Genomic DNA, 57,403 nt, shown 5'->3' with positions numbered 1-57,403 from the left:
AATTTTCTCAGAAAGGAATACCTGGCCCCTGTCTATTCAGAGCTGCTGACCAAAACCGAACAGCCTGTCGACATCGATACGCTGCTGACTTACCAGCGCCTTCATCCGACGGCGGACCGAACAGACTGGCGTGTATGGCTGAAGCGAAACCAAAAATCCCACTTGATGAACAACTCAGGTTTGACCTTTGATACCCTGGATATGGCCTTAACGTCCTGCTTTGCCGGACAGGGCGTCACGATCACCGACCTTATGCTGGTGGTCCATGAGCTAAAACAGGGATACTTGCAGCTGCCGCAGTCGGCAACCATCATAGACGGCCCGTGGCAATATTATTACCACTGTCAGACGAAAAGTGACGCGGTCACCCATTTTGTTACCTGGCTGACAAACCAGCAGGCCACCGAGCAAGCCCAACTATTTGAGATGGCGACAAACCACGGCTGGCAGATTATCGAAGGGGATAGTTAATAGCCATAACCCTCAAAGTGACTCAATGAGCTCCGGAAGCAACTCGAACAGATCGCCGACCAAGCCGTAATCGGCGATTTGAAAAATCGGGGCGTCAGGATCATTGTTGATCGCGACTATCACCTTCGAGTCTTTCATTCCGGCAAGGTGTTGTATGGCACCGGAAATGCCCACGGCAATGTACAATTCAGGAGCGACAATCTTTCCCGTCTGCCCCACTTGCAGATCATTGGAAACAAAACCGGCATCCACTGCTGCACGCGACGCTCCGATTGCCCCACCCAGTTTATCTGCCAGCTTTTCAACCAAGGCAAAACTGTCGCTGTTTCCGAGCCCCCGTCCACCGGATACCACCACTCGTGCTGCGGCCAATTCAGGACGCTCACTTTCTACCGCCTGTCTGCTAACAAACTTCGTCATATCATTGGCGATGACAATATCAAGTTCAGACACCGGAGCGGATTGTTCCGGTTGAATTTCTGCAAGATCAAATGCGGCACTGCGAATGGTGATTACCTTAATAGGATCGTTGGATCTTACTTCGGCCAGAGCATTACCGGCGTATATCGGGCGGATCACTGTATCTTCACTTTTGATCTGAATAACATCAGATAGCTGCCCGACATCAAGCAAGGCGGCTACACGTGGCATCAGGTTTTTACCAAAGGTCGTAGCCGGCGCAAGGATATGGGTATATTGCCTGGCGACTTCAGCGATCAAGGCTGATAGGTTTTCGGCAAGCTGATACTCATAGACTGTATTATTCGCCAGTAATACTTGCTCGACACCTGCTACCTTGCTGGCCTCATCAGCCACATTGCGGCAGTTATCACCGGCAACCAGCACCGATACCGAAGATGATAACGCCATCGCCGCATTGATCGCTTTCTTGGTATCTGGCGAAAGAGACAAGTTGTTGTGTTCTGCAATGATTAACGTAGCCATTAGATCACCTTTGCTTCGTTTTTCAGCTTATCCACCAGCTCCGATACCGAAGCAACCCGGACACCGCCTTGCCTTTCCGGCGGCGGCACGACGTTCAGCACTTCTTGGTGCCGAGAAGCATCGATGCCAAAATCGGCGAGCGTTAATTGCTCCATGGGTTTCTTCTTGGCCTTCATGATATTTGGCAATGAAGCGTATCGGGGTTCATTCAGCCGCAAATCGGTACTGATAATGGCAGGAAGCATCAACTGAAGTGTCTCCAGGCCGCCATCAACTTCACGAGTTACAGTGACAGTGTCACTATCAATGGTAACGTTAGAGGCAAAAGTACCTTGTGGACGGCCAGTCAGTGCAGATAGCATCTGGGCAACCTGATTATTATCCGAATCGATGGATTGCTTGCCCATCAAAACGAGCCCCGGTTGTTCTTTCTCCATCACTGACTGAAACACTTTAGCTACCGTCAATGGTTCGAGTCCGGTTTCTGCTTCTATGTGAATCGCGCGATCGGCTCCCAATGCCAATGCTGTTCTGAGTTGCTCCTGACAGCTTGTCTCACCGACTGAAACCACAACAACTTCTTCTACTGTTCCGGCCTCTTTGAGTCTGACGGCCTCTTTGAGTCTGACGGCCTCTTTGAGTCTGACGGCCTCTTCCACTGCGATTTCGCAAAAAGGGTTCATAGCCATCTTGACGTTATTGGTTTCAACGCCGGAGCCATCATTTTTCACCCTCACTTTTACGTAAGGATCAATCACTCGCTTTATTGCTACCAGTACCTTCACAATGCTTTCCTTTTCAAATAGTCAGAAAAAATTATGAACTTGGCCAAGTACACTTTGAGCCTAGTTGAATTTACGTTTACGTCAACTGGACTATATTTACCTGTAAGTGCTGGCAGTTTCAGGAAGGTACGCATGGAAAGAGAATGCATGGAGTTCGATGTTGTTATCGTTGGTGCTGGCCCCGCAGGTTTATCTGCTGCCTGTCGGATCATGCAACTGGCAGAGGAACAGAATCAATCATTGTCTGTCTGTGTGGTCGAAAAAGGAGCCGAAGTCGGGGCGCATATTTTGTCTGGCGCCATCTTCGAACACAAAGCCCTTGATGAACTTTTTCCTGACTGGGAGCGGCTCAATGCCCCACTTCATACTGCAGTTTCTGAAGACCACTTTTGTCTGCTCACCAACCAGAGTAACTATCTAAACGTTGCTGAGAACCTTACACCCAAGCCAATGCTGAATGACGGTAACTTCGTCATCAGTCTGGCCAACTTCTGTCGCTGGCTGGCACAGCAAGCCGAAAAAGCCGGTGTCGAAATCTTCCCCGGATTTGCAGCGGCTAACATTCTCTACGATAAACAAGGCGCCGTTGCTGGTATTGTCACGTCAGACATGGGATTAGATAAAAACGGAGAGCAGAAAAACACTTTTGAGCCCGGAATTGAGCTAAAGGCCAGATATACCATTTTTGCCGAAGGAGCCCGAGGCCATTTGGGCAAGCAACTGATCAGCAATTATCAGTTAGATTATGACAAACAGCCTCAGCATTATGCGCTGGGCATAAAAGAGCTGTGGGAAGTCCCACCGGAACTTCATCAGCCGGGTCTGGTTATCCACGGTGTCGGTTGGCCATTAAGCCAGTCTGATACCACCGGCGGTAGTTTCCTCTATCACCTCGAAGATAACCAAGTCGCTATTGGATTGATCGTCGATCTGAATTATCACAACCCGTACCTCAGCCCGTTTGATGAATTTCAGCGAATGAAGCATCACCCGTTGTTCAGCCGTTATCTAAAAGGCGGAAACCGCATCGCCTATGGCGCACGGGCAATCACCAAAGGTGGACTCCCTTCCCTGCCACGGCAACAGTTTCCCGGCGGGGTATTGGTTGGATGCGATGCCGGTACGCTCAACTTTGCCAAAATCAAAGGTAGCCATACTGCCATGAAATCTGGAATGCTGGCCGCAGAAGCCGTTTTCAGTGAAATTAGCCAGGGGCTGCATCAAACCATACCGGGCTATGAGCGTTTGTTCGGTGAATCATGGCTGTATCAAGAGCTGTATGAATCACGTAACTTCGGCGCGCAAATCCATAAGTTTGGTAATCTTATCGGTGGGGCGCTGGCAACGGTCGAACATAACTGGCTTAAACATAGATTTTCATGGACAGTCGCTGATGAGAAAGCCGATCACGAGTGTCTTCGTCCGAAAGAACAATGTACACCCATTAACTATCCCAAGCCGGACGGTATCCTCAGTTTTGATAAGCCATCTTCAGTCTACCTGTCGGCAACGCAACACGAAGAAAATCAGCCTTGTCATCTAAAACTCAAGGATCCAGCACTGCCAACGACAACTCACCTATCCCTCTACGATGAGCCTAGTCAACGCTATTGCCCTGCGGGCGTATATGAAATTGTGACGAGTGAAGGTAAACCCAAGTTTCAGATCAATGCCGCCAACTGTGTGCATTGCAAAACTTGCGACATTAAAGATCCGTCACAAAACATTATCTGGGTGACTCCTGAAGGTGGCGGCGGGCCAAATTATCCGAATATGTAACCCCAGATATGATTTCAGCAAATCGAAGTGCAAGGCTAACCCTTGCACTCCGAACGGATCCAGTTCAGGTAATCCGCTAACCCTGCCGTAATGGGCAGCTGGATAATTTCAGGGGTATCATAATCATGGTTAGCCAGTATATCCGCTTCTACCTCTGGGTAAAGTGCAGCCGTTGTCTTAATCATCACCAGCTTTTCCTGATCTTGATTGACCTCGCCCTTCCAGTGGTAATAACTTTCAATCGCCTGCACCTGAACACAAGCGGCCAGACGCTTCTCGATGAGCGAGTGAATGATTTTTTTTCCGATAACCTCATTAGAAAACGTGGTCATCACCATGCAATATTGCTGTATATTTTCATGTCCTGTCGCCATGACTGCCTCTATCTTTCTGAATGTACTAATAATACTATCAAAAAAGGGAGCCATCAGGCTCCCTTAGTAACTGTCAGTTGCTTATTATTATGGACACTTAGAGACCATAATTTGCTGAGGCTGGCCATCTGAGCTGAACTCCAGACTCCAGACATAACGACCGGCTTCAGGGATCGTCACAGCCGTGTCCTTACCATAACCACCACGAGCCAGTACGCCTTTCTCGCCAGCTTTCAGGCTAAGACCGTCGGCAGTAAACTGCGGTGTCCAATCTCGGCTTGCATACTGCATACGGTACGCCCCTTCCTTCTCTTCCTTAACAACCTGATAGACATTGCTACCCTTGTACTGGAAGGCACGCTTCGGCTTGTGTTTCCATCCCGAATCAGAGAAATCACCGACAACGTATAGCGTTTCACCAATCGGCCCAGCCTCTTCCACTGTTGGATTGTTACACTGTGCCATAAAGCCTTCACCCGCCAATGACACGGCCGCTGCAGCCTTCACCTTCACACCGGCAGCAGACGGAGTCTCGATAGATAGGAAACGAGCTTCAAACGCAGTTAAAGGAATATAGTACTTGCCATCTTGCATCTTGAAGCGGTCGCCAGACATCAAGTCAACCAAGACGCCATCAGAACCGACATCCGCACCGTCCAGAGGAATGATATCTGCTCGGGATGAGGTACTCACCATGTAAAGCAAGGCTTCATTTTCTGCCTGCTTATGGTCAACATACACAGCATCAGTTGCCATCACATTGGTACGCTTACCGCTGGATAGCGCAGGATGGTTAGCACGCATCGTCATCAGCTTGGCGACATAGTCACGCAGCTCCGCCTCGCGCCCTTTAAGTGACGCCGTCACACCGTCAATTTTTGCACTGGTACGAGCAACATGATCGTCACACAAACCTTGAATGGCACAGTTGTCACCGGCATTCTTGGCAGCATAACCATCAAGCTGATCGCCAATTTCTTCACCGTAATACAAGGTGATCGGACCGGTGTACGCCGCCTGGAAGGACAGTGCCGCTTTATGGCGAGACCAGTACTCAGCATCCTCCGGAGAGGCAATGTTGCCGCGTTGCAGCAAGTCACCCAGTCTGACCAAATCATGGTTGCCCAGCATCAGGTTAGGTTTGGCATGATCCGGGTACAGCTTGTGCAAGTCCATACCTTCAGCCAGCCACTCACCACCTTTGCCACCGACGCTATTTTCATTCACAGCGAAGGTTTCGACCACGCGATAACGGACAGGGAAATCGAATGCCGAGCATAATGCCGGATCGTCCTGCTTACCATAGCCCGTGTCATTGATGTAATTCTGGTTGTTCCAGATTTCAGCCACCATGTAGCCAAGCGGGTTAACACTTTCACCCTTATCATTGGTGTAGGTTACCGACTTAGAGGCTTCATCGACACTCTTACGGATTTCTTTCCAGGCATCTGTCGGCACCTGATAGGCCTGATCCAAGCGCCAGCCATCAATCTTCAGCTCTTTAACCCAGTAGGTAGCGACTTCCTGATAGAAAGCGAGACTTTCCGGGTAACTCACAGGATTGTGTTCACCGTGTGGCAAACGTCCTTCAGGAGATGGAACAACATTGCCTTTATGGTGACCAAAGACACCGTCAAAGAAGACGTAAAGCCCCTTCTCGTGTGCCTTATTCACAAGCTCGCGCGCTTTTTCCATGGTGCCGAAGCGAGGGTCAATAGCAAAGTAGTTACTGGTGAAATAGCCTGTCGCGTCCAGACGGTCGGCCCAGTGATCTTGCCCTTCAACCGGAATCGACTCAAAAATCGGGGTCAGCCAAATTGCATTCACGCCCAGAGAGTCAATGTAATCCAGCGAGTCGATAATACCCTGCAGATCACCTTTGTGATGGCTGGTACCGTAACCCGTACCATGGCCAATGGTGTCATCACCATTAACAAAGCTCTCGACCATGACCTGATAAATACGCAAATCGTCAGCTTTGGTCGCCGTTGTGGCATCACAGGCATAAACAGGTGTTTCAGACGCAGGTAAAGAGCCGGAACTGCCGCACGCGGAAAGTGTGGCGGCTATGGCCAACGCAAGGCAAGATTTCATGTTCCTTGTTATCACAGTGATCTCCTTGATTATTATTTGTAAGGTGCAATGCGATTATCAATGAGTCACAACGTTCGGAGACCATCCCTCAAGCGCTTTTAGACGGCGTAGATAAGGGGGAGTAGACAAAGACAGTAATGCCATGTTCCGGACAAGCGCAAATTCGCTAATAACAGACAGACAAAATGAGAGATAGAACATATTTCACACGCTTTGCTAGCAGCAAACGTAAGAACTATGTGTTAACAAGATCAAAGATTTAATGCTACAAATACAAAAAAAGGCGACTTGTGATAGCCGCCTCATTTCTGAAAATTGCTGTCTGATCACCCGCGATTATTGCTAAAAGCAATCTTGGCGGCCAGCCCGATCAACAGAAGACCAGATACACCCTCGATAATACGGCTGAAACGTGATGCCTTGGCACTATTTACAATCCAGGAGCCCAACATCGCGTAGGCTGAGTTGCACAAGGTCGCCAATCCACAGAATAACAAGCCAAGAACCAATAGCTGCTGGGTGGCAGATGAAGATAGCGATGTATCAATAAACTGAGGTAAAAATGATAGGAAGAACATCGCGACTTTCGGATTAAGTACACTGACGATCACACCTTGTCTGAACACATTTGTCGTCTCAGGTTTCTGATCAGGTAAGGTCAGTTTGGACTCTCCCTTCATGAAGTTTCTTAGAGACGAAATACCGAGATACAAGAGATAAGCTGCCCCAAGGTATTTCACCAGCATAAAGGCATATGCCGAGCTTAAGATAAGTGCCGACAAGCCAAATACTGCAGCGAAGGTATGGAACATATAGCCAACGCCAAGCCCGAGAGCCGCTTGCGTACCTGCAGAAGCTTTCCCTTTCATGGTATTGGAAACGATATAGATAACATCCGGACCGGGGATCAGGTTGAGCGTCAATGACGCAAGGGCAAATAACAAAATAGTGTGCATATCCATTAATGGGTATTCCTTATTTGAAACTCTTTCAGAGCCGCGACAGCCTGCTCTGCTTTGTCCAACTGTACAAAAACATGGTCATGATAATACGCTGCAATCACGTTTGCACTTATCCCTTTATCTGTCAGCTTATTTGCCACAGCTGCCGTCAAACCAACCGCATCAAGACTAGAATGGACAGTCAGCGTGATTGCTTTAAACACGGAGTCAAACTGGTAACCATGCTGCTGTGCAACATGCTTCTCCAGCACCAGCGTCATACCTTCGTCTTCCAAAAAACTCGCTATGGGTTTTAGCCTCGCCACCAGTTCATAGTCTTGCGACTTGTCCGTGCAGAAGACGAACTCGCCTTCACGAATTTGAGGTTCCATATTCTGCAATAGAACATCGAGATCGGTAATCCCTGACATAACGTACTCCTCCTGACCACTGCTTTTCATCACTGTTGTTCATCAAAAGCAGCTTAATCAACCTATTCGATTTATAAGTAACACCATGCCATCACATTACCCTACCCGTTAGTGGCACGCCACATCATAATCTCTCGTTTGTATAGTTGACTAAAACACTCTGGAATATTAACATGCATTAAAAATACAACTTAATAGTCGGAGACGGTAGTATGAGCATTTCATTCAAAAAGTTTTTCAAAAAATCAGATGACGAGCAAACAAAAGTAGGCCAGGAGCAAACGGCAGAACAGGCACAGCCTGAGAATCAAGAAAAAGAAAAGAAAGGCAAACACGGTGAGCCTGGTTTCTGCTGCGGTTCTTGCTCACAGTAAAACAATAGGGTCAGCCCTGAATCGATAAGAACTACCGACAAAGTAGCCTCGGTAGTTCTTTACTCTCAGCAGGAATCAACGTTGCTTCATGAAAGCCACCGCCAGCCCTGATGACACAAATGTCACCCCTGCCCCGAGTGAGATTACAATCAGCATGCAGGCCACCGTATAGGCAATCCATATATCCAATGGAAACATAACACCTCCTTGTTAATATTGATTCCAATGTAACCCAGTGTCCCTTCAAATAAAAAACATAAAAGCTGTTTTAACTAACGTGCCTCACGCTGCTACAATAGCGCAGTTAAAATTATTGGCAGAGAAAAATGCAACAAGAACAATTTGAAACCCTAGTAAAAGCATTGTGCGAGAAAGAGAGCCTGCCACAGGTCCTCGAGGCACTAAAAACAAGTGAAGAACAAGAAATTGCCGAAGCGGCAGCATCCCTGGCAGGCCAATTCAAGCTTGCCGAAATTGAGGGAGAAAAACGCATCTATCACGTATCGATGCAGGAAAATGATGAAGGCAAAGAGCAGGAATATGCCGAGTGGATCATGAATGACGGTGATGACGTGATTAAGTTTGTCGCCTGGTTCTTCTTCGATATGTTCGACATCAAACAAAAAGATGTCTATCAGGCAGCCGGTCGAACCTACCAGCAACCAAAGAGAAAATAACACTCTCTTTTGCCTGTGAAAATAAGCCAGTTTAGTCACTGGCTTTTATTTGATTCTTTCGACACCATTTCAACAGCTCACCAAAGCGCGTATTTTGTAGGCATAAAACAACACCATAACGACCTCTCCTTGGTTTCAGCAACTTTATCTGTGATAATTCTACTTCACCAATTTTTCAAATGGCTCCCCATGAAACTACTAGTAAGAAACCTTGCCCGCACTACCACTGAAGATGAACTTAAAGCGTTGTTTGCAGAACACGGCGTCGTAGAGTCCTGCAACCTAGTGCTAGATCAGGAAACAGGTAAGTCTAAAGGTTTTGGTTTTGTTGAAATGCCAGACATTGACGAAGCCGCTACGGCAATTTCCGCTCTAAACGGTACAAAAATCGCGAAAAGCAAAGTTCGCGTGAAAGCCGCAGAGTAACCCTCACGCTTAACTATGCTGAAGGGCTAAAGGTCAGAACAGCACAACTCTGGCCTTTAGATAACTACCTTCCAGGCGTCACACGCTTGCGATATTCCCTTGGCGAGCAGCCATGATACTGGCGAAACCGATGAGTAAAGTTGTAAGGGTCCGGATAACCCAGACGCTGAGCAATCATACCAATCGACCAGCTTTCATAGTGAAGCAAGTCCGTCGCTTTTTCCATTCTCAACGCAATCAGTCTTTGCTGGGTCGAACATCCGTAGAGCTGTTTACAAATCCGGTTTAACTGCTCGACGCTGATATAGCTTTGCTCGGCAATCCCCTTAACCGTCCATGGATGATGTAGCTGAGACTCCACCTCGTTAAATACGCTTTGCACTCTCAATACAGAATTTGACGGGGCATTTGATACCGAGCCTAACAGGAGCCTCGACAGCTCGCTGGCAAACAGCTTCCGAAAACTGGAACGGCCACCAATCTCAGAGTGAAACAAACTCATCAACGACCATATCTGCTCGCAGAGATACGACGGCTCGACTCGTTGCCCGCCTTCAATCAACGGTTGCCATTTATCAGTATTCTGCAATAGCACCCAGGCCATCTTCCAATTGATAGCAGGATCGGCCAATTCGAAACGGAAAGGGAAGTTAGCAGGCAACACTGTCAGGGTATTCGCCGCTATCTCTGTAACAGAATTTTCAGTGATTAAACGCCCCCGGCCTTCGAGCGTAAACAGCAATGTATGTATCGACGTCCCTACCCGCTCCACATGATAGCCGTCAGACAACTCGGCAAGCCCCGCCATAAAAAACTGGTTTTCAGCCAATTCAGGCAGCTCGGACTGAGTCAAAAACCGCTCTTTGCAGGCATCCGCCAGATACACCTCATCCTGCCAACTCGACTTGAGCTCAGGCAAAGGTATGACAGATCCGCACAGGTTTTCTGATTTTTCTAACATGTTGCTCACTTCAATGCTCTTATATATTTGCCCCGTACTTTGAGGGCACACTTATGACTACAAATCTATCAACACATTCATCTCTGACTGAGGCATTGTTTTCACGCGTCGCGAAACTGGCTTTTCCGGTTGCAGTTCAAAGCGCCTTGGTTGCCATACTGGCACTTGCAGATGTACTCATGGTCAGTGACTTCGGCCAGGAAGCCACTGCCGCTGTCGGTATTGCCTCAAAGTGGCATTTTGTCGCCATCATGATAATGACGGGGCTTTCTACTGCAAACGGTGTTTTAGTATCGCAATACTGGGGCCGGGACGACAGAGTGCATGCCAAAACAGTTACTCTCCAATCGCTCAAATTCGGTGCGGCGATTATGGTGCCTGTCACGTTCATCATTACGATATTTGCACAACAAATCATGCAATTGCAAACTAATGATATGTTGGTGATTAATCAGGGAATGGCATACCTCTGGTATAGTTTCCCAGTACTGATCCTGACACACATCGTCATCACTGCCGAGTCCAGCTTACGCTCAAGTGACGATACCGTGTTGCCGCTGATCCTCGGTGCGATCACTATTGCCCTTAATATCGGCCTTAACTTTATTCTGATTAAAGGCGAACTCGGCATTCCCGCCATGGGCGTTGCCGGTGCTGCACTAGCAACCACTATTGCACGCCTTCTACAGGTGATGATGATTTGGGGAGTATTGAAATACCGTCAACACTGGCTTTTCACCAGTCGCGCAATCCCTAAGCACCAAGCGCTTTGGATGACTTACAAAAAGCTGGCTATCCCCAACTCGGTCAATATGCTGCTTTGGGCGCTGGGAACACTCACCTATCAGATGGTCTTCGGACACATGGGCACTACCGAACTGGCTGTCTTCAGTATGCTGGGACCCTTTGAGTCACTGTGCTATTCGATGTTCTTTGGAGTTTCGGTCGCCTGCTCCGTTTTGATGGGCCAATCCCTTGGTCGCAACGAGTTTGATACAGCCCAGGCTATGACGAAGTTCTTCCTCAAGTTTGTCATTTTGCTCGGCATCGCGCTTGGCCTGTTGCTTTTTGTGCAACGGGATTTAATTCTCAGTTGGCTAGGCCTGGATACGGATAACTTCTATCCCTATGCCTTGCCTGCAATCTCTGTGATGAGCTTTGTCATATGGATAAAAATGCTTAATATGATCATCATAAACGGTATTCTGCGGGCCGGAGGCGATAACTTGTTCTGCCTGAGAATGGACTTTATCGCGATGTGGATGGTAGGTATCCCACTTACCGCCTATGGCGCATTCATCGGCGAATGGGGTTTTGGCTGGGTATATATGTCAATGTTCAGTGAAGAATTCGTTAAGTTGTCGCTTTGCTTCCATCGATACCTGCAGCGCCGTTGGATGAACAACCTGACCATGCAGGCAACATAAACATCCACAATGAAATCACAGCCAAACAATTTATATTATTAATTTAGAGCCACTAGATTTTCTAATCGGTGCCTAGCCAACAAGCCAAGTAATTCTCGCTGAAACGAGCATCTTGAGGTAGCTTGGGTATATAACTATTATTTAATAGATTCTTGTCATGAACATCGGTGTTGGAGCTATCGTCGTCACACTGCCATGCAATATACAGCCTGCCTTTGGTATCACGTCAGGCCAGCCGGAGGAAATGTATGAAATATAAAATTGTCTGTGATAAACACGAGTTTGAGTTTGAAAAGAAGATAAACGACCTTCTCGAGCAAGGCTGGAGACTCCATGGTGAAATTGTCGTTAACCTCGTTAACACGGGTGAGAACTTAACATGCTGGTACACCCAATCGATGCTTAAAGACGATTGACGTCAGTGGCTGCAATACCTGCCAGTCAGGATTGCAGCCCATCATTCAAGGGAGTTACATGTCAGTATTTACCCTGATTCTGGAATACGATGGTGCGACTTACATGTCGCAGGTTGAAGCCAACAACGAAAAGGCAGCTCTGAATATCTGGACAGACGAGCTGGATGTGTGCTCTATCGATGGCTTCCCGTTAATTGATGCTGAACAAGTGCTTACAGGACTAGAACAGCAAGCCCCGACACCTGTTCAAAAACTGACAAATGTCTGGAACCTATCCTTCGCAGTTGGACACGATGTCGCCGTACTTCATCTCATCAAAACTGAGCTTCAACTAGACAGCTAGCCTGCTGATATTTTTCTGTCGATACACACAAACGCTGGCTAAGGTACGCGTGTGCATCATCAGAAATATCACTGCCATACGGTATCCGCTTCAGGTTATTGGCCGCTATCATTGTTGAACCAGAACCAAAAAATGGGTCAACGACAATGTCTCCCTCTGAGCTGCTTTGTTCAATCAGAGTTTCAATCAATGGTACCGGTTTCTCAGTTGGATAACCTCGGTATACACGCTTTTCTTCCAGAATATCGGGGATCCCAAGATTGTTTAGCTTCCTCTTGCCCTTTTCGAAGAACAGGATGAATTCATACCTCGCCCGGTAGTGATACCCCATACCTATCGCCACCTTATCCCAGACAATCGGCTTCCAGAACTTAAAACCCATCTGCTCGGCTATCGGTTTTATATAGAACATGGTTTCCTGATCGCAGAACAGGTAGAAGTGACTATTATTCTTTAGCACTCTGTACACCTGCTCGAACAATGCTTCAAACCTTTGGTTGGGGAAAATAGAAAACCATTTATTACTTGATCCTTTGCTCTTTTTCAAACGCGTCGTGGTTCCTACGGCACGGTGTTTTTCCAACGACTCATACGGTGGATCGGTGATCAGCAAGTCAACGCTTCCGTCTGGCAACGTGGACAACCACTCCACTGCATCTTGTTTAAATAATTGCATTTATAACCTAAATTTGGACACTTTATACGGATAAAACAGGCAATACAGGCAAAGTCACTTGGCACTCTGGGCATGCACTCAGGTACCGCAGACATTGTTTGATAATTCGCGGACAGATTCCCGGACAGTGTTGTACCAAATCTTTAGGGATATGGACAGCAAAACAACGGCTAGATGCCAGTTACTCCGAAGACCTCACGCAGCAGGTAGCCGGTAAAGAAAGCCAATGCCGCAGCCGTACCGCCGTTTAACAGGGTACGCATACCTGAAAGAAAATAAGGCTGATCAAACAGCAAGCTTTTAAGACTACCAATCATAAAGAACATGATTGCGGCCAAAGCCGTACTGATAGCAAACTGCTGATTCATCGACAGCGATGTCGCCAAGAAAGGTAGTAAAGGCATGGTACCAATAAGAATGAACGCAACAAATGTTGCCCAGGCAGAGCTAAAAGGGTTGGGATCGGCCTGATGATGGATCCCGTGCTCCTCAATCAGCATGGTATCAACCCAAAGCTTGCGGTCTTCACAAATAATATCGACAATTTTCTCGAGCAGCTCACCTTCGAAACCTTTATTGATAAAGATTTGTCGTATCTCTTCTCGCTCCCCTTCAGGAATGATATCAATATGCTCTTCTTCCATCTCGCGGAGGCTCTGGGTGTATTCCTGCTTGGCTTTGTTCGATTCATACGCACTTACTGCCATGCTAAAACCATCCGCAAGCAGGTTGGCAAACCCCAGAATCAAGGCAACCGAAGCAGGAAACCCTGCCCCAACCGCAGCAGCAACCACAGCAAACGTTGTCACGCACCCGTCTATCCCACCAAGCACCGCATCAGATATGTTTTGGGACTTAGGTGCTTGTTGTAAACGCTTTTTAATCACATCGGGATCGTGTGCCCGAGCTAACTCTTCAATACTGGCTTTCTTCATAACAAGAACTCTATGGCTTGCAACATTCGGCGTTATACCGACTGTTGTTGGTAATCGTAGTTGAAAATTACAATTGAGCCTTTTTTAACACTTTCTATGTCAGCAAAGAGGCAGCAGTGATAGGCAACTGTATAAATGTCGAGCGCTACATTCGGCTGCGCTATTTAACTCCGCCATAAAACTGTCAAAAGGTGAAAATATCTATCAATTTATTGATCTACCCACCAAAAATTTTGTAGATTTTGTTTAGAGTAGTGTCTCTTCATTCCGACGGGAAAGACTCTGATGACAACAATCAACCAAGATAGATTGATCCAACACTTCATTGATCTTGTTAAGATCGACAGTGAATCTCGAAATGAAAAAGCCATTGCCGAGACCCTTGCAGAACAGCTAGGTCAAATCGGTTTTCAGGTCAGCAAATTGCCTGTACCTGCTGAAATTTCTAATGGCTTCAATATCTACGCCAAACTTCCGGGGAAACTGGACGGAAGCGTATTGCTAAGTAGCCATATGGACACCGTTACTCCTGGCAATGGCATCGAGCCGGTTATCAATGACGGTATCATCAGCTCCAAAGGTGACACTATTCTTGGTGGTGATGACAAGTCTGGCATCGCAGCCATTATGGAAGCTGTTCGCTGCATTCTTGCCAACGATGTTCCGCACAAAACTATCGAGCTTGCATTCACCGTTTATGAAGAAGGTGGTCTGCACGGTTCGAAAAACTTCGACATGTCTTTTGTTGAATCTGAGCAAGCGATTGTTCTGGATTCAGGCGGCGATATCGGCACCATCATTACCGTTGCACCGGGCCAGCAGAACCTGAAAATCAACATCACAGGTAAACCAGCCCACGCCGGCCTGGCACCTGAAGAAGGTATCAATGCGCTAACCGTAGCCGCAGATGCTATCAGCCAGATGAAACTGTCTCGTATCGACAGCGAAACGACAGCGAACATTGGTGTTGTTAAAGGCGGACAGGCAACCAACATTGTCATGCCTGAATTGTACATTGAAGCAGAAGCCCGCTCTCTTGATGATGACAAGCTAGCTGCGCAAGTGGATCACATGGTCAGCACATTCAATGCAGCAGCCGAGAAACACGGTGCTGAAATCAACATTGAGTCAACACGTGCCTACGATGCTTACCGTATCGATGACAACGACCCGCATGTTGCTGCTATCAAAGCGGCCTTCGAAGCAAACGGCGTTGAGCCGAAAACACAGCCAACCGGTGGCGGTAGTGATGCCAACATCTTCAATGGCAAAGGCCTTAAGACTGTCAACCTTTCAACAGGTATGGCGAAGGTTCACACCACTGAAGAGTACATCAAGATCACCGATATGGTTGCTATTACTGAGTTTATGTATACCTACCTAACTAAGTAAGCAATTACGCGAGATCTTATCGAAGCCGGAGCGATGTCTCCGGCTTCTTTTTACTGCGCTCGTTACCCAAAAACTAGTTACTGTAACAATCGGTTGGAAAACTCAAGAAAGACGGTTAACAAGGTAGTCGATAAATATCCTTGTCTTATAAGGTGCGACAGCTTTACTTGGGTAAACGACATATAGCTCAGTCGCCCAGGTATAGTCACTGATTAAGCTCACTAGCTCGCCGCTTGCCAGGTATTTCTCTGCCAAAAAATCTAACGCACAAGCAACCCCTACCCCTTGTCTGGCCATTTCGACTAACAACGATTCAGAGTCTGACCGAATTTTAGACTTCAGGTTAACTGACTCATAAGAATTATCATCAACATGAAACTTCCATTTATCCTTGGTCAAACAGCTCCGATAATTCATACAAGTATGATCATTCAAATCTGCTGGAGCCTCCGGTTTACCATACTTTTCGAGATAATGTGGTGAAGCGACGACAAATGTTTGTATTTCTTTTATTTTTCTACACTTAAAACTGCTGTCCGGGAGCTCTCCAATATGAAATGCAAGGTCAATATTGTCTCCGACCAAATCATCCAATGTGTAGCCATAGGTTACTTCAAGCTCGACGCTGGGATATGAAATCATAAACTCACTGAGCGCTCTCATCAGCTGGAGATCATGTTCTAGCACAATAGGAAGCCGAACCCTTAAGGTGCCTCCGATAGTTTCATTCTTTTGGCTCAACGTATCATGACAACGATGCAAATCATCGATGATCTTGGAATACTGTTCATATAAGTACCTGCCCTCATCTGTAAGAGAGAGGGTTCGTGTCGTTCTTTGGATCAACGTACATTGAAGCTCTTTTTCAAGTTGCTGAACCTGTTTACTGATCACAGACTTCGACAACACAAGCTCATCGGCAGCTAAAGTGAAAGAGTTATTTTTCACGACAGTATGAAATGTAATCAGTAAATTTAGGTTAATATTTTTCATTGGTCACCTCAGCTTCATTATAAACCAATCAATGTCGAGTTCTCTGAAGCCTATCCAGTCTTTGTTCTCTTATAGAAAGAAATAATTTCCTCAAAAGAACAATATTAAGAGAGAGCTGCCAAAACTTTCACCTTTAAAAAAATCAATGACATAAAAAATATTCAAGAACACAGATCCCGTTATTGTTTTTCTCCAGAAAAACTCATTGCGTTTATCTTCGTTTTTCTCTTTGGCCTGTTTGCACATTATGAATAAAACAGCAATGAGGAAAGAACATGTATCAGAACAACAACGCTACTCAAGACAAATCTTCTCATGATATTGCAGACATCCGTTTAGCATCAGAAGGCACAAAAAGAATTAAATGGGCAAAATCGCATATGCCAATAATGAGCAGCCTTATCGAACGTCTTGAAAAAGATAAGCCATTTAAGGGGCTGACCATTGGGATCTGTCTTCATGTTGAAGCGAAAACAGGCGTATGGATGGAAGCTTTAACCAAAGGTGGCGCAACAGTCGCTCTGACGGGGTCTCCAGGCTCAACCCAAGACGAGACGGCTGCCGCCTTGGTTAAAGACTACGGCGTACATGTTTTCTCCCACCGAGAAGAAACCTTTGCGGATCATATCGCTTACTGCAAAGAAGTATTGAGCTTCAACCCGGATATCATCGCAGATAACGGGGCTGATCTTCACGAGCTTATCTTTACGGATCGTAGCTTCTCTCATTTGCAATCTACCCTGCAGGGTGCCACAGAAGAGACAACGACTGGCGCCAACCGCTTAAGAGAAGACTTTAACTCCGACAAGTGGAGCACGTTAATCATTAATGACACCCTATCTAAGCGGATTATTGAAAATCGCTTTGGTGTCGGTTCATCCGTTGTCGACGGCATAATGCGAGCCACTAACGTCATGCTTCATGGTAAGAAGGTAGTCGTTATTGGGTATGGTTACTGTGGCTCCGGCACTGCCCAGCGTCTTCGAGGTATGGGAGCACATGTCACCGTTGTGGAAAGCAATGCCCTGACCCGACTCGAAGCCCATATGGAAGGCTTTTATACATCAACATTAGAAAAAGCGTTGCCAGATGCCGACATGGTCATCACGATTACAGGCCGAGACAACGTATTAAGAAAAGAGCACTTCGAACTGATGCGCGATAAAACCATTATCGCCAACGCCGGGCATTTCCAGAGAGAAATAAATACCCATGAACTAGAAACTATGAGTTCAACCCAAGAGCGTATCCGGCCACATGTGACGTCCTATCAAATAGGTGAAAACCAGAAACAGTTATTCCTGCTTTCTGATGCCAACCTGGTCAACCTTTCAGCCGGAGACGGTAATCCAATAGAAATTATGGACCTTGGCTTGGCACTGCAAACATTAAGCTTGGAAAGAATAGCCCTGGATGCCAAATCACTAACTAAAATTCCCCAGCCCGTTCCTTATGATATTGAAATGATGGTCGCCGAGCTTTCCTGCGAGCATTGGATCAATCATTAATTCCAACCACCCTACACAGATAAAGCGGCCAATGGCCGCTTATAAAGACAAGGAATTAAATCATGCAATTTATATTTAGCTTGCTTGGTATGGTAGCACTGCTTGCTATCGCATACGGATTTTCATTAGAACGAAAAGCCATTAAGTTCAGAGTTGTTTTAGGCGCTTTTCTTATCCAATTTTTAATTGGTGCCTTTGTCCTGTTTGTTCCTATCGGAAAAGATATTCTTCAATACGTTTCCACAGGTGTAAACGCCGTACTGGGTTTTTCCAAGGACGGTATCGACTTTTTATTTGGCGGTTTGGCTGACAATAAAATGTTTGAAGTCTTTGGTGGCGGCGGTTTTATTTTCGCGATTAGAGTATTGCCCGTTATTGTCTTCTTCTCAGCATTAGTTGCAGTTCTCTACTACCTCGGAGTCATGCAGATCTTTATCCGCGTACTGGGTGGTGGATTACAGCGCGTATTAGGTACAAGTAAATTTGAATCCATGTCTGCAACGGCAAATATCTTTGTCGGCCAAACAGAAGCCCCTCTTGTTATCGCTCCTTTTATCAAAAACCTGACTCGCTCTGAACTCTTTGCCGTTATGTGTGGTGGCCTGGCTTCTATTGCTGGCACGGTATTGGGTGGTTTTGCCGCCATGGGCGTTAACATGGAATATCTCATTGCCGCCTCTTTCATGGCTGCACCTGGCGGGCTTTTGTTTGCGAAGATACTGCTTCCAGAAACCGAAGACATGAAAGCATTAGAGTCATCTCGGCATGATAAAGGCAAAGGTTCACTTACCGTCAAAAAGCCAAGCAATGTTATTGATGCAGCAGCAGAAGGCGCATCTAACGGGGTCGCCCTCGCAATCAATGTTGGCGGCATGCTACTGGCTTTTATCGCATTAATTGCCCTGCTAAACGGGATTCTTGGCCTGTTTGGAGGAATGGTTGGCTTGCCTTCATTGTCTTTAGAGATGATCTTAGGATACCTCTTTTCTCCGTTGGCCATGATCATCGGTATTCCTTTCGATGAAGCCATGACAGCGGCCACCTTTATAGGTCAAAAACTCGTCCTAAATGAATTCGTAGCTTACGTTAACTTTACCGACTTCTTAGCAGGCAATACGCTGTCAGATAGATCAACAGCCATTATTACGTTTGCATTATGCGGGTTTGCCAACTTCTCTGCCGCAGCCATGCTGCTTGGCGGTTTAGGTGCGATGGCCAAAGAACGTCGCTCAGAGATTTCGCAACTTTGCCTGTATGCCATTCTGGCGGGAACACTATCAAATATGATGAGTGCAACGATTGCTGGATTCTTTTTGCTGTTCTAACTCTTCCGAGCCATCAAAGTAAAACAGAAGTAAGACTCAGAATGCTGATAAATTCTGAGTCTTGCCTCGACATCTAATTTGTTATGGGTGGCCAGGTAACATCAGGGGCTGGTTTGCCTTTTACGATAGTTTCAGGCGTTGAATAAGCGTTTCTTCATCCAACTGATACAAGGCATCCAGCAGGTTCAGTTGTAAACTACCGGGCCCTTTCGACTGCTCTGCGGCAATTTCACCGGCTACACCTAAAATCGCCGTAGCCGCCAACCCAGTCTCTTCGCCAACAGCGGCAAAAGCCCCTACGATGGCTGACAAAGTGCATCCCATTCCCGTTACATAGGGCATCATTGCGTGCCCGTTGCGCAACTGTGTTTGCCCTTTTGAGGTCACAACAAAATCTGTAGAGCCGGATATAACAACACTACACTGATAAGCTTCCACTAAGTGTTGAGCGGCGCCAACAGCAGCCTCACTCTCATCAAGCGCATCAACACCTTTGCTTTGGCCTCTTTCTCCAGCTAGAGCAATAATTTCAGAGGCATTACCACGAATAATCAACTTATTGGCTAGTTGTGCAATTTGACGTGAAGCTTCTGTTCGAAACTTACTCGCGCCACACCCTACCGGATCAAGTACGACACATTTACCACTGATATTTGCCTGTTCTACAGCAAACAGCATGCGAGGTTTCCACTGGCTATCTAAGGTGCCAATGTTAATCACCAAAGCACCTGAAAAAGACATCATTTCTGACATTTCTTCACGTGAGTGTGCCATGATTGGAGACGCGCCAATAGCAAGCAAGGCATTGGCACTATTATTCATCACGACATAGTTTGTGATATTCACCACTAATGGCTTTCGCTGCCTAACTGCATCCAAGGCAGTAACAATAGGTTGGATACGGGTTTCTGTATTTTCAATTGCGGTAGGATTTGGCATTCAAGCTCCTAAAACCGGTGCACAGGAACTTGATCTAGCCAAAAATCTAAGACGAGTGAAGATCACACCTCTCATGACAAGACATATAGTTCCCTACGCCAGTGTTAACTGAATCAGGTTCAACGGGTCTCGCGTGATGCGATCTCAGCCTTCAGGCCCCCCGACTACGCGCTGGATAATAACACAAAAAGCTTCAATTGATAGAGTTATTCACAGTGAGCTCATTGAGCCAACTGACTATTCGTTTATAGTGAGTTCCCTTCCAATATATTTTCTTGCACCCCTGGCATTCAAAAAATTCCGCAAATAGCTCCAATGCATTTTCTGGAACACGTCCATTTAGTTGGTTCTTGTCAATGCATTCAAACTCACCATTGCAATAAGAACAGCGGGTAAACGGCTTCAAACTATTTTCCAGTTGAAGACGTTGGAGCACTTCTCTTACTTGCCTATCAACATTATCACTTCTCACCCAATAACCATGAGTAACAGCACTATATTTGAATATGCCTTTATCTCGAGTAAGAATAATGCGTTTTTCATGAAGAGAAATATCAACGATCTCACTATCTTCAAATTTGTTGTTATATAAAGTATCAAAGCCCAGCAGCCGTAATTTGAGTGCCAGTTTTCCCAAATTAACGTCAACAACAAACTTAGTATCCCGCAGCGGTTTAGGACGAAGGTGGGTTAAAGGCTGAATATCTAACAATTCAAACACCGGATAGACAGATATTCTCTCACCACCTGTTAACTTGTAGTCAAAGGAAACTGAAACACCATCGACCAATATCAAGTCAATTTCCGTATGCGGAACCCCTATCGCCTCTATGGCATCTTTAACTGATGGCTTACCCGTATAAGCATGTGAAAACAATACCTTGTGTCGCAGTTTTGGCAAGAAATCATTGAGCTCCTCGTAGAAACGAAAGTAAGACGTTCGAGATATCGGTGCGTGCTGGTCATCCATAGAATAGAACACAATTGCAGTCATTCAGACTATTCAATCGTAGGCTAGGCTAAGACGTTGGGCAAGGAAGCTTCGATGGCGGAAAAAGCTAAAACAAATAGACGACAAGACAGCCAGCAAGAGACGGCAACCCTGATATAAACATCTTCAAACCAAAGTGATAGTTTTCCTGTACTGCTTAAGCTTGTCTGCTTTAGCATCATAACCAGACACCATAGACTGAGTTTTATTTCCAGCCCTATCGAGATCATAATTTTTGCTTGCCTTGCCACCATCCCACGCTAAGCCAGCCACTCCCCACAACACTATGCAGATATAAAACAAGTAATCCGTCGGATGATTTATTGAAAACAGTTCAATAAACTGACTTAATAACCAAACACTCAATGTCGCAATAATATTAGCAACCACCACAAACCTAATCAGCCTTAGCATTGGCATTCAACTCCATTGAATTTTATAGAACCCTTATAACACCCATAACTTACGCGAATCAATCATCCAAGATCTTTATCTTCCTCATAGAAGTGGACTAGTTTTCCATTCAGGAAAATACAGTTGTCCCACAGGCAAATCGCAATTCGACACTCACCACACTAGGATATCGATACCTTGATAACGCGGTAGAAAAACCCATGAAAAAAATTTTGTTATGTTGCTTCTCTCTGGTGCTGATGTATCCATTAGGGATTGATCTTTATTTAGTCGGTCTGCCGCAAATTGCGACCAGCTTACAAGCTACTGAAGCAGATCTTCATGCCGCCTTCTCCATCTACCTTGTTGGAATGGCATCGACCATGATCTTTGGCGGACTGCTTGCAGACAAATGTGGCCGAAAACCAGTCGCTATCTTGAGCGCTATCATTTTTACCTTAGCCTCCTGGTGGACAATGCAGGCAACAAACCCACTTCAGTTCTTCATCGGACGTTTTGGTCAGGGAATAGGCTCGGGGTTTGCCTACGTGGTTGCTTTTGCCATTCTTCGTGATGTTCTGGACGATGACAAACGCGCTAAAGTGCTGTCTATGATAAATGGCATTACTTGCATTATCCCGGTGCTTGCGCCAGTTATCGGCCACCTTATTCTGCTTGTTTCCCCCTGGCCGATTTTGTTTATGGTGATGATGATTACTGCTGTCCTTATTGGCCTGGCATGCTGCTTCGCCCTTACAGAAACCCGCTCGGTCAGCCACCATAAATCAGATTCTGTACCATGGCAAAAGTTCCTGTCTCGCTTTTTCCTGAGCCGACTGTTTATCCTGAGCTTGAGCGTGTCGGCCATCCTGACATATGTGAATACCTCGCCTATGCTGATGATGGACATCATGGGTTTCTCAACCGGGCAATACTCTATGGCTATGGCACTACTGGCTGTGGTGAGTATGACAACCGCATTCCTGACGCCCAAAATGCTTGTATTGTTAGGGCAACATCGCGTAATGGTTGCTTCTCAGTGTTTATTCCTTCTATCAGGCATACAGCTGGTCATTGCCGGAATAACCAGCAACCCTTTACTATTTTTAACTGGCTTTGCTTTTATCTGTTCCGGGTTCTCGCTAGGTTTTGGAACAACCACCAGCCAGGCGTTAAAACCGTTCGATACTCATGCTGGTTTAGCCAGTTCTGTGTTGGGGATTAGCCAAATCACCGTTTCGGCCTTCTATATCTGGTTTATGGGCTGGCTTGGTGTAAATGCATTGAATATGCTGACTATTTTGCTATTTGTAACCAGCCTAGGTAACCTTGCAGCGCTGCTCACCTCACGTTCACCGAAAACAGCAGTGGTCACTCAGGCTGTCACTTCAGACAACGTGGCTTAATTCAGGAATTATTATCAATGAGCAAACCTCTTCACCGGCTCGATCTCAACTTATTGATCACGATGCAGGTACTGTTACAAGAGCGCAGCGTGACCAAAACCGCCAAAAAGCTCAATGTAACGCCTTCAGCCGTGAGCAAGGCACTTGGAAAGCTTCGTGACTGGTTCGATGATCCTCTGTTCATACGCGAGCCTCACGGACTGCAACCGACCCCGCTTTCTCTAAGTATGGAAGAAGAGCTCGCAGAATGGTTCCAGCTCGCCTCGCAATTATCGACCAAACGGGGAACCGCGACACCGCGAGGCGTGAACTTCCAGCTAATGATGGAGGCACCGCTGCACATGCTGGTTTTGGGTAGCTTGCCTCAGCTAATCTCCGGGCAATACCCTGATTCAACGATACGGATCCTTGACTGGGATTATGACTCGCTTGAAGCCATTATCAATGGAGAAGCCGATATTGGCTTTTGTGGCAGGGAAACTCACCATCGTTCGCAAGAAACTTTGGCGCTTCTGCCCTACTACATCGACTATGAAGTCCTGTTCGAAGATCGGCCAATGGTGTTTATTCGCGACGATCATCCGGTCTTGCAGCAAAAATGGGATCTTGACGCCTTCCTTGCCTACTCACACATAAACATTATCTGGGAGGCCAGAGAGCGCTGGGCACTAGATGAAGTATTATCTGGAATAGGAAAAGAACGACAAATTGCGCTATCGGTGTCGAACTTTGATCAATCTTTGTTTATGGCGGCGCAGCCAGGGCATGACATGTTCACCACCGCGCCTGGATATTGCCAAAGCTTTGCCACACAACGCTACCCGAACCTGGTAGCTCTGCCTATTCCAATTTCAGAGCAGGCCTATAAAGAGCTCTCGATTCCATTTACGCTAATGTGGCACAAGCGTAATGCCTATAACCCGAAAATAGCCTGGCTGCGCTCTGTGATCAAAGAGTTGGTGGAAAGCAACAAATAATGACAGGCAGCGCCAAACGCTGCCTGTCACTTAAGAAAAAGTAATTTTACTCGCCGTAAATATCAAAGTTGAAATACTTCGATGCGATTTTATCGTAGGTACCGTTTTCACGAATGCTTTTGATAGCTTGGTTAAATTTGGCCGCAAGTTTCTTGTCTTTTAATCGCAATGCCAACGCCGTTCCTTCTCCAATATAAGCCTTGTCGGTAACGGCTTCGCCGGTGAAAGCAAACCCTTGGCCTCGTTCTTTCTCAAGGAAGGCCAGCGCCAGTTGATCAGAATTGCCAAACACCGCATCCAGTCTGCCACTTTGCAAATCGAGATACACTTCATCCTGTCCGGTATAGCGACGAATTGTCGCAACATCGCCAAACTTATCCGTTACGTAGCGATCATGAATGGTACCTAGCTGAACACCGATACTTTTGCCTTTCAAACCTGCTTTGTCGATCGTGACCCCGGATGTTTTACCGGTCACAAAGCGAGCCGGTGTCTGGTAGTACTTATCGGTAAACAACACCCGCTTCTTGCGCTCTTCAGTGATCCGCATCGACGCCATAATGACATCAGACTTACGTGCCAGCAACGAAGGGATCAATCCATCCCAACTTTGGGTTACCCACTCACAGTTAAGCTGAGCTTCGGCACAAAGTGCATCGGCAATTTCAATGTCGAACCCTTGAGGTGTACCTGATGCATCCTTGTAATTAAACGGCGGATAAGTAAAGTCCGACGCAAGTCGTACCGGTTTCTGCTGCGCCGCCTGCGCAGAGCCAAAAGTTGCCGCAGCAAGCACAATTCCCAAACATCCCAAGCTGATCACTTTCTTCATAACAAAATCCTTTTTAGTTATATTCTTTTAACGCATTTAAGGTTTCGAGCATACTGCTTTTTGAACCAATCGAAATCCGAACACAATTTGCCAGTGCCGGCTCATGGGCCTGATTGCGTGTGACTATGCCTTTGCTGAGCAAATAGTTATACATACACTCTTCATCATTGAAACGAATCAAAACAAAATTCGTTGCCGATACATAAACAGTATCGACGATGGCAAGCTTTTGCACTTCTTCGGCAAACCACTCCCGGGTCGAAATCAGTTCGTCAGACTGAGTTCGCATTTTTTGGATCCCATCACTCTCCAAGGCCCGCAGAGCAATCTCCGCAACAGGATCAGCGATAGGATAAGGAGCAATGAGTCTTGAGATGTATTCCATCACACTGCTATCTGCCAATAAGAAACCGCATCGAATAGCTGCAAGGCCAAACGCTTTCGACAAGGTTCGAATCACCACCAAATTAGGATATTGCTCAATCAAATTCACCACGCTGGTTTCAGGTGCAAATTCAATATAAGCCTCATCAACAACAATCAGGGTTGTTTCCTTACCCGCTTCAAGCAAGGCGATGATATCGGCTTGCTCAACCACATTGCCGGTCGGATTGTTGGGCGAACAAAGAAACAGGATCTTGGTATCAGCTAACTGCCTGGTTATCGCAGGCATATCTAGCTGGAAGTCCTCTAACAACGGCGCTTTTACCGCCTCAACCGCAATCGACTCGGCGCAAAATTCATACATCGCGTATGTCGGCGGACAAATCATGATCTTGTCGGCACCGGGCTGACAAAACGTTCTGATCATCAGATCAATAGCTTCATCCGCACCGCGAACAGCCACTGCCTCGCAGCGTAATGCATCGCCTGTTCCCCGACAGTACTCCAAATAGGCATTGGCTAGATCATGGGGAAGAAAATCAGGATACCGATGATATTCACCATCCCCGGCACCATATTGACAACTTTTTTCCAGTTCATTGGCATTCAGCCACAAATGTCCACTACCGCCGATTCTTCGTGCAGACTGATAAGGTATGAGTTTTTCTACTGTCTTGGGTACCAAACGTGATGCTAACGAATTCACTGACAACCTCCAAGTTCTGCATACTTCACGAGATAGAAAGACCAATCACGCATTTTCATGCATTAAATACGAATTAATTATCTCAACAATTTCTTGTTTTGATTATAAACAGAGCAAACTTGAAATCTGAATCGAAATCTCGGCATACTAGCCATGAGAAAATAACATGGCTTAAGTAATGAATAATCGCACCCCGACAATGAAAGAGCTGCAATCCTTTCTGATAACAGCCCAGCAGCTCAATTTCACCACAGCCGCCCAAATTCTGAATATTACCCAGGGCGCTGTCAGCCGCCAAATCATCAGCTTAGAAGAGCGACTAAAAGTTCGGCTTTTTAACAGGCATGCACGGGGGTTGACTCTGACAAGCAAAGGCCAGGAATTTCTGCCACTGGTCGAAAATGCGATGAATCATATCCACCGTGCGGTTGAGCAAGTCTCCAGCGACAAGCGGCAAATCAAGCTCAAAGCGCCAAGCTGTATCACATCCTGGTTGCTACCAAGGCTGATGTCATTTCAGCAGGCCCACCCTGATATCGATGTCGAGTTAACCTCGGCAATTAAGCACAACGTAAATTTTGCCTCCGAATCCTTTGATGCGGCTATTTGCTATGGCAAGCAGCCGAAGCAAAGCGATCTCAGCGCCATCCTGTTGTTTGAAGAGTCGCTCTCACCGATGTGTTCACCAGAACTACTACGCGACAACACCCAAACTCTCGAAGCCGATGAGATGACAAATTATACCTGGCTTCATGCAACACCTCAGAAAAGTGACTGGAAATTATGGCTGGCTCATTGTGGCGTCACATCAGCAACCAGCGAACAAGACCAACACTTTGCCACATTGGATTTAGCGGTGAGTGCTGCGATGCAAGGCTTTGGTATTGCAGTAGGTGACATTATTCTGGCCAAACAAGATCTTGATTCTGGCCGTCTGATCCGACCAAACCCGATAGCGGTTAATTCAGGAAATGGTTATTACCTGGTCAGGCCGACGAATATTAGAAACCCGTCTCTGGATTTGCTCTTTGAATGGATAATTGATTGAGAAAAGAAACGTAATGACGCAGAGAAAACTCCACTTTCTCTGCGTCTAATAACAACTAGCAATACTCTGGAAAATTATGCCTTAATTGGCTCACAGAAACTAACATCGGCAACTCGGGTCTCTGGATTGTAACTGTGGTACAGCTCAAAGCATGGCCTATCCTCGACTTCCAATCCTGAAGCAACAATTTGTTCCATCAGGCTCTCCCAAAATGTACCGTACTGACTTTGTTCTGTCACCGTTTCACGAATCGATGCATAGCTGCCAGCAGGCAGTTTCTTCACTTCAATCCCCTGGCTGCCATCAGTTCCTTCCGGTACGGTCAGGCAGATATCGGTACGACATTTATCTGCTGGCGTGGCTTCCGGATTGTCATGATAGATAAATATACACTGACCATCTTGTAACCCTTTTGCACCCGCCCATTGGTACAGTTTCCCTAAAGCGGGTTCATAATTTTCTCCATAGGGCCCGGTAACACGCACATACGCCAGACAGCGTTCTTCGAACAATTCAGTTTTCATGTTCTCACTCCTTTGTGGTTGATATCCACCACTATAATCATCGGAGAGAGAGCTTTCGTGTCCAGACTTGCGAAGGGTGTGTCCAATCTTGCTATTTCTCAACAGCGCTGAATATTCTTCAAGCGTTGTGCAATTTCGGATCTCGGTTGGGGTAACACCAAAATAGAGCCGAAATGCTTTGGCCAGGCTTTGTGAGCTGGAAAAACCATGATCGAGAGCGACTTCTGTCACACTAGACTTCTTGAAAAACAACTGTTGTGCGGCATTTTGCAACTTCAAGCGTTTGATATGATTGGCTAACGTTTCCCCCGTCACGGCTTTAAATATCCGATGAAAGTGATGAGGAGAAAGGTTTGCCATTGCAGCAACTTGCTGGAGGTTCACTGATTCGGCGTAATGTTGTTCCAGGTAGCGGATAACTGGGGTTAACCGTTGTAAATAATCCATTTCACTCAGCTCTTTATCTTGTATTGCCAAACGACATCATAGTCATCGCATCTTAAAACACCGCAGCCCAAAATCAACTCCACGCCTTTAAAGTTGCACATTACAAGGTAAGAAAATGGGAAACGACTAAGCTTATAGAGTGTTAAACACTGCACAAACAACACTAAGGTTGGACTATGCTCGATTGGCTAAAAAACATCTTTTCTCCCAGACAAGATACAGCTGATGACAATCTGGTAGAGAAACAAACAGATGAACAAGAATTACGCGACAGTAACAAGCAGGAGAATATTGCCCGAGGTTCCTCTTCAGAGGATGAAACCGATCAGTAAGGTGACGCCGTCACGTATCGACAGGTAAGCCTAGGTATAAAAGTCTAAGCCATGAGAGTCGAGTCGGCCAAAAAAGAGTGCGCTCAACAGAACCTACTCGACTCCCATGCAGACAAAATCTTCACCATTAAATTCGAACACTTTCATCACATCGCCTCTTCCGAGAATGACTCCACCCATGCTTTCGGTGATTGCCCCGTTTTCTTCCTGAATGCCCGGGCAAAGCCGGAAGTGTTGCTGTAACCAACCTCCTCGGCTACACGACTGATTGCCATCCCTCGTTTCAGCAAGCTTTGCGCTATGCTGATTTTCCAACCCAGAATGTAATCTCCTGGTGGCACGCCCAACACTTTGCGAAAGGTATCTATAAATGTAGTACGAGACATAGCCGCCAAATGGGCCAGTTCCGAAATAGATTCTGATGAACCGGGGTTTTGGTGAATAGCCAACAGCACCGGCGCAAGTTTAGGGTGGCTCATTCCGGCCAGCATCCCTTGTTTAACTACCCCTTGTGAGACCAGCTCGCGCATTAGCATCACGACCAATACTTCGGTTAACCTGTCCATCACCAATGTTCGCCCGTTCTTGCAGCTGTTTACCTCTTCAAACAAGCTACTCACTACCCCGGTTAAACCCGGACAACGAGCCAGCGGCATCAATACCATTTCCGGTAATGCATTAGCGATAGGGTTATACTTCCCTGCCCCGTAGCTGATTTCTGCGCAAACCACTTCAGCTCGGTCGTCTTGATCAGCGAACAAACGATGAGGGATGGGTTGTGGGAACAGTAGCAAGCTAGGCTCTGTTAACTGAATTTTCTCACTGCCGTTTTTAACGACAGTGAGTTTGCCTGCCTTAAGCAGGTGTAAATGACCGACGGCATCTTGGGCTTGCTCAAACGGCGAGACCCCGCATAACTGTCCCGAATAAAACACACCAGCTGATACTGAAAATCTGTTCAGCACCTCCGACAACGGATCCATAACCATCTCCGTACGATTGGTATAAAAAACCGAATCATAGTATCTCAAAAGTTCGGAACTTGGATATAGATTATAGTTATTGCCAACCGGTAATTAGAAAACGGAGATTCACCATGAACATGTTCATCAAATTCTTGCGCCTCGTCGCCGTCTCGGCTGTATTGAGTATTTCCACGGCAGCATTCAGCGCAAACATCGACGTTAGCGCCGATGGTAACGATGTCGCAATCAAAGGATATGACCCAGTTGCCTACTTTACCGAAAGCAAGGCACTCAAAGGCAACCAAGCTTTCACCGCAACCTATAAAAATGCCATCTACCAGTTTAGTAGCGCAGGCAATCGGGATGCCTTCAAGGCAGATCCCGAGAAATACGCACCGCAATACGGCGGTTACTGTGCATTTGGTGTTGCGATGGGTAAAAAATTCGAAACCGATCCGAATGCATGGAAAGTGGTCGATAACAAGCTATATCTGAACTTAGATAAAAGCGTGCAGAAGCGTTGGTTGGAAGATGTTCCAGGCTATATAAACACTGCTGATACAAACTGGAGCACTATTAAAACTGTCGAAGCGGATAAACTGTAACAATCAAAGTTCTTTTAACTGCTCGTATGTAAAGGTCTAATGTAGCTGCAATACTGCAACTGAAGCTCTGGCACTTCACCGAAACTTTAGTTGCAGTATTCGAAAACATCTCAAAGCGAACGATTATAGATTTTTCGTTATTTCTCTATTAATCATTAACTTACACAATCATTTAATTTATCCTCCCTAATAGCTAAAGGTAGCAAGATAATAAAAAAACATACCAATAAGACTTAGAAAGATAAAAATCGGAGAAGCATCAAAGAAAAACTCATACATGGCTTTATCGATAAAGTCAGTTAATTTTTCAGCTTCATGTTCTGCTGGATTTTTAATAGAATAGTAAATCTTAATCGGTGATCCTTTCGGGTACTTTTCAACTAAACTTTTTCCGCCGTCTCCATATCTCCTTATTTTTCTTGGAACATAGTATTTACCACTATATGATTTGCCATCCACAATATATGTGAATGTAATGAGAGCTTCTTTTTTAAGTTCCCATCCTCTGCAAACCTGCCATATTCTGACCAGTTAACCCTTCCAGTTACCGTATACTCTTCACTATAAGCACCGTAAATTTTACGACAACCACGTATATAAATGTAAAGTGTGAAGAACCCAGCAACGACTGTATATATCGCACCAAATGTACTAATGAAATACTCTTCATAAAATGTCATATTTATCAGTTTTCTTCTTTTGAATTAAAATATCACTCATGAATGCGCATGCCCCAATAGAATATTCTACATTACTAGATTAATTACTCTATAACCATCTAAAACAACTGTTATCGCAATCGATTAACTATCCTGATGCAGAGAGTAATGAATAATTTCACTTAGCTTCGAATCCAAAAATACAAGCTGTCAATTTATTAAAACATAGTTACCTGAACTATTACGATAACAGCTCTAGCCACAAAGTTGCGCTAGAGCTGACACACAAATAAAACCTACTGCTCGAAATTCATCTTCAGTACACGATGACTGAACAAATGGTTGATCTGTGAATTGTCAAAAACAGACACACCAAAGTAATAGGTTTTCGATAGATCAGAAAACTGAACATCTTGCTGGTTGGCCATCTCACCCTTAGTTACCCGCTTGCGCTTAAACTCCAGCATCCACCTACCGTCTTTCCACACACCTCTCGCACTAATGTCACCACGGGAGCCCGTAAACGGATTCACTATGATAGAAGCCAAACGGTGGCCCGGCTTAAAGGTATCGAAAAATAACACCTGATCTTCAGGGACGACCGCATAGCTGTCGGTTTCATTCCACATCCGTGTTCCCATCGCCGGTGCTAACTGATCATCAGTAATATTATCCTTATAACCACCACCTGTTTTATGATCACTTTTTCGTCCCCAGTTTTTGTTCACAACAGGATCGATGGTCGAGTCAACATACTGATCATCAAACTGACCAGTCAAACCAGTACGAACGGCCTTCCAATGCCACATATCTATTGTTTCTCCCTGTCTTGGCGTAAACTTCCTACCCGCTGATTTCTGTTGGACATCCGCTACTACACCACCAGCATCAGCCATATGACAGGCAATATCACACCCTTTCTTATCAAAGCCTCTAGTATTGATATTCCAATAAATACTCGCCTTGTCCTCGTAGTAAGTATTCTCATGTCCCGTCTTATCTGGGTTCATTAGCCGCTTCCACGTATTATCCTGTTGCTTTTCCCATGGATAGCGGGCAAGACTTTTTGTCGGGTCATCCCACTGCACAAAAAAATAGACAAAATCATCATCGTAAAGTGACTGAATTGAGTAATTCGTTTCACGCATACCCTTGTAATCAGCCGGTTCATAAGGGAGGTTATCCAAGACCAGTGTCAAAGGCGCGGCTTTTTGCCATGTGCTTTCTGCTACCCCATCCAATTCGATCGGCTGATCAATTTTATAGCTAATCAAGGTATTAGCTGCGTAAGATGAAAGTGTTGTCAACAGACCGATAGCGACGACTAAAGGCTTTGCTGTACCACCGAGATGTGTGCTCATTGTTCTTCTCCACCTGCGTATGCACCAATTACTCAATAACTTTAGTGCACATCAAATGCTTTAGTAGAAAAACAAGCATTAATCGCGTTGAGCAATATTTCATATAAGCAAGCTTTGACTTATATCAACTCAATATCGACTTTAACAGGTGAAAACAGCAGAGTTGACTACACTAATACTGCATCTCAATATGACTTACAGGGGTCAATTATGAGCTTGATACCAAGAGATTCATGGCTCGATTTCAATCAAATGTTTGATCATGCCTTTCCTACACTAAGGCATAAGTTTGATGCGGAGTCATTTTCACCACGAATTGATATCGTTGAAAAAGAAGACTGCTTCGAAATCACAGCCGATTTACCCGGCGTGCGCAAAGAAGATATCTCCGTTCAAATCAACAGCGGCAACCTCACCATCGAAGCGACAACATCAAAAGATGAAGAACAGAAAGAAGGTGATAAGGTAATTCGCAAAGAAAGGTATGAAGGCAAACTGATGCGAAGCTTCTACCTTGGTCACAATCTCCAACATGAAACCGTTAGTGCTTCATTCAAAGATGGCGTGCTCAAAGTTGAAGTGCCAAAAATTGAACCTACTCATCCAACCAGCGCAAGAATAGAAGTTAAATAATCCTCACCCTAAACAAGTTACACTGTTACTTTGGCCGATTAGTTAATCGGCCTTCTTTTTGCCCAAGCCTTATAAGGTGTAGATAATATGCTGCGGGCTACGGTATCATGAATGCATACAGATAATGAACCTAATGAAATCATAGCCATGGCTAAAGCAAAAGCTGTTGTCACCATTGAAACTTACGGAATTCACACGACCTGGGATGCCGAATCAAAACACCTTCCTAAAATCAAAACCTTCACCACAGATGTGCCGGCGGAAATTGATATCGAGTTTGGTTTTACCGTCAATATCAAAAAAGCCCGCGGCGAGAAGATCCGCTACTGCATCTATCACCCAAATATTACCGATGATTCCGGTGATGTCATGGATCCGTTTGACGGCGAACTGCATGTACGCACCAATGACTGGGACTTCTACCTTGGCGACACCATTTGGGAGCCCATCACAAACAAGATTGGCAACTGGCGCATGACTATTGAAATACGCGGCAAAGTTGTCGCAGAAAAGACTTTTAACGTCTATGCGCGTGACGAAGCCGAGTTCTGGAAACGACGTGGATTTTAAACGACGTTCAATACCACTGCATGCATAAAAAGTGGAGTTTAACTCCACAACCTAGAATGTAACACCCCTTCTTCAAGCACATATTTTCGTGAACCATATCATAAATTGATTCATTCATGATGGATCATCACAACCGAGAGTGAAATTATACTCCATAACGAAAAAACGTATGGAGTTACACTCTCATGACAGGTTCTACATTCTTTGCTGCTGCGCAAAAGTTCGGAAAGTCTTTTATGCTTCCGATCGCTGTGCTTCCGGCTGCCGGCTTACTACTTGGTATAGGCGGGGCACTTTCAAACCCAAACACCTTAGTCGCGTACCCATTTTTAGATGTTGCTGCATTGCAGGCAATATTCACCATCATGACTGCTGCAGGTGCTATTGTATTCGGTAATCTACCCGTACTCTTTGCAGTGGGTGTCGCCGTTGGTTTGGCGCGAAGCGATAAAGGAACAGCCGGACTTGCCGCTTTGCTAGCTTACTTGGTGATGAACGCAACAATTGGTTCTATGCTATCGCTACAAGGGAGCCTGGCAACCGGTAATTTGGGTGCCGTTGGCCAAGGCATGATTCTCGGTATTCAAACACTGGATACCGGTGTGTTTGGTGGTGTAATTGTAGGTATTATGGCCAGCTTTCTACACTCGAAATATAACAGTATCGAGCTACCTAAATTCCTCGGCTTCTTCGGCGGCTCGCGTTTTGTGCCTATCGTATCTGCCTTCTCTGCGATTATCTTAGGTGCCGTTATGTACCTGGTATGGCCAAAGATTCAGGCTGGCATTTTTGGCATGGGTGGATTAATTGAAACAACCGGTTATATAGGCACCCTACTATACGGCTTTATTCTTCGGATGCTGGGCTTGTTTGGTCTTCACCATATCTTCTATCTTCCATTCTGGACAACAGCCCTGGGCGGTACGGAAGTCGTGAACGGTGTGATGGTCGAAGGTACGCAACGCATTTTCTTTGCCCAGCTAGCTGACCCATCAGTTCAGCAATACTTCATCGGCACATCTCGCTTCATGTCAGGACGCTTTATCACCATGATGTTCGGACTGATGGGCGCGGCACTTGCTATCTACCACTGTGCCAAGCCGGAACATAAGGCAAGAGTCAGCGGCCTGATGCTATCAGCAGCTTTGACATCATTTCTTACTGGCATCACGGAGCCTCTGGAGTTTTCCTTCTTGTTCGTTGCCCCAGTGCTGTACTTAATCCATGCGGTATTTGATGGTTTCGCCTTCATGTTCGCTCACATGTTTGAAATCACTATCGGTCAAACTTTCTCAGGCGGCTTCATCGACTTCATTCTGTTCGGTGTATTACAAGGTCAGGCCAAAACAAACTGGATGGCAGTACCCGTTATTGGTTGTGCATGGTTCTTCCTTTACTACTTCTCTTTCCGTTTTGTGATCACCAAGTTCAACCTGAAAACCTTGGGTCGAGAAGATGAATCACAAGCTGAGGTGGCCAATATTACCGGCACAGAACGAGCCATTGAGATTGTTAAACACTTGGGCACGGCCACTAACATCAAAGATGTTGATTGCTGCGCAACACGATTACGACTGACATTGGACGACGCCACAAAGGTTGATGAGAACGGTCTAAAAACAACGGGAGCCATCGCGGTTGTTGTGAAAGGAAATGGCGTACAAGTGATTTACGGCCCGCATGTCACTATTGTCAAAAACGAACTAGAAGAGTACTTGAGCCTATAACTTGTTATTAGTTAGAAAGATTTAAAAAGAAACACCCTCCCCCTAAGAGCAAAGGCCATCGGTTAAGATGGCCTTTTTATATAGTGGTCGAATTACCGAATTAATGCACTAATCAAGCATCAGGATCAGCGACCTTCGAAGAAACCCTCTTAGGCGTTAACATCGACTCCATCTGCTGAGTATCCTCACCTATCAGGCGTTCAGACAATGCATTGACTTCTTTCAAGGTTAGCGTAGACAACACATTATCCGGATAAATAACAGCGAGTGGATCAGCATCGAACAGCACGTAACTGCTGAGCATTCGTGCCTGTTCCTGCGGATTCGTCAGTCCCGGCGTCAACGCTTTCGCCAATTGTGATTTCGCCACCGCAAACTCTTCCGCCGTAAAGCCCGCTCTTGCCTTTTCCAGTACTTGTCGAGTGCTTGCTCGCACGGCGTCAAGCTTATCGGGCGCAGCATTGACTCCAAACATCACCAGAGCCTCACCACTACCATCAGACCATATTAGTTGCGCTGACGGGTCATAACCTAAGCCTCGGGTATTGCGTAACTCATCACGATAACGCTGATTTAAAAGCCGACCTAATAAGTCAGCCGTGAATCTATCCCTGGTTGTTTTAGGCTGTCCTTGAGAATATAAATGTACGTGGTAGGTGAGCGTATTATCTACCGCTTCCGCAGCTTGCGTAGATGCCGTCGACACCTTTGGATTGGTTCGATAGTCCGTTATGACAGGGGCAATCTCAGCAGACCCATACTCAGCTTCAAAAGGAATGCCCGCGACATAGCGTCTTAGCATCCGGTTGAAATCACTGACATCAATATCGGCACTGACAACTAAGGTGAAATTACGTTTATTGTGCATCAAAGTATCAACAACCGCCTGTACCTGCTCCGGAGTCACCTGTTGGATATCCTTCACTGTAGGAGGTTGCAAAGTACTACCGGCAGGATAAAGCGTTCCAACTACCTGGTTAACATAGCTACCAAGTGGAGAAGATAACCAGTTCTCCTGATTGACAGCACTCTCTTGCTGGACAGCAGAAAAATACTGCTCGTCGACTTTGACAGCCGTCATCGCCTGGTGCAGCACCGAGAGTGCAAATGGCAACTCCTCTTTGGCCGTCTCACTGTATAGGCCATGTGATGTTTCCCATAATAGTGGTTCTATATAGGTGTTGTGACGAACGAGCAACTGTTCAAGTTTTGAGGCAGAAACACCCGCTAACCCACTACGTGCAAGTACCGGGGAGACTAATGTACTCGCATAGCGTAATTCAGGTGGCAATGCCGCCATTCCACCGGATGACATCAAGTACACGTAGGCCCTGTCACCGGCTTCAGGCATCTGACGTAACCATACGTCAATGCCATTTTCCAATGTCCAACGATGGGTTGTTGGCTCTACCTCCTCGTAGAAAGTAATTTCACCACCCTTTTCAGGCATCGGAATATCCATCGCTGCAGACGCCATAATCAGCGTCTTGCCTTTTGCAGAAAATTGCTGTGCGAACTGGGCAAATGTCACTTCCGCTTTGCGGATACTATCCCCCCTTGTTACGACAAATACGGGCTTATTATTTGCGGCACTGAGGTATAACTCAATAGCACCATTCAGTTTTGTTTGATCCAAGTGTTCGACAAAATGCTGTAACTGACTGCGAACATCCTCTTTCGATTGCTGAGTCTTTCCCTGAATGAGCGCGTTAAGGCGATCCTCTGAATACTCAAACGCTTTTTTGCCCAACCACTGGGTATCCAGGCTCTGAATCTCATTCAGAAATGTATCCTTAACAGCTTCGAACTCAATAGTACCAATCCCGTGTTCCCGTAAACTGGCAAGCTCTTCGGCAAAGAACTGCTGTGCAACCAACCGATCAGACTCGGCAAACTCAATACCTATCACTCCAATGTAACGATTAATCACAAGCGTTGGAAAACTATATGAACCAAGCAATGGTGACTGGGTTTCAATATGGCGGTCATTCAAACGACGATTAATCGCCTTTAGCACGGCTTCTTCAAGAAGGACCGTCTGGTATTGGGTGTCTGTTGTTACCTGACTGTCACCCAATTCAATAAGAAGGCTCATTCCGGCTTGCTGGCCAGCTGCCCCTGTGAGGTATAAAGGTTCAGCAGTCAGGTTCGCAATACCTTCATCACCAGAGTCAATAGCGATGTTTTCTGCTACAACGTCGCCTCTGGCTTCCCCGTCAGCAAAACGTGCTCTTTCGAAATAACGAGCAATCATCGGCTCCAGACTCTGGTTCTCAATATCGCCGGTAATAATCAGCTCAGTATTCTGTGGCAGGTAATGTGCCTGGTAAAATGCCAGCAACTCATCACGGGTTATGCTCTTAACACTCTCTTGAGTGCCGAGCACATCGACACCTTCATAACGACTGCCTTGGAGCAGGGCTTCAAAGGCCTTTAACTCAGCAGGCTTATCGCCACGATGGCGAGTTCGGAATTCGCCTAATACCGCGCCTTTTTCGTTTTCAAGCAGAACAGGATCCAACGTCAGTTTTCCAGTAGCGATATCGCTTAACCAGATAATGGCGTCTTCCATACGCTTATCGTTTGGCAGATCGATCTGATAACTTGTTACATCATGCGAGGTAAATGCGTTCAGATCGTCACCAAACGTGACACCGGCACCGATGAACAAAGATTCAACTTTTCCGGCATCAAAACCGTCACTGCCTAAAAAAGCCATATGCTCAAGAAAGTGCGCATACCCAGCCTGCGCTGGTGTTTCATCTACCGCACCTGTATGAACCAGTAATCGCAATGAAACAGGTTTTCCGCTAACGGGCAATAAATGGTACCTCAATCCATTGTTAAGTTGCCCTTGTTGCCACAGGCTATCTTCAGCAAGTGGTTGCGAGTCTGGCACTTGATTACAAGCCACTAGCATTAGAGAAGCAACAATAGCCCCCCAGCATCTAACTACCTTTTTTCTTTCCATAAAAAGACACTCAACCCATTATATTCAATCCGTTTACCATAATACGCATATATATAAGTGCCTGATATGATTTTTTCTGATGCAAATTAATAGGTTCAGCTGAAATCACGGAATAAAAAAACGGCTCCTAAATTAGGAGCCGTTTGAACTCAGAATGGCAAAGATACCCTGCTTTTCACTGCCTTATGAAGTGCTACAACGAACAGCCAACTGGCGATGAGTTATCTCTCGGCCATAGAGTCGCTGCATTACTCAAAGACAAATCTAAAAATGGCAACCCAGCACTCATTGATGCTGAAGGCAGATCATCTTCAAGTACATACATTCCCATGTTTACCGCACCTCCCTTGGCGTTAGCGTTCACCTGGCTGGCCGCCAAACTGGTATAGCGTAACCCGAACATATCGAAATATGGACGCCAATCCTGATTGGTTGCCTTGCTGAGCGATACCAGCATAAAGTCGTTACCAGGCACTGACGCAACTGTTTTACCGCCATAAGTGCTGTCACCACTATAAGGGAACAAACTAAAGCCAAGTCTTTCTCGGTTATTGAGCCAATCCGTTTCATTGGCAGCATACTGACCAAAAATACGACTGTGGAGGTACAACAAAGTAAACAGGTTGAAGCCATTATCTAGCCTGTCGCCGGTACTCATCACTTGCTGATCAGTGCGAAGCGCCATCTGGATATAAAACGCCATACGATAGCCGTTATGGGTCGCATACGCATTGCTTTTCCATGGTACAGTGAAACGATCATGTCCGGCATCCATCACCGTACACTTTCTCCCTAGTACAACACGCTCGTTTGCACTATTTTTGATTTCGGCAGCATCAGACATGAAAACATAAAAAAGATCTTTATGGTTCATATGCCCATCCGTCAACGTCGTGGTATTACCGTCACGTTGGTAGTGAGACTTCCATTTCACATAGTATGGGAAGATATTGTTTGAGTTTTCACCTGCCCGAGAACTGTATTTTGTCCAGTCTTCGATATCAGCAGCTTCCGCATAATGCACATTCAGCCGCTTAGTTTGTAGGTTATGCCCCAACTCATGATTGTCTCCCCAACCTGTTGGCGAAATAGTCCATGAGGCATCCCAAGGGTTACCACTACAACCGCTGCCGCACTGGGCATTCTGATCGTAATTAGCATGCTGGATAATCTTGCGAGTATGCAAGTCAGAGTTAAAACAATCAGTATTGCCATATAAATTACTGCATAGCGTTTTTACATCGTCTGGCAATGATTCTTCAAGCGTTTTACCTTGAATCTTATACCCGGCCAAGGTGTAGACGCTGTTGATATGGTCGTCTTGAATTGACTTTAACAACGCCGTTACGGAAGGGATCTCAGCGCCAAGGGCACCAAGAAAACGATCGCGGCGAAGGTGCTGCTCCGCGCCATCAGTACGTAAATCCACATGCGGCAGCTCTGTGTTTTCAATCAGCTGATTAAAGCGCGTAATTTCACCCGGGTCGCTAAAGTCCATGATTGCCGGGTGCTTAGTAACACCGATTATATTCAGGCTCACTTCAACTGGTGTCGCACTACCCTCGAGATACGCATAAATCGGCCCACCATAAGGGGTAGAGAACGTTACGGTTTCAGCGCCTCTTACCTTTATACGTTGCTGGTTGAGTTCCAATGGCCCACGGTACACTTTTGTACTGAACACCCTGTTAGTATTGCTACGGTGGTAATTGAGCTTAATTTCCAGCGTGGCGTCGCTATTATCAGTTCGCGTAACCGTGATCTTTTTCCCCGGTAACGCATACCAACCCGTTGTCGTCCATTGTCCGGAATAAGGCACTTTCACTACCCGGCCCTCCTGAATTGTCTCAGGATAGGCATAGTGAGCCTTGCTACCTTTAGCGACATTCGACTTATCAGTGACATACTCTCCCAAGTCAGGTTGAGCAATGTTGTTTTCACGGGCATAACTGACCGTCCAGTCCGCAAACATGGCTTGCTGCCAATCAGAAGGGCTGTCTTGAGCAATCGGATAGTCAATCGCAGCACGATACTTGTCTGCCAGCAACAAACCGGCACGCATTAGCGGGAAGTTATCGGTATCAAATGCTTTGATATTATTGCTGTCTAACGCGATAGCGCCATTGCGGAACCAATCGGCACCAGTTTTGAATTCAGCCAGAAAATCAGCTTCAGAGCAATTGATAAAGTTTTTATTGCACTGATCCAATGACGCCATATCAAACTGACCCGCATCGAGCTTGGTCAATAAAGTGCTCGCTGCCAACAGCTGAGGATCAGCAGCTTTAATGTCATCAACAGCCAAGTTGCTAGCCAGATGCTCGCTCCAGTAATTCCCGGCCGTGTTCAATCCCATATAACGATATACAGGTGCCGCCATTGGGCTTTCATTGCGCCAATAGTTCAGTACCAGTAACGGAATGTGCAACCGCTTGGCCTTCTCGAAAGCCGCACTAACGCCCGCATAGCCACGATTTGCCCGGTCAATATCACTCAGGATGATAAGATCAGGCTGCTGCTCATCAATACAAATCGACAACGCTTCGTAATCGCAACTGTTCTCAACATTAATCACATGCTGGCTAGGAAAGTGATTGTTAAGCCAGGTACGGATGCCTTCATTATGTGGGAAATACCAGCTGTCGGCTTTACTCGAGACATGCGTTGTCACAATAGACAGGGATCGCTGCGGATCACTGTTTTTTGTCAACCAATTAACCAAGTTCTTCAAAAGTTGGTCGGTTGCTGTTGAAGTATCAACCGAGAACATACTGGCGCTCATCGCGGCGTAGCGGTGTTCCCCTTGATGACCGGCATAAACCAGCCCCTCGGAAGAGGGCGTTCCGCTTTCTTTTTGGTTTGAACGTAGCACCAGGAATGTGTTTTCCGGCATGAAGCTAGAAAACGTAATACTGTCATGGCTTGGGTGCCATGATATCGATGTACCTACCCCCTGATACAATACATCCAGCAAGGCACTGCGTTCTTGCTGGATGTTTTCAATGTGATTCTGGGCAAACTGAATCAGTTCAGCAGCCGAAGCTAACTGATGGTCTTCGTTGTTGATTGCCGCCTGCGCATTGGTTACAAATGAAGCGGTAATTTTACAGTCGGCTGTAATCGCGGACGTAGTATATTGCCGCCCGTTAAGCACCCCATTACACCCGGTAACAGAATGTACGGTAAACCCCGGCTCGGGTGTTATCGTAAAGTGATAGCTTTGCCCTGATACAACAGAAACATTCTGCGGAAGAATGCTTCCCCCCGAAGAGCTGACCGACTTTAACTCGTACTTGGCCGCCTCTAATGGCTTCACAACGGGACTGCTACTGCTACTGCTACCTTCACCGCCTCCGTTGCAAGCTGTTAACAAGCAAATACTTCCCAGAACAGCTATACGCTGATAAGACTGAGCGTGCCTCATCAAGAACCTCTTCTTATTATTGGTTAATATTAGCAAACTAGTGCTATTGCTCAGTTTGATACAGCAGATGGGCAAATCTGTCAAAACATTTGAAATACAGACTGAAACATTCATCGGCTTGATTCAATAAATGCGGGAATTGACTCTTTTTTACACGGCAATGGATAGGTTAAGAACTGAATGAGTATTACACAAAAACAAGGTTATATTGGCTTCAGCAAAGCGCACAGTTACAATAAGGGCATTCTTATCGCCAGACTAAGGCTTATTTCGTGACAACCTCCCAGGCAGCCAACACTGTTATCGTCCTCGACTTCGAAACCACCGGACTCTCACCGAACATGGGCGATCGTGCCATTGAAATAGGTGCCGTTAAAATAGACAACGGCATCATTGTCGACCGCTTCCAGCAGCTCATGAACCCCGGCTTCAAAGTCAGCAGCTTTATTGCAGGCTATACCGGTATCACCAACCAAATGCTGCAACATGCACCAGCCTGTGACGAAGTAATGGATCAGTTTGCCGATTTTATTGCCGGGTATAACCTTGTTGCTCATAACGCTTCCTTTGATCAGCGCTTTCTCGATGCCGAACTCGATAGCATAGGCAGAAGCTACGATGGGCAGTTTGCCTGCTCCATGCTCATTGCTCGCCGTTTGTACCAGCAGGCACCAAACCATAAGCTCGGATCGCTGGTTGCCTATAAAGATATCGACAACGACGGCGTCTTCCACAGAGCACTGGCAGATTCAGAAATGACGGCCAAACTGTGGCTATTAATGCTGGAAGATTTAAAATCAGATCACCGGATCACCATGCCTGAATTTTCAGTGATGCAAAAGCTCTCCCGGACAGCAAAAGCGTCGGTTACTGCTTACCTGAGAAAACAAGCCTGCTGACAACTTCATCTATGCATTTTGATAAAACCAATAAGGAATAAAGATGGGACTATTCGACGCACTATTAGGTAATGCCGGCGAAATGAGTAACGAAGAGGCAACGGAAGAGCTTGCCACCATACTCGGTGCCGATGAGCAGATTGAGCTTGCCTACAAGTTAATTCGAGACATGATTGTTCTGACAGATCGTCGTTTGATCTTGATTGATAAGCAAGGCATGACAGGCAAAAAAGTAGAATACCGTTCGGTACCTTTTAAATCTATCACTATGTATACAGTCGAAACGACAGGCCATTTCGATCTAGATGCAGAGCTAAAACTGTGGATTTCTGGTCAATCTGAGCCTATTGCTCTGGAATTTAACGGTAAAACCAATGTCTACGCGATGCAGGGACTACTAGCGGCTAAAATTGCTGGCAAGTAAGTAAACTTATATCGCCTTGAGATACGACTCGAACATTGAAACAAAAAGCCACGGATGCGTGGCTTTTTAGTGCTGTAAGATTCAACTTACTCGCTTGTTATATCTCGATTCAGAATCTACAACTTCAGAACATCTTGTAGCCAGGCCGAAATATCACGGATCTGAGGCATACAAACCTGGTGCTCCATCGGATATGTCCGCCAGTTTGGTTTACAACCAGCAGCCAGCAAGTCACTGACAGCGTCCTCACCCATGGTTGGCAATACCACGGGATCATAGCTGCCGTGCATCACCTCTAATGGTATCTGCCTGTTCGCTTCGCTAATTGTGATAATGCCTGACGTCGGGAAATAGGTAGAGAGAGCAAGAAGGCCAGCAAGTTTGTGCTGATAACTCAGAGCTGCATGATACGCAACAGCACCGCCTTGTGAAAAGCCAGCAACCAATATACGCTCACTATCAATACCACGCTCCATCTCGCGTTCAATTAAGTCAGTCACTCTTTTGGCTGAATCCAAAAGCTGCTCAGTATTAAGTTTACGTCCGGCCCCCATTTCCAGAATGTCGTACCAGGCAGGCATGACCATACCGCCATTGATGGTAACGGCTAGCGATGGCGAATGAGGAAAGATAAAACGAACTGGTGCATCTAGCGGTAAGTTCAGCTCAGGCAAAATAGCCTCGAAGTCATGGCCATTGGAACCGAGGCCATGAAGCCAAATCACGGCAGCAGTCGGTTCAACACTTGGCTCTACTTCAACACACGATAAATAAGTCATGTTTAATCGGTCTGTTAGATAGTTCTGATAGATAGGTGTCTTCACCTTACACCGAATAGAAACATTTTTACCACCTCGTTCGTAAAGCGGGCACTACCTCTATGACGAATAACAAAAAACCACTGCGTAAATTACAGTGGTTCTGTTGATCACTTAACGGTTATACGACTATGTGAACGAGCTATTCAGGCACCACCCGAGCCGTGTTTCCGTCAATGTTCACCCTAACTCTTTGCCCTACCTGAAAGATCATGCTCGGGTTGACCTCCTGAACGATCGCAATGGTTTCACCATCATCCATCTTGATGGTCAGATTAACACCGTCTCGTCGGGAAACCCCTTCGGCCGCTTTGCTACCAGCCACACCACCCAGTACACCACCACCGATTGCTGCGATATCAGAACCTGATCCCCCGCCGATTTTCGAACCAAGAATACCACCAACAGCAGCACCGGCTATGGCACCGACAACCTGCCCTTCGCCTTCAATGCTGACCGGCTCAGTTTTCATAATGGTCCCATATCGCACTTGTTGGATTGTCCGCGTATCGGCAACACCATACGAGTCACCGTAAGGATTGTTGGAACAACCAGTGAACCCGAACATCGAAAGCATCAATACAACAGCGTAGAAACTCTTCACATCATCACCTGCCCGACAAAACATCATTTCGATGCCATAAGTATAGCAAGATGTATCTACAGCTCTTTATTCACAGCAGCACTAGCTGTCGGCAACTAACTTTATTCCCAACACAACGAAGACTGTTCCTACGAAACGATCAAGCCACTGACTGAATCGTTGGTTATTTCTCAGCTTATGCGTCAGCATTGAAGCAGCCATTACATAGATAACCTCAACAACAATGGCGACCGCGATAACCAACAGCCCTAAATACATGAGTTGCAACGTTAGGGGACCATGTCCCTCGCGGACAAACTGAGGAAGAAAGGCCATAAAAAAGATAGCAACCTTAGGGTTGAGAATATCCACCAGTACGCCCTGCTTAAAAGCAGCTATTAGCGTTTCTTTCGGCGCGCGTTTTGCGTTGAGATTCAGCAAAGATCCGGATGACGAGAATGATTGCCAGGCTAAATAGAGTAAATAACCTGCGCCTATATACTTCACTACAGTAAAAGCGAATGCTGATGAAGCCAATACAGCCGACAGCCCAACGGCGGCGGCAAATACGTGAAACAAAGCCCCAGTACACACTCCAAGCGCAGAGGCTATGCCCACTTTTTTACCACTGGCTATGGTTTTGGTGAGGATGTAAAACAGATCTGGCCCCGGGGCGATATTCAATGCAAGTGCCGTCGAAAAAAACAACAACCAAAAACCATAGTCAGACATTCAATTTCCTTATTAACGCTAAATAACTCATCTCTTTTTTCGATATAACCAAACTCAATAAACAATAAAACCCTTTAACCTTTAGTTACATGCTTACAAAATTAATTACGAGTCATTTCACACTGTTACCCGTCAGTTCTCACCAATGACAATGATGCTCAAACCCACTTCACAGAAGTAGCCCCAAATACTTTCAAGTCACCGTTACAACCTGCAAAAAATGTTAAACCGGGCTTGATCACCGCATGGTTGTCCATATTAAAGACGCACTAAAACACCAGTTCTTTAAAAGACCTAAAAATGATGTGCTGGCTACAATCATTTATCTCGAACATTATTTCGAACAAACCCGTTAAAAATCATAGCTATAGTTTTTAGCAACGTCCTTTGACATACTGATTAATGATAATACCAACGGTATTTCCTCCAGTTTCAATCAAGGAAGAAAAATGAAAGACGAAACGCTATCGATACACTACGGATACGAAACCGACCCGACAACCAAGTCTGTTGCGACACCTATTTATCAAACCGTGGCCTATGAATTTGATGATGCTCAGCACGGTGCAGATCTGTTCAACCTTGAAGTACCGGGTAATATTTATACCCGAATCATGAACCCGACTAACGATGTACTTGAACAACGTATGGCTGCGCTGGAAGGCGGCATTGCCGGCCTTGTTGTCAGTGCTGGTAGTGCAGCAATTAACTATGCCATTCTCGCTTTGGCAGAAGCTGGCGATAACATTATTTCGACTCCCCAGCTATATGGCGGCACCTACACCCTGTTTGCCCATATGCTGCCGAAACAAGGTATCGAAGTACGATTTGCCAAAGATGATAGCCCTGAAAGCCTGGCAGAATTGATTGATGACAATACCAAAGCCGTTTACTGCGAAAGTATCGGTAACCCCGCCGGCAACATTGTCGATATTGAACGCATTGCCGAACTGGCTCACGCACAAGGTGTGCCGGTTATTGTCGACAACACAGTTGCCACGCCTGTCCTGTGTAAACCTATTCAGTTTGGTGCTGATATTGTGGTGCACTCCCTGACCAAATACGTTGGTGGTCACGGCACAACCCTTGGCGGCGTTATAGTCGACTCCGGTAAATTCCCATGGACGGAGCACAAAGATCGCTTCCCGGTGTTTAACCAACCTGAGCCTTCATATCATGGTGTGGTCTATACCGAAGCCTTTGGTGATGCCGCGTTTATCGGCCGCGCTCGTACCGTACCTCTTCGTAATACCGGTTCGGCCCTGTCTCCGATGAATGCATTCATGCTGATCCAAGGGTTGGAAACCCTGCCTCTGCGAATGGAGCGCCACACTGAAAATGCACTTAAAGTCGCCGAGTTCCTGAAGAATCATGACAAAGTAAGCTGGGTTAGCTATGCCGGCCTGCCTGATTCGCCGTATTATCCGCTGGCGGAGAAATACATGGCAGGTAAACCCTCAGCCATTTTATCGTTCGGACTGAAAGACGGTTACGAGGCAGGTGTTCGCTTTTATGACAGCCTTAAAATCTTCAAACGCCTGGTAAACATTGGTGATGCCAAATCACTGGCTTGTCACCCAGCATCAACCACTCACCGCCAACTGAGCGAAGAAGAACAGCGTCAAGCCGGGGTGAGCCCGGAGATGATCCGTCTCTCGGTAGGCATCGAGCATATCGAAGATATTCTTGCAGATCTGGAACAGGCCCTGAGCGCTTAATGGCTTAAGAGAAGAGTTTAAACACCTGCAACATACCCACTATGTGGCTGCTAATACTTTAGCGGCCACATGTTTTTTGGGGCCATATTTTTCAAGAGCAAGCTAAACGTATAACAAGCCTGTTATAATGCCTGTGTATACTCCACACAGAGATGCCCTATTTTGTCACACAAAGCCTGCTCATCTGTTCCTCACTCTGACACCATCAAAGTGGCGACCTTCAATTTATGCAACTATCTTGAACCACCTTATGCCTTCTATGATTTCGAAAATATCTACAGCCTGGATCAATGGCAGAAAAAGCAAGACTGGATCAACAACTACCTGATTGAGCAGCAGCCGGACATCATTGGCTTTCAGGAAGTCTTTAGCCCTGAATCATTGCAATTGTTAGTTAAGGAGCAAGGATACCCGTACTTTACCGTGATAGATGAAGCTGAGCTCGTTGATGATTACATCTATCAGAGCCCGGTTGTAGCAATTGCTTCTCGCTACCCGATAAATGCAACATCACCCGTTAAGCCAAACGCTGAACTGGCAAAATCGATGGGGTTACAGGGTGACTTTCAATTCAGCCGTCAACCGATAAGGGCAACAATCGATATTCCCCATTTTGGTCCATGCGATTGTTATGTTGTGCACTTCAAATCCAAGCGCCCCGGCGACAGTGAAATCGACACACCAGTTGACAGTAGTCGCTATGCTGTAGAAGCCCTTACAGCCGAAATAACAGGGAGCTGGGCTTCAGCCATTCAGCGAGGCTCAGAGGCCGCGCTATTACTGGCAGCAATCATCGAGCAAAGGGCGCAATCAGGAAACCCAATCTTGCTAATGGGGGATTTCAATGACAACTTGCAAGATGGTGTGCTCCAGCATCTTCTGACCCATCATGTACGAAGACGCAATCAAGACAGCATTAACCACCTGTTAACCCCCTATCAACTCAACGACAGCTGGACATTATTTCAGGCAGCCAGCCAAACATCAGAGCACGATGAGCCGACACAACTACAGCGCCCCTACAGCCATTATTTCGGCACTAAGGGCTCGGTGTTGGATTACATTCTGCTATCTTGCGAGTTTGATGCAAAGTACCAAGAAAGCCTGGCGGAAGTTAGCAACTATCATACTTATGATCGGCACTTGATTAACCCAATTTTCGAGCGGGACAGCCAAAGTACCGATCACGCCGTGATTACGGTAAGCCTTACACTGCGTTCGTAGTCGGACGTGTTCTTCCTAACCGAATACCATCACGAATATTCAATCCGATTAACACAGCATTGGTAAAGCCAGCAACAAGTTCGATGATTTGTACTGTCCAGAACACTTGGTCAAACTGGCCGATAGCAGACCATGTCGCAAGAAAGTACGCGGCTGGAATCAAAATAATAACGCCGTTGGTGGCAGCAATTTTCATACGCAACTCTTTCTTGGCAAAGACTCCTTTGGCCTTTGCCTTATAGAGCTTCTTCGCCGAGATGCCTGTTGCCATCATGGCAAGAACAAGTAACAACACACAAGCCAGGATACTTTGCTTAACCTGGGTGACAATAGCTAAATCTCCCCATAGTTCGGCCACAACAGTACTGGTAAAAAATGTCGCGATTAGCAGGAAGGCGCAAACCGCCGCGCATTTATGTACTTTCTTCAAAGTGCTAGTTTTCATAATTGCTTTCCTTTATTCCTTTCATTTAGATTACACTGAAATCATTGCGCACGCAATGATTGCAGTGTAAACAATCGACAATGACCTCGCAACAGGAGAATAATTATAAAAGCCAGGGACCTTCCTGATAGCCTCGTAAGAAGGTCAAATCAGCATATACAGATTGAAAAGACGTACGCACTTCCCTTATAGTGCCCAAAGCGATTGAATTAACTAAAAGATCCTCATGAGTACAACCTTTGATCGACAAGAAAGTTTTGGCTGGCTAATAAATGTTGTTGCCAATAAAGCCGCTAAAACCTTTGATACCGAATTAAAAAAGCATGGGCTTTCTATCGCCCTCTGGCCAACCTTAATGTGTTTGTGGGAAGAAGAAGGTGTCACTCAACGTGATATTGCAAAAAAGTCCAAGGTAGAAAGCTCAACGACCACAAGAACTTTAGACAAATTGGAAAAACTCGGGCTGGTTGAAAGGCGCGATGACCCTAGCAGCCGTCGCTCTTTCAGGATTTACCTTACCGACAAAGGCAGAGCGCTTAAAGACGAATTGATACCAATTCCAGTTGCTGTCAATAACATGATGTTGTCATCTCTTGATAGCGATGAACAAAAAGTCCTGATCACTCTGCTTAAGAAGATGGTTGACGATGTCTAATTGAACTTTACCATGACCGGCAAACCTTCAATTTTCAGTTTGTCGGGAATGGGCTCTTCCAGAATCAGCTTCACCTTCAGCATACTTTTGTGGCCTTCAAAGGGGCCTGCCAACTGAGGCGGTATTTTATCGGCGAGTTCTACCTCCCGCCCGACTCTGGCCCGGAGTTCTTCGCCGCTCGAAAACTGAATAACAGCCTTCTCATCCTGCTGAACTTTTTCAATATATTTCGGCAACACATAAGCATTGACCTGATATTGATAGGCCCTCGCCAAAAGAAGTAATGGTGTTTCTTCAAAAATCCAATCACCGGGTTTCACCAACACATCAACCACTCGCCCATTGCTAAAAGCGACAGGTTGAAGCTGAGTTAACCGGCTTTCCATTTCAGCCAAATCTCGCTTCAGCTCGTTCATCGCCATTGATTGTGCCCCTGCAGAAACTAGTTCTTGTATTTTCCTCATTTCGTCTACTTTGCGCTGCAGCGCCTGCTGGTAGATCAACTGAGACTGAGTGCGAATTTGCAAAACAGCGGCAAAATCGGCACTCGAAACCAAGTTCTGCTTTTTGTACTTGGCGTACTCTTTAAACACCGTCTCTTGGTTTTCCGCCCCTTCCTTAGCAATACGGATCTCTTCGTCAAGGGCTGCCATTTTGGCCTGATTATAACGCCGCCAGTCAAATTTCAGCTGTGAGAGCTGATAACGCCGTTCAGCAATCCCCGCCCGAAGCAATGGTGATGTCACCCTCATTAAAGGTGTTCCTTGCTCAACCTCTTGCCCGATTACCGCATAGACTTCGTCAATTTGCCCTTCACCACTGGCAACCACGAGCTGGGGCTCTGTTGTCACGATGCCGGGCGCGGTTGTAATCACCCAATCGCGGCCAACATACCAGAGCAAAAAGGCAACGGGGCTGAATGTCAGTATCAGTATAAAATACCAACGGAGATTGAATGCAACCCGCTTAGCAGGCGCATAAGGCACCCTGACGCCTTCTTCTTTGGCGGCGTCCTGCTGCTTGGGAGAGTTGAACGTAACCTTCATCGAGACCTCTTGCCAGTGCGCCCCTGCCACCAGCGAAAGCGATGACCCCGTTTAAGCACCCACCATGGCGCCATTCCACTTTCCTCATGAGAACTGCGGAAGATCTCGTTTAGCAAAGCGACTGCTGCCCACATCCTGACAGCAAAAGTATAAATGGGGAATAACACTATCCAGAGTGCGATTTTCAAATCTTTCAGCGGCCGCTCCGAAACCGCAATAACAAATACCAGATAATTGATGATCGAAAATACCCAATAGATTAGATACAACCCAATAATAATGGCTGCCACAAACTCCGAGGGATAGGAAAAAACTAACCACCACATATAAATGGTAACCAACAAAGGCAAAACAATATTCTGTCCAATACCAAACACCAAGGTGTAGATAAACGTCTTCCAGCCTAGAATTCTAGGTGTCAGCGAAAAGATGTGTTTACGCAGATATAAGAACAACAGATCACCGTCCCAGCGAAGCCGTTGCTGACCAAGCGTTTTGATGGTGTTCGGTACATCAGTATGGCCAATCGCATTTGGGGCAAAAGCAATCTTCATTCCGGGATGGCGTTGAAGGTAGTGCTTGATTCTGACGGTTAGATCGAGGTCTTCGGCAGTATGAGTATCCCAGCCACCAATGCTGCGTAAAAAATTACGCCGAAACGCCCCAAACGCACCGGAGATATTATTAATTAAATTCCATTCACTCAACCCGGTTTTACCACCATGCATCGAAATCATATACTCAAACGCCTGCATCCGGGTTATCAGGCTATCGTATGTATTGCGGACTCTCAGTGCTCCGCCGACAGCCGGTACATCAGGGTCATCAAAACAGCGCACTATCTCGTCAACCATATTGTTGTCAAAGGATGTATCACCATCGACATTGATGATAATCTCACCCTTTGCAACCGCCAGTCCCGAATTTAAGGTCGATACCCGGCCACCGCGCTGCCACTTGGGCAACAGTACCAACTGCCGGTTTTTACAGCCTTCAAAGTTATGCAGGCAAGCCCGAGCGACCTGATAGGTATGAGCATTTTGCTGTGCACCATCAATAACGGCAATAATTTCAATCTGACCAGGATAAAGCTGTTCGCGCAAGGTATCTACCGTCACCCTGATCGCCTCTCCTTCGGAATAACAGGTGATTATACAAGAGACAACAGGCTGCTCACCGGAGTGCTTTAATGCTTCTTCCTTATACTGCCGGGAAAACCACTTCAATACTCCGCTCAGAGTCAGGATCATCAAAGGAACCTCGAATGCCAGTAACATCGGCAGCAGCATCGCCATGACCAGTGGCGTATTGGCAATATTTCCGGCAAAATCAGTCAGGATGTAACGGACGGTAAACCACCATTCATTCATGAGACATCACCGTCATAGTGAGTCACGGTTGATATCCATTCCTTCAGCCAGTCTTCCGCTTTTTTTCCTTCCGGCACAGGCAATGCCTGCACCTGCACAACCACCTCTAGCTTATCGAGGCCTTCGACTTCACTTAAACTGGCAATTCTGTCTCTGAGCGCTTCCCAGACACGCTCACTGGTGTGCGGTAACAGTAAAATTAAGATGTCATCAGAATACTGGCACACCACATCTGTTTCCCTGAAAATTCCCTGCATGCGTTTGACCAGCTCCTTGAGACGCTCCTGAACCCGTAACAGGCCGAGATCGATTTTTACCTCCGACAAATTCGAGAGCCAAATCAACATCACCGTATTATCGCCGCCGTAGCGGTTCTGATTCGAGCTGGTCCACTGTAATAGCCACGGTAAATGGTCAACCGTAATAGGAGCCCCCCAGGCAAGAGGAAGGTGGAGCAGATGCGAACCTTCAAGGGCAATTTGACGAGCCAGTTTACCGACCTGAAACTCGCTAATTGTGGAAACCGTCAGATCATCAGGTGACTGTACTTCTCCGCAATCGTGGCAACGCGCTTTGACGACAGCCTCAATAAAGCGGATATAGCAGGAGTAACAGCTATAACGCTCCAAGGGCCGGTCATAGTCGACACCAATATGCCGGAGCTTAGTTGAGCACTTAGGGCATTTCATCACTCCCGACTGGATAAATACGTCTTGATCATCGACGTAACCACATACAAAGCAATGCACCCCAGGTTTGAGGTGGATATCGATGCTATTACATTCAGGGCAAACATCGACATAGTTCAGGCGACCGCTCTGGCAGTTTCGACAAAGACGAATTCTATCAATGAGTTTACCGGGCAGCAGCAAATGGTGCTCCACTGCTCTCATCAGAGCGAGGTTAGCCTCAATTCCGACCAGGCAGTCCAATAAAGGATAGCGATAGCCTTTTTGATAAATGGCAGACCACACAGGTGTAAGGTGAAAATGAGAACGAGGCCAACAATACCAGGCCAGCAAATCCAGAGGCTCAGGATGAGGAGTCTTGTGCAATAACGAGAGTTTTTCAATAATTGACGGGATCCTGTGCCTCATTTGTTCCAGATACCCGTCTGATAGTACGTCCGACATTTTACTCCGCGATACACAAAATACCGGCTGAAGTCGGCGAAGCTCATCACTGCGAATCTTCAGCAGAATCTCATCTTGTCGGGCAGGTTCGACATTAACCAACACAGAGGGGTATTTGTAGATATCCCATTGGTCAACACGATCAATACTTGTCGGCAATTCTTCAATCGGGTCGCCAATCACCTGGATACGTGCCTGCTTATCTATTGACTCAGCCATCGGTACACCTGCCTTAACGTCATGAGAACTTCAAGCAACAAACCACGCTTACTCTTTTGACCACCGCCAAAGATGCAAGTGAATAAAACCCTTTTAAGGCAATATGTTGTGTTATCAGTTTAGGCCGGATCTACTCTAAATCTTTTGTTCGGTTCTGAGAAGAAAGTGATATTGCTCGAGCAAATTATGGTTTAAAATTCTCAACATTATGATTTTTAGCATGTTTTAGAAAGTTTCTAATAGCTATCTGCTCGCTTGTTTTGGCATAATCAGATATCTCAATATGAAAGAGTACGACACTGATCAATGAATGCCTTATCCCCTACCAAACTGCTTTGCAGCGCAGTTATTCTTGCCGCTTCCGGCCTGAGCTCCGCAGCGAACGCCGCCGCCAACTTCCCCTACAACTACTTTGAAGTTCGCGTGCCGTTAAGCCCCGGGGGATTAGGTATTGCTGGTAGCCAGGAAATTCATCCCAATGCCCATATGATTGCCGAGGCCGAGAGTCATTTTGAAAATGACTGGATAATCGGTGCCGGACTGGGTTTCCATGCCGCCGTTAACCAGTTCACCGACTTAAACGGGCAAATCAAGTTACTGTCCTTCAAGAATGAAGAAAATGATAAATCGATGGGGCGCCTGGCTTCTGAGCTAAACTTCGGCTTATCTGCCTGGATAATGCCCCAGCTTGAAACTGGCGGAAAGGTTGGCGTAATTGCAGCGGAGGAAGATATAACCATCTTTAGTCTCTATGCACGCCTTCATACCGGCGATGCTTTTTCTATGGGGGCAGAGTGGCGAATTAAAGGTGTTAACGATCAGACGCTTGCTTTCTCGGTACGATATCCGTTTTAAGTCTATTATTGCTATGTCCCTTTTCAGACTTACTGGCAAGCACTGCAATTCATAAATGATAAGGAAATCAACGATGTCTAAGAAAGTCTATTGTATTGCCCAGTTCCAGCCCAAGGCCGGGCGCGAACAGGAACTGTTCCAGGCCCTGCAAGCCTTAGAGCCAAACACCCTGCGAGAAGATGGCTGTATCCAATATGTTGTTACGCGCCACATTCCGAGCAATTTCGCTCCCGGAGAGTCATTCCCGATAGCTTTCAATGAGATATGGGCCGATATGGCGGCCTTCGAGGCCCACTGCCAGCGCGAAGAAATTCAGAGCTTTTTTGCCCAGCACTGTGAAGCCGAAACAGGGGCTGCCGAAAAATGGAATGTCTGTGTTTATTCCGATGAGCCAAGCAACTACGATGCACCTAAACTAGGCTAAGCACCTTGTCTGGACAACTTACTTTTCTTCAACGTGAGTTGTCCTAACCGATTCTTTCCGCAAGGTTTCTTGTTCCTCACCACTAACTTCATTTCAAATCACTAACCGCGTCAAGCATCACTATCCTAGCTCTCCCCTCATCCTAAAAGAGCCTTAAATGACAGATTAGTCATTATTCAATCAGGTGATGTGCGATAGCGCTCACAAGTTTATAAAACACAGATACGCATTGCATAACTTTAGCGATCTCCATCACTCTAGCCCCTAAGTATTAGATTTAGAATCATCATCCTAAACTTTAATGACAATAATAAGTTAAATGATGAAAAAACATATCTTAGCCTCTGCTATCTGCCTCTCACTTGCCGGTCAGGCCTTTGCCGCAGATGGAGACATCGTTGATGTCACTATTCTTGGTACTTCAGATATTCACGGCCACTTTATGCCATGGGACTACGCCAGCGACAAACTCAATATGCGCGGTAGCCTGAGTCAGATTGCTACCAAGGTAAAATCAATCCGTGAAAAACAGGACAATGTGGTCCTGGTTGATGCCGGCGACACTATCCAAGGTAACTTCGTCGAGACGTTCAAAGACGAACCGGTTGACCCTATGATGCTGGGCTTCAACGAAATGGACTATGATATTTGGGTACTGGGCAACCACGAATTCGACTTCGGTCTTAATGTACTTAATCGTTCATTGACTCAGTTTAAAGGCACGTCGCTGGGCGGTAACATCAAGCGTCCTGATGGCAACCCGTTCCTGCCTGCATACAAAATTATAGAAAAGCAAGGTGTTAAAATCGGTTTCATTGGTATGGATACACCAATGACACAAGTCTTTGCCGAAGGCACGAACCGTCTTCAAGGCGTGACGTTTACCAATCCGGCGCTCGAAGTGAAAAAAATCATCAAGCAGATTGACGACAAAGTCGATGCTATTGTGCTTGTCGCGCATATGGGTATCGACAATGAAAATAACATCGAAGCAACCGGTGTCCGTGACATTGCCAACGTCAATCCGGAACTCGATGCTATCGTAGCCGGTCACATGCATACCCGAATTGATAAGGTTACAATTAACGGCGTCATTATCACCGAGCCGGACAAATACGGCCGTGCCCTTTCCCGTGTCGATCTGCAGTTCGAAGAAAGAAATGGCCAATTCACACTGGTGAACAAAGACAGCTACACCTACAAAATTAAAGGCACAGCTTCCGACGAAAAAATGGAAGAGTTGTATGCGCCTTACCATAAGCGCCTGCGTGAAAATGCAAACCGTGTAATTGCTGAACTTTCCGGTGTTGATCTGGTGCCAGAGAATGAAATCAAGGGAATTCCTCAGGTTCACATTCAGGATACAGGCATCAGTACACTTTTCCAGGAAGCCAGCATGTACTATGCGCCTAAGGCCAATGTTATAGCTCTGCAGATCGATAACGACAATGCAGAACTGGATGTAGGCAAAATCAAGGCAAAAGATATTGCCTACAACTACCAATACGCCGGTGGCGAGATCACGGTTTATGAGATGACGGGCAAAGAGCTAAAGACCTACATGGAATGGTCTGCCGGTTACTTTAATAGCGTTAAAGAAGGTGATGTTACCTACAGCTTTAACCCTGAGCGCCGTTCATCAAAATATTCAACCAATGACTTCTTTGCCGGTGTTACTTACACCATTGACCTAACAGAACCTGCGGGTCAACGAATCAAATCTCTGAAGTTTAGCGATGGCAACATAATCACTGATAGCACGCCTATTCGTATCGGTATGAATAGCTACCGCATGGGACACCTCACCAAAGCAGGCGGTGTACTTGAAGGACGTGATTTCCCGGTACTGTTCGATACTGAAGAAGAATACGGTGAAGACGCTGGCACAATTCGTAACCTGACCATCCGCTATCTGACCGAAGTGAAGAACGGCAAGTACGAAGGCAAGCCAATGCACCGTTGGGCACTGAGCGGACTGGAAGGCTTTGAGAAAGAACGCAACATTGTTAAGGCGCTTATCAACGAAGGTAAAATTTCAGTGCCGAGCAGCAAGAATGGCCGCTATACCAATACGGCATCCATTAACGTAAAAGATAAGATTTTTACGACTAATGATGAATTCAAGCGTTATGTTGCCCAAATGGAGCAAAAGCTAAACAGTAGCACTGAAGCGGCCGCTAAAGAGCAGATTGAGCGGGAACTTATTATTGCCAAAGCTCTAAATAAAGCCTAAGACAAGTAAAATCATGCTTGCAAAGCCTCCGTGAAAACGGAGGTTTTTTTGTGCTCACTTCTCAATCAACAATCGCCCCCCACATCAACTTTTCACTTTCAAGTCAGTTCATTACATCCCCTGTCTCAATGCCGACAGGTATTTAAAGTTTGCTCGCAGTCTCAAATTTTTTAGCACCTAGCACACGAAATAATCTAATTGTGATATTTGGCCGTTTTTTAATACAAACTTACAATAAAATCCCAAAAATAGACAATCAAAGCAGTTCAACTATCCAGAATTCACAATTATATCCACAGAAGAAACTAGGTTGACCATTCAAATTCTAGTCTAATTAACAAAGGGGTTGTTATGAGTACCGATGGAACTACTGTCGACAGACCGACAAAGAAAAAGCTCAGCTTTCCTTCCGCATATACAGTACTGTTTTGCGTTGCCGCGCTGGTGGCAATGCTGACTTGGTTTGTCGATGCCGGTGTCTACAACAAGCTGTCCTACGAAGGTGATAGTTTTATGATCACCTATGCGGATGGCCAGACAGAGACACTGCCCGCGACACAGGAAACATTAGACAGTGTCGGCATTAAGGCTGACCTGGAAAAATTCGTCAATGGTGATATTTATAAGCCAGTGGGTATACCTAACTCCTACACCACTGTCGATCCTAACCCGCAAGGGATCATGGATTTATTCCAGGCACCGATTCAAGGCATGTATCAGTCTATTGATGTCGTGTTCTTTGTTCTTGTGATTGGTGGCTTTATCGGTATCGTCAATCACTCTGGTGCATTTGGCTCCGGTATCAACCGCCTGTCACAAGTCATGACAGGGCGGGAAAAATGGCTAATTGTAATAGTGACAGCCTTAATAGCCCTGGGCGGTACAAGCTTTGGTATGGCCGAAGAAACAATTGCCTTCTACCCTATTCTCGTTCCCATTTTTATTGCCGCTGGCTATGACGCTATTGTGGCCCTTGCCGCGATTTATCTTGGCTCTTCTATAGGCACAATGTGCTCGACGGTTAACCCGTTCAGTACCATCATTGCTTCGAACGCAGCCGGTATCAACTGGACCCTGGGCTTGGGCTCACGTATGGCATTGTTAATTGCCGGTACCATTGTCTGCATGGTGTATATCATCCGCTATGCACAAAAGGTAAAAGCAGATCCAACCCAATCTCTGATCTATAACCAGAAAAAAGAAATTGAAGAACGTTTCCTTAAAAACATCGATACCAACGCATCGGCGACTAAGCTGGAAAAACGTCACTCAATTATTCTGACTCTGTTCGCCAGTACCTTCTTCATTATGGTATACGGTGTATCCAGCCTCGGCTGGTGGTTTGAAGAAATGACCACCTTGTTCTTTGTTTCTGCCATCATTATTGCCCTGGTTGACCGGATCCCGGAAAAAGAGTTTGTCTGCGAGTTTATTCAGGGTGCCAATGACTTACTAGGT

57 protein-coding genes and 1 riboswitch (2 of these 58 only partly in view) are annotated in these 57,403 nt (G+C 46.1%); of the genes, 28 read left to right on the top strand and 29 right to left on the bottom strand.

All coding sequences use genetic code 11. The annotated features are described in order from the left end of the window. Positions 1-471: the end of a LysR substrate-binding domain-containing protein gene (locus BIT28_RS23925; protein ID WP_075767462.1), read on the top strand. The gene continues 495 nt to the left of window position 1, outside the view; the window shows 471 of its 966 coding nt (coding positions 496-966); its start codon lies beyond the left edge, outside the window; the stop codon is at positions 469-471. 12 nt (positions 472-483) lie between these two features. On the opposite strand, the gene BIT28_RS23920 is transcribed toward BIT28_RS23925, so the two are convergent. Both BIT28_RS23920 and BIT28_RS23915 read right to left on the bottom strand, forming a co-directional pair. Then, entirely contained in the window at positions 484-1,416 is a 933-nt protein-coding gene (locus BIT28_RS23920; RefSeq protein ID WP_075767461.1) for an electron transfer flavoprotein subunit alpha/FixB family protein, read from the bottom strand. After that, positions 1,416-2,201, bottom strand: a complete 786-nt coding sequence (locus tag BIT28_RS23915) for an electron transfer flavoprotein subunit beta/FixA family protein (RefSeq protein WP_075767460.1) — start codon at positions 2,199-2,201, stop codon at positions 1,416-1,418. Before BIT28_RS23915 ends, BIT28_RS23920 begins: the two co-directional genes overlap by 1 nt. 132 nt (positions 2,202-2,333) lie before the next feature. Between BIT28_RS23915 and BIT28_RS23910 the strand changes: the two genes are divergently transcribed. Then, positions 2,334-3,980, top strand: coding sequence for an electron transfer flavoprotein-ubiquinone oxidoreductase (locus tag BIT28_RS23910; protein ID WP_075767459.1), 1,647 nt, complete (start codon positions 2,334-2,336; stop codon positions 3,978-3,980). A gap of 35 nt (positions 3,981-4,015) precedes the next feature. On the opposite strand, the gene cutA is transcribed toward BIT28_RS23910, so the two are convergent. The 4 genes from cutA to BIT28_RS23890 form a co-directional block, all read right to left on the bottom strand. After that, entirely contained in the window at positions 4,016-4,354 is a 339-nt protein-coding gene (gene cutA, locus BIT28_RS23905; protein ID WP_075767627.1) for a divalent-cation tolerance protein CutA, read from the bottom strand. Between the two features lie 87 nt (positions 4,355-4,441). After that, complete coding sequence (locus BIT28_RS23900) at positions 4,442-6,448, bottom strand: alpha-amylase family glycosyl hydrolase (protein WP_075767458.1); 2,007 nt, start codon at positions 6,446-6,448, stop codon at positions 4,442-4,444. Between the two features lie 326 nt (positions 6,449-6,774). Next, positions 6,775-7,410, bottom strand: a complete 636-nt coding sequence (locus BIT28_RS23895; protein WP_075767457.1) for a LysE family translocator — start codon at positions 7,408-7,410, stop codon at positions 6,775-6,777. Further along, complete coding sequence (locus BIT28_RS23890; protein ID WP_075767456.1) at positions 7,410-7,820, bottom strand: ACT domain-containing protein; 411 nt, start codon at positions 7,818-7,820, stop codon at positions 7,410-7,412. Before BIT28_RS23890 ends, BIT28_RS23895 begins: the two co-directional genes overlap by 1 nt. Positions 7,821-8,032: 212 nt before the next feature. Here BIT28_RS23890 and BIT28_RS23885 point away from each other — a divergent pair, with 212 nt between their 5' ends. Continuing rightward, a complete protein-coding gene (locus tag BIT28_RS23885; RefSeq protein ID WP_075767455.1) occupies positions 8,033-8,194 on the top strand; it encodes a CCGSCS motif protein in 162 nt (53 codons plus the stop codon). A 75-nt stretch (positions 8,195-8,269) separates the two neighbouring features. Here the strand turns inward: BIT28_RS23885 and BIT28_RS30230 are convergent, their stop codons facing one another. Then, positions 8,270-8,392 (bottom strand): hypothetical protein, encoded by a 123-nt coding sequence (locus BIT28_RS30230; RefSeq protein ID WP_281251586.1) that lies wholly within the window; start codon positions 8,390-8,392, stop codon positions 8,270-8,272. A 128-nt stretch (positions 8,393-8,520) separates the two neighbouring features. Between BIT28_RS30230 and BIT28_RS23880 the strand changes: the two genes are divergently transcribed. Together BIT28_RS23880 and BIT28_RS23875 are read left to right on the top strand one after the other, a co-directional pair. Beyond that, positions 8,521-8,871: a hypothetical protein gene (locus BIT28_RS23880; protein WP_075767454.1), complete on the top strand. Its 351-nt coding sequence runs from the start codon at positions 8,521-8,523 to the stop codon at positions 8,869-8,871. A 189-nt stretch (positions 8,872-9,060) separates the two neighbouring features. Then, positions 9,061-9,297, top strand: a complete 237-nt coding sequence (locus BIT28_RS23875) for an RNA recognition motif domain-containing protein (RefSeq protein WP_075767626.1) — start codon at positions 9,061-9,063, stop codon at positions 9,295-9,297. A gap of 64 nt (positions 9,298-9,361) precedes the next feature. Here the strand turns inward: BIT28_RS23875 and BIT28_RS23870 are convergent, their stop codons facing one another. After that, positions 9,362-10,258: an AraC family transcriptional regulator gene (locus BIT28_RS23870; RefSeq protein ID WP_075767453.1), complete on the bottom strand. Its 897-nt coding sequence runs from the start codon at positions 10,256-10,258 to the stop codon at positions 9,362-9,364. Positions 10,259-10,311: 53 nt separating this feature from the next. Between BIT28_RS23870 and BIT28_RS23865 the strand changes: the two genes are divergently transcribed. The 3 genes from BIT28_RS23865 (at position 10,312) to BIT28_RS23855 (ending at position 12,444) form a co-directional block, all read left to right on the top strand. Next, positions 10,312-11,685 (top strand): MATE family efflux transporter, encoded by a 1,374-nt coding sequence (locus BIT28_RS23865; RefSeq protein ID WP_075767452.1) that lies wholly within the window; start codon positions 10,312-10,314, stop codon positions 11,683-11,685. Positions 11,686-11,933: 248 nt separating this feature from the next. Next, positions 11,934-12,101, top strand: coding sequence for a DUF1737 domain-containing protein (locus BIT28_RS30430; RefSeq protein WP_083652106.1), 168 nt, complete (start codon positions 11,934-11,936; stop codon positions 12,099-12,101). A 58-nt stretch (positions 12,102-12,159) separates the two neighbouring features. Next, complete coding sequence (locus tag BIT28_RS23855; RefSeq protein WP_075767451.1) at positions 12,160-12,444, top strand: hypothetical protein; 285 nt, start codon at positions 12,160-12,162, stop codon at positions 12,442-12,444. Here BIT28_RS23855 and BIT28_RS23850 read toward each other — a convergent pair. Together BIT28_RS23850 and BIT28_RS23845 are read right to left on the bottom strand one after the other, a co-directional pair. Continuing rightward, positions 12,416-13,120, bottom strand: coding sequence for a DNA-methyltransferase (locus BIT28_RS23850; protein ID WP_075767450.1), 705 nt, complete (start codon positions 13,118-13,120; stop codon positions 12,416-12,418). The two genes, BIT28_RS23855 and BIT28_RS23850, sit on opposite strands and share 29 nt — an antisense overlap. Before the next feature lie 170 nt (positions 13,121-13,290). Continuing rightward, positions 13,291-14,055: a VIT1/CCC1 transporter family protein gene (locus tag BIT28_RS23845; RefSeq protein ID WP_075767449.1), complete on the bottom strand. Its 765-nt coding sequence runs from the start codon at positions 14,053-14,055 to the stop codon at positions 13,291-13,293. Between the two features lie 285 nt (positions 14,056-14,340). Between BIT28_RS23845 and BIT28_RS23840 the strand changes: the two genes are divergently transcribed. Continuing rightward, the gene (locus BIT28_RS23840; RefSeq protein ID WP_075767448.1) at positions 14,341-15,447 is read left to right on the top strand and encodes a M20/M25/M40 family metallo-hydrolase; all 1,107 of its coding nucleotides are present in this window, start codon (positions 14,341-14,343) and stop codon (positions 15,445-15,447) included. 102 nt (positions 15,448-15,549) lie between these two features. Here the strand turns inward: BIT28_RS23840 and BIT28_RS23835 are convergent, their stop codons facing one another. After that, positions 15,550-16,440 carry a LysR family transcriptional regulator gene (locus BIT28_RS23835; protein WP_075767447.1) on the bottom strand — a complete coding sequence of 297 codons (891 nt, stop codon included), beginning with the start codon at positions 16,438-16,440 and terminating at the stop codon, positions 15,550-15,552. A gap of 275 nt (positions 16,441-16,715) precedes the next feature. Here BIT28_RS23835 and BIT28_RS23830 point away from each other — a divergent pair, with 275 nt between their 5' ends. Then, on the top strand, positions 16,716-17,948 hold the full coding sequence (locus tag BIT28_RS23830; RefSeq protein ID WP_075767446.1) for an adenosylhomocysteinase: 1,233 nt from the start codon (positions 16,716-16,718) through the stop codon (positions 17,946-17,948). Between the two features lie 62 nt (positions 17,949-18,010). Continuing rightward, positions 18,011-19,273 (top strand): NupC/NupG family nucleoside CNT transporter, encoded by a 1,263-nt coding sequence (locus BIT28_RS23825; protein ID WP_075767445.1) that lies wholly within the window; start codon positions 18,011-18,013, stop codon positions 19,271-19,273. Between the two features lie 120 nt (positions 19,274-19,393). Here BIT28_RS23825 and thiM read toward each other — a convergent pair whose 3' ends face one another. From thiM to BIT28_RS23810, 3 genes are all read right to left on the bottom strand, one after another. Continuing rightward, a complete protein-coding gene (gene thiM / locus BIT28_RS23820) occupies positions 19,394-20,212 on the bottom strand; it encodes a hydroxyethylthiazole kinase (RefSeq protein WP_075767444.1) in 819 nt (272 codons plus the stop codon). A 73-nt stretch (positions 20,213-20,285) separates the two neighbouring features. Beyond that, positions 20,286-20,385, bottom strand: a riboswitch (TPP riboswitch). A gap of 20 nt (positions 20,386-20,405) precedes the next feature. Further along, the gene (locus tag BIT28_RS23815; RefSeq protein WP_245823859.1) at positions 20,406-21,206 is read right to left on the bottom strand and encodes a Mut7-C ubiquitin/RNAse domain-containing protein; all 801 of its coding nucleotides are present in this window, start codon (positions 21,204-21,206) and stop codon (positions 20,406-20,408) included. Positions 21,207-21,329: 123 nt separating this feature from the next. After that, entirely contained in the window at positions 21,330-21,617 is a 288-nt protein-coding gene (locus BIT28_RS23810) for a hypothetical protein (protein ID WP_139310515.1), read from the bottom strand. 200 nt (positions 21,618-21,817) lie between these two features. On the opposite strand from BIT28_RS23810, the gene BIT28_RS23805 reads away from it, so the two are divergent. Next, positions 21,818-23,002, top strand: a complete 1,185-nt coding sequence (locus BIT28_RS23805; protein WP_075767443.1) for an MFS transporter — start codon at positions 21,818-21,820, stop codon at positions 23,000-23,002. Positions 23,003-23,019: 17 nt separating this feature from the next. Continuing rightward, complete coding sequence (gene yidZ, locus BIT28_RS23800; RefSeq protein WP_075767442.1) at positions 23,020-23,979, top strand: HTH-type transcriptional regulator YidZ; 960 nt, start codon at positions 23,020-23,022, stop codon at positions 23,977-23,979. Between the two features lie 46 nt (positions 23,980-24,025). Here the strand turns inward: yidZ and BIT28_RS23795 are convergent, their stop codons facing one another. Together BIT28_RS23795 and hisC are read right to left on the bottom strand one after the other, a co-directional pair. Beyond that, on the bottom strand, positions 24,026-24,811 hold the full coding sequence (locus BIT28_RS23795; RefSeq protein ID WP_075767441.1) for an ABC transporter substrate-binding protein: 786 nt from the start codon (positions 24,809-24,811) through the stop codon (positions 24,026-24,028). Between the two features lie 13 nt (positions 24,812-24,824). Beyond that, the gene (hisC, locus tag BIT28_RS23790; protein WP_075767440.1) at positions 24,825-25,901 is read right to left on the bottom strand and encodes a histidinol-phosphate transaminase; all 1,077 of its coding nucleotides are present in this window, start codon (positions 25,899-25,901) and stop codon (positions 24,825-24,827) included. A gap of 178 nt (positions 25,902-26,079) precedes the next feature. On the opposite strand from hisC, the gene BIT28_RS23785 reads away from it, so the two are divergent. After that, a complete protein-coding gene (locus BIT28_RS23785; RefSeq protein ID WP_075767439.1) occupies positions 26,080-26,949 on the top strand; it encodes a LysR substrate-binding domain-containing protein in 870 nt (289 codons plus the stop codon). Positions 26,950-27,023: 74 nt separating this feature from the next. On the opposite strand, the gene BIT28_RS23780 is transcribed toward BIT28_RS23785, so the two are convergent. Then, positions 27,024-27,920: an AraC family transcriptional regulator gene (locus tag BIT28_RS23780; protein WP_075767438.1), complete on the bottom strand. Its 897-nt coding sequence runs from the start codon at positions 27,918-27,920 to the stop codon at positions 27,024-27,026. 176 nt (positions 27,921-28,096) lie between these two features. Between BIT28_RS23780 and BIT28_RS29710 the strand changes: the two genes are divergently transcribed. Then, positions 28,097-28,252, top strand: a complete 156-nt coding sequence (locus tag BIT28_RS29710) for a hypothetical protein (RefSeq protein ID WP_175577600.1) — start codon at positions 28,097-28,099, stop codon at positions 28,250-28,252. 146 nt (positions 28,253-28,398) lie between these two features. On the opposite strand, the gene BIT28_RS23775 is transcribed toward BIT28_RS29710, so the two are convergent. Further along, a complete protein-coding gene (locus BIT28_RS23775) occupies positions 28,399-29,235 on the bottom strand; it encodes an AraC family transcriptional regulator (RefSeq protein ID WP_075767437.1) in 837 nt (278 codons plus the stop codon). Between the two features lie 113 nt (positions 29,236-29,348). On the opposite strand from BIT28_RS23775, the gene BIT28_RS23770 reads away from it, so the two are divergent. Further along, positions 29,349-29,822: a YHS domain-containing (seleno)protein gene (locus BIT28_RS23770; RefSeq protein ID WP_075767436.1), complete on the top strand. Its 474-nt coding sequence runs from the start codon at positions 29,349-29,351 to the stop codon at positions 29,820-29,822. 186 nt (positions 29,823-30,008) lie between these two features. Here the strand turns inward: BIT28_RS23770 and BIT28_RS23765 are convergent, their stop codons facing one another. Together BIT28_RS23765 and BIT28_RS23760 are read right to left on the bottom strand one after the other, a co-directional pair. Beyond that, complete coding sequence (locus tag BIT28_RS23765) at positions 30,009-30,284, bottom strand: DUF3592 domain-containing protein (protein WP_425439654.1); 276 nt, start codon at positions 30,282-30,284, stop codon at positions 30,009-30,011. A 493-nt stretch (positions 30,285-30,777) separates the two neighbouring features. Beyond that, the gene (locus BIT28_RS23760; RefSeq protein ID WP_075767434.1) at positions 30,778-31,842 is read right to left on the bottom strand and encodes an ethylbenzene dehydrogenase-related protein; all 1,065 of its coding nucleotides are present in this window, start codon (positions 31,840-31,842) and stop codon (positions 30,778-30,780) included. Between the two features lie 210 nt (positions 31,843-32,052). Between BIT28_RS23760 and BIT28_RS23755 the strand changes: the two genes are divergently transcribed. From BIT28_RS23755 to BIT28_RS23745, 3 genes are all read left to right on the top strand, one after another. Continuing rightward, complete coding sequence (locus BIT28_RS23755; RefSeq protein WP_075767433.1) at positions 32,053-32,475, top strand: Hsp20/alpha crystallin family protein; 423 nt, start codon at positions 32,053-32,055, stop codon at positions 32,473-32,475. Positions 32,476-32,622: 147 nt separating this feature from the next. Beyond that, the gene (locus tag BIT28_RS23750; protein WP_075767624.1) at positions 32,623-33,045 is read left to right on the top strand and encodes a DUF3859 domain-containing protein; all 423 of its coding nucleotides are present in this window, start codon (positions 32,623-32,625) and stop codon (positions 33,043-33,045) included. A 185-nt stretch (positions 33,046-33,230) separates the two neighbouring features. After that, on the top strand, positions 33,231-34,772 hold the full coding sequence (locus BIT28_RS23745) for a PTS transporter subunit EIIC (RefSeq protein WP_075767432.1): 1,542 nt from the start codon (positions 33,231-33,233) through the stop codon (positions 34,770-34,772). A gap of 112 nt (positions 34,773-34,884) precedes the next feature. Here BIT28_RS23745 and BIT28_RS23740 read toward each other — a convergent pair whose 3' ends face one another. Together BIT28_RS23740 and BIT28_RS23735 are read right to left on the bottom strand one after the other, a co-directional pair. After that, positions 34,885-37,743, bottom strand: coding sequence for a M16 family metallopeptidase (locus BIT28_RS23740; RefSeq protein ID WP_075767431.1), 2,859 nt, complete (start codon positions 37,741-37,743; stop codon positions 34,885-34,887). 193 nt (positions 37,744-37,936) lie between these two features. Continuing rightward, positions 37,937-41,059: an ImpA family metalloprotease gene (locus BIT28_RS23735; RefSeq protein WP_217696665.1), complete on the bottom strand. Its 3,123-nt coding sequence runs from the start codon at positions 41,057-41,059 to the stop codon at positions 37,937-37,939. A 380-nt stretch (positions 41,060-41,439) separates the two neighbouring features. On the opposite strand from BIT28_RS23735, the gene BIT28_RS23730 reads away from it, so the two are divergent. Together BIT28_RS23730 and BIT28_RS23725 are read left to right on the top strand one after the other, a co-directional pair. Then, positions 41,440-42,066, top strand: coding sequence for a 3'-5' exonuclease (locus BIT28_RS23730; RefSeq protein ID WP_075767429.1), 627 nt, complete (start codon positions 41,440-41,442; stop codon positions 42,064-42,066). 43 nt (positions 42,067-42,109) lie between these two features. Then, a complete protein-coding gene (locus tag BIT28_RS23725) occupies positions 42,110-42,490 on the top strand; it encodes a PH domain-containing protein (protein WP_075767428.1) in 381 nt (126 codons plus the stop codon). 116 nt (positions 42,491-42,606) lie between these two features. Here the strand turns inward: BIT28_RS23725 and BIT28_RS23720 are convergent, their stop codons facing one another. From BIT28_RS23720 to BIT28_RS23710, 3 genes are all read right to left on the bottom strand, one after another. After that, complete coding sequence (locus tag BIT28_RS23720) at positions 42,607-43,269, bottom strand: alpha/beta hydrolase (protein WP_075767427.1); 663 nt, start codon at positions 43,267-43,269, stop codon at positions 42,607-42,609. A gap of 181 nt (positions 43,270-43,450) precedes the next feature. Beyond that, positions 43,451-43,885: an outer membrane lipoprotein gene (locus BIT28_RS23715; protein WP_089153717.1), complete on the bottom strand. Its 435-nt coding sequence runs from the start codon at positions 43,883-43,885 to the stop codon at positions 43,451-43,453. Between the two features lie 108 nt (positions 43,886-43,993). Continuing rightward, entirely contained in the window at positions 43,994-44,623 is a 630-nt protein-coding gene (locus tag BIT28_RS23710) for a LysE family translocator (RefSeq protein ID WP_075767426.1), read from the bottom strand. A 449-nt stretch (positions 44,624-45,072) separates the two neighbouring features. On the opposite strand from BIT28_RS23710, the gene BIT28_RS23705 reads away from it, so the two are divergent. Both BIT28_RS23705 and BIT28_RS23700 read left to right on the top strand, forming a co-directional pair. After that, on the top strand, positions 45,073-46,341 hold the full coding sequence (locus tag BIT28_RS23705; RefSeq protein WP_075767425.1) for an O-acetylhomoserine aminocarboxypropyltransferase/cysteine synthase family protein: 1,269 nt from the start codon (positions 45,073-45,075) through the stop codon (positions 46,339-46,341). A gap of 162 nt (positions 46,342-46,503) precedes the next feature. Beyond that, positions 46,504-47,565, top strand: coding sequence for an endonuclease/exonuclease/phosphatase family protein (locus tag BIT28_RS23700; RefSeq protein ID WP_217696664.1), 1,062 nt, complete (start codon positions 46,504-46,506; stop codon positions 47,563-47,565). Here the strand turns inward: BIT28_RS23700 and BIT28_RS23695 are convergent. After that, positions 47,549-48,010 (bottom strand): hypothetical protein, encoded by a 462-nt coding sequence (locus tag BIT28_RS23695; RefSeq protein WP_075767424.1) that lies wholly within the window; start codon positions 48,008-48,010, stop codon positions 47,549-47,551. The genes BIT28_RS23700 and BIT28_RS23695 overlap by 17 nt on opposite strands. 226 nt (positions 48,011-48,236) lie before the next feature. Here BIT28_RS23695 and BIT28_RS23690 point away from each other — a divergent pair, with 226 nt between their 5' ends. Next, positions 48,237-48,665, top strand: coding sequence for a MarR family winged helix-turn-helix transcriptional regulator (locus BIT28_RS23690; protein ID WP_075767423.1), 429 nt, complete (start codon positions 48,237-48,239; stop codon positions 48,663-48,665). On the opposite strand, the gene BIT28_RS23685 is transcribed toward BIT28_RS23690, so the two are convergent. From BIT28_RS23685 to BIT28_RS23675, 3 genes are read right to left on the bottom strand one after another with little or no spacing between them, the layout of a single operon-like run. Then, positions 48,662-49,711: an HlyD family secretion protein gene (locus tag BIT28_RS23685; protein ID WP_075767422.1), complete on the bottom strand. Its 1,050-nt coding sequence runs from the start codon at positions 49,709-49,711 to the stop codon at positions 48,662-48,664. The genes BIT28_RS23690 and BIT28_RS23685 overlap by 4 nt on opposite strands. Next, positions 49,708-51,081, bottom strand: coding sequence for a glycosyltransferase family 2 protein (locus BIT28_RS23680; protein WP_075767421.1), 1,374 nt, complete (start codon positions 51,079-51,081; stop codon positions 49,708-49,710). Before BIT28_RS23680 ends, BIT28_RS23685 begins: the two co-directional genes overlap by 4 nt. Continuing rightward, entirely contained in the window at positions 51,078-52,433 is a 1,356-nt protein-coding gene (locus tag BIT28_RS23675; RefSeq protein WP_075767420.1) for a TackOD1 domain-containing metal-binding protein, read from the bottom strand. The genes BIT28_RS23680 and BIT28_RS23675 overlap by 4 nt, the downstream gene beginning before the upstream one ends. 306 nt (positions 52,434-52,739) lie before the next feature. Here BIT28_RS23675 and BIT28_RS23670 point away from each other — a divergent pair, with 306 nt between their 5' ends. The 4 genes from BIT28_RS23670 to BIT28_RS23655 form a co-directional block, all read left to right on the top strand. Next, positions 52,740-53,288 (top strand): hypothetical protein, encoded by a 549-nt coding sequence (locus tag BIT28_RS23670; protein WP_075767419.1) that lies wholly within the window; start codon positions 52,740-52,742, stop codon positions 53,286-53,288. Positions 53,289-53,361: 73 nt separating this feature from the next. Beyond that, entirely contained in the window at positions 53,362-53,712 is a 351-nt protein-coding gene (locus BIT28_RS23665; RefSeq protein ID WP_075767418.1) for a putative quinol monooxygenase, read from the top strand. A gap of 322 nt (positions 53,713-54,034) precedes the next feature. Then, entirely contained in the window at positions 54,035-55,945 is a 1,911-nt protein-coding gene (locus BIT28_RS23660; protein WP_075767417.1) for a bifunctional metallophosphatase/5'-nucleotidase, read from the top strand. A gap of 351 nt (positions 55,946-56,296) precedes the next feature. Further along, positions 56,297-57,403: the 5' portion of a YfcC family protein gene (locus BIT28_RS23655; RefSeq protein ID WP_075767416.1), read on the top strand. Its footprint extends 429 nt past the window's final position; the window shows 1,107 of its 1,536 coding nt (coding positions 1-1,107); its start codon is at positions 56,297-56,299; the stop codon falls past the right edge of the window.

This window comes from Photobacterium proteolyticum (assembly GCF_001939735.1).
Classification (GTDB): Bacteria; Pseudomonadota; Gammaproteobacteria; order Enterobacterales; family Vibrionaceae; genus Photobacterium; species Photobacterium proteolyticum.
Note: the sequence above shows the minus strand (reverse complement) of the source record. Positions and strands in the feature narration are given on the sequence as shown.

What these genes read in the sequence shown, in the direction of transcription:
- BIT28_RS23870 (WP_075767453.1), bottom strand. Translation starts at nt 10,258, where the DNA reads ATGTTAGAAAAATCAGAAAACCTGTGCGGATCTGTCATACCTTTGCCT.
- BIT28_RS23810 (WP_139310515.1), bottom strand. Translation starts at nt 21,617, where the DNA reads ATGCTAAGGCTGATTAGGTTTGTGGTGGTTGCTAATATTATTGCGACA.
- BIT28_RS30430 (WP_083652106.1), top strand. Translation starts at nt 11,934, where the DNA reads ATGAAATATAAAATTGTCTGTGATAAACACGAGTTTGAGTTTGAAAAG.
- BIT28_RS23680 (WP_075767421.1), bottom strand. Translation starts at nt 51,081, where the DNA reads ATGAATGAATGGTGGTTTACCGTCCGTTACATCCTGACTGATTTTGCC.
- cutA (WP_075767627.1), bottom strand. Translation starts at nt 4,354, where the DNA reads ATGGCGACAGGACATGAAAATATACAGCAATATTGCATGGTGATGACC.
- BIT28_RS23670 (WP_075767419.1), top strand. Translation starts at nt 52,740, where the DNA reads ATGAATGCCTTATCCCCTACCAAACTGCTTTGCAGCGCAGTTATTCTT.
- BIT28_RS23720 (WP_075767427.1), bottom strand. Translation starts at nt 43,269, where the DNA reads ATGACTTATTTATCGTGTGTTGAAGTAGAGCCAAGTGTTGAACCGACT.
- BIT28_RS23845 (WP_075767449.1), bottom strand. Translation starts at nt 14,055, where the DNA reads ATGAAGAAAGCCAGTATTGAAGAGTTAGCTCGGGCACACGATCCCGAT.
- BIT28_RS23895 (WP_075767457.1), bottom strand. Translation starts at nt 7,410, where the DNA reads ATGGATATGCACACTATTTTGTTATTTGCCCTTGCGTCATTGACGCTC.
- BIT28_RS30230 (WP_281251586.1), bottom strand. Translation starts at nt 8,392, where the DNA reads ATGTTTCCATTGGATATATGGATTGCCTATACGGTGGCCTGCATGCTG.
- BIT28_RS23715 (WP_089153717.1), bottom strand. Translation starts at nt 43,885, where the DNA reads ATGCTTTCGATGTTCGGGTTCACTGGTTGTTCCAACAATCCTTACGGT.
- BIT28_RS23785 (WP_075767439.1), top strand. Translation starts at nt 26,080, where the DNA reads ATGAATAATCGCACCCCGACAATGAAAGAGCTGCAATCCTTTCTGATA.
- BIT28_RS23850 (WP_075767450.1), bottom strand. Translation starts at nt 13,120, where the DNA reads ATGCAATTATTTAAACAAGATGCAGTGGAGTGGTTGTCCACGTTGCCA.
- BIT28_RS29710 (WP_175577600.1), top strand. Translation starts at nt 28,097, where the DNA reads ATGCTCGATTGGCTAAAAAACATCTTTTCTCCCAGACAAGATACAGCT.
- BIT28_RS23675 (WP_075767420.1), bottom strand. Translation starts at nt 52,433, where the DNA reads ATGGCTGAGTCAATAGATAAGCAGGCACGTATCCAGGTGATTGGCGAC.
- BIT28_RS23830 (WP_075767446.1), top strand. Translation starts at nt 16,716, where the DNA reads ATGTATCAGAACAACAACGCTACTCAAGACAAATCTTCTCATGATATT.
- BIT28_RS23775 (WP_075767437.1), bottom strand. Translation starts at nt 29,235, where the DNA reads ATGGATCCGTTGTCGGAGGTGCTGAACAGATTTTCAGTATCAGCTGGT.
- BIT28_RS23725 (WP_075767428.1), top strand. Translation starts at nt 42,110, where the DNA reads ATGGGACTATTCGACGCACTATTAGGTAATGCCGGCGAAATGAGTAAC.
- BIT28_RS23840 (WP_075767448.1), top strand. Translation starts at nt 14,341, where the DNA reads ATGACAACAATCAACCAAGATAGATTGATCCAACACTTCATTGATCTT.
- BIT28_RS23855 (WP_075767451.1), top strand. Translation starts at nt 12,160, where the DNA reads ATGTCAGTATTTACCCTGATTCTGGAATACGATGGTGCGACTTACATG.
- BIT28_RS23755 (WP_075767433.1), top strand. Translation starts at nt 32,053, where the DNA reads ATGAGCTTGATACCAAGAGATTCATGGCTCGATTTCAATCAAATGTTT.
- BIT28_RS23770 (WP_075767436.1), top strand. Translation starts at nt 29,349, where the DNA reads ATGAACATGTTCATCAAATTCTTGCGCCTCGTCGCCGTCTCGGCTGTA.
- BIT28_RS23815 (WP_245823859.1), bottom strand. Translation starts at nt 21,206, where the DNA reads ATGACTGCAATTGTGTTCTATTCTATGGATGACCAGCACGCACCGATA.
- BIT28_RS23690 (WP_075767423.1), top strand. Translation starts at nt 48,237, where the DNA reads ATGAGTACAACCTTTGATCGACAAGAAAGTTTTGGCTGGCTAATAAAT.
- BIT28_RS23885 (WP_075767455.1), top strand. Translation starts at nt 8,033, where the DNA reads ATGAGCATTTCATTCAAAAAGTTTTTCAAAAAATCAGATGACGAGCAA.
- BIT28_RS23920 (WP_075767461.1), bottom strand. Translation starts at nt 1,416, where the DNA reads ATGGCTACGTTAATCATTGCAGAACACAACAACTTGTCTCTTTCGCCA.
- BIT28_RS23780 (WP_075767438.1), bottom strand. Translation starts at nt 27,920, where the DNA reads ATGGATTATTTACAACGGTTAACCCCAGTTATCCGCTACCTGGAACAA.
- BIT28_RS23745 (WP_075767432.1), top strand. Translation starts at nt 33,231, where the DNA reads ATGACAGGTTCTACATTCTTTGCTGCTGCGCAAAAGTTCGGAAAGTCT.
- yidZ (WP_075767442.1), top strand. Translation starts at nt 23,020, where the DNA reads ATGAGCAAACCTCTTCACCGGCTCGATCTCAACTTATTGATCACGATG.
- BIT28_RS23880 (WP_075767454.1), top strand. Translation starts at nt 8,521, where the DNA reads ATGCAACAAGAACAATTTGAAACCCTAGTAAAAGCATTGTGCGAGAAA.
- thiM (WP_075767444.1), bottom strand. Translation starts at nt 20,212, where the DNA reads ATGCCAAATCCTACCGCAATTGAAAATACAGAAACCCGTATCCAACCT.
- BIT28_RS23710 (WP_075767426.1), bottom strand. Translation starts at nt 44,623, where the DNA reads ATGTCTGACTATGGTTTTTGGTTGTTGTTTTTTTCGACGGCACTTGCA.
- BIT28_RS23750 (WP_075767624.1), top strand. Translation starts at nt 32,623, where the DNA reads ATGGCTAAAGCAAAAGCTGTTGTCACCATTGAAACTTACGGAATTCAC.
- BIT28_RS23760 (WP_075767434.1), bottom strand. Translation starts at nt 31,842, where the DNA reads ATGAGCACACATCTCGGTGGTACAGCAAAGCCTTTAGTCGTCGCTATC.
- BIT28_RS23875 (WP_075767626.1), top strand. Translation starts at nt 9,061, where the DNA reads ATGAAACTACTAGTAAGAAACCTTGCCCGCACTACCACTGAAGATGAA.
- BIT28_RS23900 (WP_075767458.1), bottom strand. Translation starts at nt 6,448, where the DNA reads ATGAAATCTTGCCTTGCGTTGGCCATAGCCGCCACACTTTCCGCGTGC.
- BIT28_RS23685 (WP_075767422.1), bottom strand. Translation starts at nt 49,711, where the DNA reads ATGAAGGTTACGTTCAACTCTCCCAAGCAGCAGGACGCCGCCAAAGAA.
- BIT28_RS23660 (WP_075767417.1), top strand. Translation starts at nt 54,035, where the DNA reads ATGAAAAAACATATCTTAGCCTCTGCTATCTGCCTCTCACTTGCCGGT.
- BIT28_RS23795 (WP_075767441.1), bottom strand. Translation starts at nt 24,811, where the DNA reads ATGAAGAAAGTGATCAGCTTGGGATGTTTGGGAATTGTGCTTGCTGCG.
- BIT28_RS23825 (WP_075767445.1), top strand. Translation starts at nt 18,011, where the DNA reads ATGCAATTTATATTTAGCTTGCTTGGTATGGTAGCACTGCTTGCTATC.
- BIT28_RS23835 (WP_075767447.1), bottom strand. Translation starts at nt 16,440, where the DNA reads ATGAAAAATATTAACCTAAATTTACTGATTACATTTCATACTGTCGTG.
- BIT28_RS23665 (WP_075767418.1), top strand. Translation starts at nt 53,362, where the DNA reads ATGTCTAAGAAAGTCTATTGTATTGCCCAGTTCCAGCCCAAGGCCGGG.
- BIT28_RS23890 (WP_075767456.1), bottom strand. Translation starts at nt 7,820, where the DNA reads ATGTCAGGGATTACCGATCTCGATGTTCTATTGCAGAATATGGAACCT.
- BIT28_RS23865 (WP_075767452.1), top strand. Translation starts at nt 10,312, where the DNA reads ATGACTACAAATCTATCAACACATTCATCTCTGACTGAGGCATTGTTT.
- BIT28_RS23740 (WP_075767431.1), bottom strand. Translation starts at nt 37,743, where the DNA reads ATGGAAAGAAAAAAGGTAGTTAGATGCTGGGGGGCTATTGTTGCTTCT.
- BIT28_RS23705 (WP_075767425.1), top strand. Translation starts at nt 45,073, where the DNA reads ATGAAAGACGAAACGCTATCGATACACTACGGATACGAAACCGACCCG.
- BIT28_RS23910 (WP_075767459.1), top strand. Translation starts at nt 2,334, where the DNA reads ATGGAAAGAGAATGCATGGAGTTCGATGTTGTTATCGTTGGTGCTGGC.
- BIT28_RS23695 (WP_075767424.1), bottom strand. Translation starts at nt 48,010, where the DNA reads ATGAAAACTAGCACTTTGAAGAAAGTACATAAATGCGCGGCGGTTTGC.
- BIT28_RS23805 (WP_075767443.1), top strand. Translation starts at nt 21,818, where the DNA reads ATGAAAAAAATTTTGTTATGTTGCTTCTCTCTGGTGCTGATGTATCCA.